Below are 55,899 nucleotides of genomic sequence, written 5' to 3'. Positions count from 1 at the left end.
GGGCGGCAGCGACAGTCACTTATAAACAAGAGCGGTGGCGCGCGCCTCCGAGCGCCCGCAGGGCGCGAGGAGCGCCGCGCGAGGGAGTCGGGCGCTCCGAGGGCGACCGAAGGGAGCCCGAAGGACGCGCCCGACGAGGCTGGGGAGGCGTGAGGCTGCGGTTGCGGTGCGGTCGGGCGGGACTCAAAGGGGCAGCCGCGAGGGCGGCGTAGGCGTTCACGAGAGCAGAGCTCTCGTGAGCCAATCAGAACGCGAAGCGTTCTGATGACGACGCAAGGACCGCAGGAGCGAGCGAAGCGAGCGACGAGGAGCGTGGTTCGAGAGAGCTTCGCTCTCTCGTCATCCCGAAAATCTTCGATTTTCGGGCGACAGCGAGCGTACGCCGCCCTCGCGGCTGGGGCTTTGGAGGAGTTCGCCGTCGATCCGCAGTCAACCGTTTATAAACAATCAACAGCGACGTCAGTCGTTTGCTTATAAATAGACAATTAGACAGGGTCGCCGACACCCGACTCGCTCGTCGCTGTCGCTCCTCGCTCGTTGTTGCGACAGCGAAGCGCCAGGAGAGGGATTTGAACCTCAGTCGTTCCGCTCGCAATCGAGGTGCTCGCTTCGCTCGCACCTCGCACCGCTCGCTCCACTCCCTGGTTCAAATCCCTCCGTCAGGGTTTTCGACGAACGGCTCGCTCCGCTCGCCGTGTTGTTCGTCGAAAACGCCAGGAGAGGGATTTGAACCCCCGATCCCGGATGGGAACACGCTTTCCAGGCGTGCGCCTTACCACTCGGCCATCCTGGCTCACGCGGAGATAATCCGGTGCGACTGTTAAGTCCTTCTTTTCGCACGCACCCGGGCCTCGGCGAGGTACGTAATACCGGCCGACGCGGCCGCGACCGCGACCGCGACGAGCGCCAACCCCCCGAACCCGATCGGCAGCGATCCGGGCCCGAGGAGCCGGTACCCCTGCGCGAGGACAAGGAAGGCGAACCCGCCGACGATCCCCCACAGCGCCGCCGAGCGCACTCGGGCGCGCGGGGTCGCCGCCGCGCCGGGCGCGGGCACGGACCCGTCGGTCGCGGCGTCCGACTCGCTCCCCGGCTCGGAACCGCCCTCGCCGTCGGCCATCTACTCGACGACGGCGACCGCCTCGATCTCGACGCCGGCGCCCTTCGGGAGCGCGCCCGCCTCGACCGCGGAGCGGGCCGGCGGCGACTCGTCGAAGTAGCCGGCGTACGTCTCGTTCATCTCGTCGAAGTCGTCGATGTCGGCCATGAACACCGTCGTCTTGAGCACGTCCTCGGGACCGGCGCCCGCCTCCTCCAGCACCGCGAGGAGGTTGTCGAGCGCCTGCTCCGTCTGGACCGCGATCGGCGCGTCGTCGAGCAGGTCGCCCTCGGGCGTCAGCGGGATCTGCCCGGCCGTGAACACGAGGTCGCCGTCGGTCGCCGCCTGGCTGTACGCGCCCACCGCCGCCGGGGCGTCGTCCGTGTGAATCGTCTCCTTCATGCGGGTGCGACTTCGACCGGCGGCCTCAAGAGTACTCTGGAGCGGAGCCCGCCGATTCCGGCTGAACCGGACCGTCCGACCCGGCCGAGCGGCGTCGCCGCCCCGGGCGACCCGTCCCACCGTCAGACACAAAACGCTGGGATGGTAACAGTACGCATATGACGGGTGACCAGCTCCTCCCGCTCGCCGCGATATTCGTCGGCATCGCGGCGCTCAACCTCGCGGTGACCTGGCTGCTCGTCCGGCGGAGCCGCGACCCCGCGGAGCTGTTCGGCTCGGTCGCGACCGGGTCGTCTGACGCGGACGGCGACGGGGAGGGCGTCGGCCCGACGCTCGCGCTCGGCCGCGACCCGGACGCCGACCGGACGGGCGAGGAGGGCGACGGGGACGGTCCCCCGCCGCTCGACGCCGACGGGGAGACGGTCGTCTGCCGGCACTGCGGCGCCGAGAACCGCACCGGCTACCAGTACTGTCGGTGGTGCGTCCGGTCGGGGTTCGCGGGCGGGGACGCCGGGGCCACCGCGGAGGCCGCCATGACCGAGCGGTCGCTGTGAGCGGGTGACGGTCGCGATGCCCGCAGACAGAGGTGGTCAGGCCGCGTCGACCTGACACCCGGCCGCGTAGTCGATACCGTCGATGGCGTCGATACCGTCGTCGCCGCACACCGGACAGTCCGGGTCGCGCGCGTACGGCACGGTCTCGAACGAGAGGTCCATCGCGTCGTAAAACAGCATCCGCCCGACGAGCGGCTCGCCGACGCCGACGAGCAGTTTCACCGCTTCCGTCGCCTGGAGGCAGCCGACGGTCCCGGGCAGGACGCCGAGGACGCCGGTGCTGGCGCAGTCCGGCACCGTTCCGGGTTCCGGCGGCTCCGGGAACAGACAGCGGTAGCAGGGGCCGTCGGGCGAGAGCGTCGTCACCTGCCCCTCGAACTTGTAGATGGCGCCGTGCGAGACGGGAACGCCCTCGATCCGGGCGGCGTCGTTCACCACGTAGCGGGTGGCGAAGTTGTCCGAGCAGTCGACGATCACGTCGTAACCGGAGATCAGTTCCCGGGCGTTGCCCGCGTCGAGCCGGAGTTCGTGGCGCTCGACGTCGACGTCGGGATTGAGGTCGGCGACGAAGTCGGCCGCCGAGTCGACCTTCGTACGCCCCACGTCGTCGTCGCCGTGGATCACCTGTCGCTGGAGGTTCGACCGCTCGACGTCGTCGTCGTCGACGATGCCGATCGTTCCGACGCCCGCGGCCGCGAGGTACTGGATCGCGGGCGATCCGAGTCCGCCGGCGCCCACGACGAGGACGCGTCCGTCGAGCAGTCGCTTTTGCCCCTCCGGACCGACGTCGTCGAGGATGACGTGCCTGGAGTAGCGGTCGAGTTGGGTCGCGTCGAGCGAGAGGCTCATGTCAGCACCCTGTACGGGCGCGGATATAATCGTGTTCCCGATCGCCGGTCGGGACGCCGCGGCCGGCGCTTCCCGAGCCGCCGCCGCGCGGACCGCGTTCACTCCGTCGACGCCGCCACGGCGTCGGTCATCCAGCAGTCGTCCACGTCGCCGAGGGAGCTGTCCGTGTCCCCGCTCCCGCCGCCGACGCGGACGAGCCGGAACTCGTAGCGGCCGGTGACGCTGCCGTTCTCCCGGGTGACGACCTCGACAGAGGCGGCGCCGTCGGCGATCTCGGGAACCGAGTACTCGGCGGTGTCGTACGTGAGCATCGGCGCGTACAGCGGCGTCTCGAACAGCTCAACGTACTCTCCGGTGGAACCGACCAGATCCTTGTTCCGCGGCGACGCGAACGCCCGCAGGGTCCGGATACCGTCGTTCGTCGCGTTGTCGTTGTACCGGAGCGCGTTCATCTGGATCTGGACGACCTGAAGCGCGGACCGCTCGCAGGTGGGCGCGAGGGCGGTGTTCCGCTCGGCCTCACCGGTCGGGTCGCCGTCCGCGACCGAGACGGTGTTCGCGCCGTCGTCGTCGCCTCCGAGCGACCCCTCGCTCCCGTCGTCGCTTCCGTTTGCCGGCCCGGTCGCGCCCGACTCGGTCGGTCCGGGGTCGGTCGTTCCGTCGTCCCCGACGCCGGCGACACCACCGAGTCCGTCGATTCCGGCGGTTCCAGCGGCGAACCCGGCCCCGGCCGCCGCGACGAGGAGCGCGACGACGGCGACCGCCGCGAGGACGGTCCGGGGAGACCGCCGATCGCTCGGCGCGTCGGCGGTGACGGACTCGGTCGCCGCCGCCTCGCCGCTCGGATCGGACGCGGCGGCGTCGCTCGGTCGGTCGTGAGCCCGCGAATCGTCGGCCGATTCGGCGGCGGGCCGGTCGGTGGGTGAGGGAGCGGTATCGCCTCTAGTCGCGTCCGACGCGACGGCGTCCATCGCCGTTCCGTCGTCGGCCGCCGTTCCGTCGCCGTCGACATCGGTCTCACCGTCGCCTCCGTCGTCCACCGCGTCGGTGTCGGAAGCGGCCGCGCAGTCGTACGCTTCGGACCGGACCGAGACGCCGAGGAGTCGGTCGGCGAGCGCGTTCGCTTCCGCCGGCGGGACGGCGTAGAGGAGCCGTTCGCGGAGGTCCGCCGGCGTCACCAGGTCGGCGTCGAGTTCGGAACCGAGGTCGTCGAGCGAGTCGCTCGCGACGACGACCGCGTCGACGGCGTCGTCGGGGGCGGCGTGACCATCGGGGACGCCTCGGTCCGCGGCCGCGACGGCGAGCAGTTCGGTCCGGCGGTCCCCCTCCCACACCGCGATGCGCGGCGGGTCGACCTCCACCTCGTCGGCGGTCGCCGCGTACGCCTCGGCGACGAGCGTCGCGAAGGCGTCGCTGTCGAGCGACTCGAGTTCGGTCGCGAACGCGTCGAGGGGGATGGGGCTGCTCGCGGTCACTTGGCGATCGCCACGTACTATTGGTAGTATGTGACGCGGTCTCTTTGCTCTTGCGTCGAGGAGAGACGGAGCGGCCGCTCGCCGTGAGAGCGGACCGCGAGTAAAACGTCGGAGCGGTCGAGGGCGCTACTTGCCCTGCCGGTCGTTCGAGGTGACGCTCGGGCGCGTCTTCTCGGTGCCCTTGCCGCGCTTGCGCTGGCCGCGGCCCTTGATGCCGGCGGAGGTGAGCCCGCGGTACGCGCGGCCCTTGTGGTCGTCGGAGCAGATCCAGTTCAGGTCGTCGTCGTTCTCGATCGCGGGGTGGGCGGGGTCAACGAGGATAACCTCGTGCCACTTCTGGGAGCCGTCCTCACCGACCCAGTAGGAGTTGAGCACGCGGAGGTTGCGGTACTTCCGCGAGGCGCGCTCCTCGGCGATGCGCTGGATCGACTTGCGCCGCGAGACGCGGTTGACGCCCTGGCGTTTCGAGCGGCGGCCCGCCTTGAAGCGCTGCTTGCGCGAGCCGCCCTTCCGGACGCTCACGCGGGCGACGATGACGCCCTGTTTGGCCTTGTAGCCCAGTTCGCGGGCCTTGTCCAGCCGGGTGGGGCGCTCGATGCGCTCGATCGCGCCCTGATCGCGCCACTCCTGTTTGCGCTGCCACTGCAGCTCCGCCAGTTTCCCCTCCTTGGGGGACCGCCACGCCTCCTTGATGTGCGAGTAGAAGCTTCGTGCCATTGTGTGTCCGCGGACGGTTGCGATTCAGCCGCGAGGGGCCACATATCGTCTCGTCCCGGGGCGCGCGGCGGCCGATCCGACCGCGGTCCCGGCGGCGAGTGCCCGCTGTGTCCGCACCAGCGAGTTAGCGAGAATACCCGCGGTCCGCTCTTAACCGCTTCGCTCCGCGGGTCGCGTGCGGAGATGTGGCACGCGGAGAGCGGAGGCGGACGGACGGGCGGTCTCTTCCGGGGTCGCGCGGTCGGACGGGCCGTTCGCAAACGCGCGCTCGGCTTATGTTGCGGGGACCGCGACGGATCCGTGGGCGCGGACGGTCGCGACCGCCGGCGTTCCGGCCGAGCGCGCGTCCGCGTCGTGGCGTTCCGGTCGACCGCCGAGCCGTTCCCCCGGGGCGGTCGACCCCCGCGCCGAGCGGACAGAGGCACACGCCGCGGTCGCCGACCGCGCCGCGGCCCGCACGCTCTGAGACCGCCCCGCGTCGATCGATTAAAGTTCACTTGTATCGATGAACTGCTAGTGGTACACATCGACGACGCGTCGGGACGCCGCGGGCTCGACGGAGGGGGTTCCGGATGGGCGACGTGAGGCTCGTCGTCGTCGCCGGAACGACCGAGACGGCCGCGATCGACGGGATCAGCGCCGCGGGCGCCGACCCGGAGCTGCGCGTCCACACGCCGAGCGCCGACCTCGAAATCGTCGAGGCGGGGCGCCCCGCGCCGGACTCCCCCGTGCCGGTGAGCCCGAACGGCTGTCCGACGCCCGCGGTCGTCACCCGCGCGGTCCGCGAACTGCTCGGCCCCGAGTCGCTCCCCGTCGAGTTCCTCGACGCCGGACTCGGAGCGCCCACCGCGGCGACGGTCCGGGACGTCGGCGCCGCACCGGGCGGCGACGTCCGCGACCCGGAACCGGTTCCGGAGGCGGCGACCGTCTTCGAGCGCGCCCGGGCGTCGGCCCCCGAACTCGCCGGGGCGGGCGAGGGCGACGACGGATCGGCCGCCGAACTGCTCGTCGCGGAGACGATCCCCGGCGGGACGACGACCGCGCTCGGCGCGCTGACCGCGCTCGGCGAGCGCGCCGCGGTCTCCTCGTCGCTGCCGGCGAACCCGATCGAGCGCAAGCGGCGCGTCGTCGCCGAGGGGCTGGACGCGAGCGGCCTCGACCCGGGCGACGCGGCCGGCGAGCCGATCGAGGCGGTCCGGCTGGCCGGGGACCCGGTCCTCGCCGCGGTCGCCGGCCTGATCGTCGGCTGCGCGGACGCCGGGATCGACGTCACCCTCGCGGGCGGCACGCAGCTCGCGGCCGCGGCGGCGCTCGCCCGACACGCCGGCGTCGACCGCCCGCTCCCGCTGGCGACCACGTCGCTGGTCGCCGACGACCCGACCGCCGACCTGCCCGCGCTCGCCGCCGACCTCGACCTGACGCTCGCGGCGGCCGACCCGGGGTTCGCCGAGGGCGACCACCCCGCGATGGCGGCGTACGCCCGCGGCGAGGCGAAGGAGGGCGTCGGCATGGGCGGGGCGCTCGCGCTCGCGGAGCGCGCCGGCGTCGCCGACGCCGCCGTCCGCGACCGGATCGCCGCCGTGACCGACCGACTGCTCGCGGAGCGCGCGCCGGGCGACGGGAGCGGCGACGCGGAACCCCGCGGTTCGGCCCCGTCGAACGGGGGCGGTCCGCGGTGAGGGGACTCGTCCTCGCCGGCACGGCCTCCGGCGTCGGCAAGACCGTGGCGACGCTCGCGGCGCTGCGCGCGTTCGAGGCGGCGGGGCGGACCGGCCAACCGGCGAAGGCGGGCCCGGACTTCATCGACCCGAGTCACCACGCTCGGGTCGCGGATCGACCGTCGCGGACGCTCGACCCGTGGCTTCAGGGTGAGGGCGGGCTCCGGCGGAACTACGCCCGCGGCGACGGCGACGTCTGCGTCGTCGAGGGGATGATGGGGCTGTACGACGGCAGCGCCGCCAGCACGGCCGGCGTCGCCGCCGCGCTCGACCTGCCCGTCGTCCTCGTCGTCGACGCGAGCGCCGGGATGGAGAGCGTCGCGGCGACCGCGCTGGGGTTCGCGGCGTACGCCGACCGCACGCCGCACGAGGTCGACGTGGCCGGGGTGATCGCCCAGCGCGCGCACGGCGGCCGCCACGCCGACGGGATCCGCGAGGCGCTCCCCGACGAGCTCGCCTACTGCGGCCGGGTCCCGCCCCGCGAGGACCTGGAGATCCCCGACCGGCATCTCGGACTCCGGATGGGCGAGGAGACGCCGCTCGACGAGGCGGCGCTCGACGCCGCCGCCGAGACGCTCCGGACGGACCGGCTGCTCGACATGGCTCGGGAGCCGACGCCGCCGACGGACGACCCGGCCGCCGGGAAGACCGGCGAGGGCGACGGCTCCGGTGCCGGCGACGAACCTCCGCGGATCGCGGTCGCGGACGACGCCGCGTTCCGGTTCGTCTACCCGGCGACCCGCGAGCGGCTCGCCGAGCGCGCGACCGTCGTCCCGTTCGCGCCCGCGGCCGGCGACGACCTCCCGCCCTGCGACGGCGTCTACCTCCCCGGCGGCTACCCGGAGCTCCACGCCGCGGCGCTCGCCGAGGGGCCCGCGCTCGGGTCGATCGCGGACGCCGCGGCCGAGGGCACCCCCGTCCTCGGCGAGTGCGGCGGGCTGATGGCGCTCGCCGAGACGCTGACGACGGTCGACGGCGAGACGCACGAGATGGCGGGCGTCCTCCCCGCGAGCGTCGAGCGGCGCGAACGATATCAGGCGCTCGACCACGTCGAACTGCGGGCGCGGCGGGACGCGCTCACGGCGAGCGCCGGGGAGCGGCTCCGCGGTCACGAGTTCCACTACTCCGCGGCCGACGTCGCCCCCGACGCCCGGTTCGCGTTCGACGTGGAGCGCGGGACCGGGATCGACGGCGATCGCGAGGGACTCGTCGAGCACCGCACCCTCGGCACGTACTGTCACCTCCACGCCGCGAGCGGGGCGTTCGACGCGTTCCTCGACGAGGTGAAAGGGTGACGGGGGCCGGCTTCCTCCCGGCCCCGGCCGTCACGCTCCTCGCCCCGCTTCTCCTCGCGGTCGCGCTGGACCTCGCGTTCGCGGAGCCGCCACGGCGGATCCACCCGGTCGCGCTGTTCGGGCGCGTCGTCGCGCCGTTCGACCGGGAGTGGGCCCGTCCGGGGCTCGTCGGCGTCGCGGTCGCGGTCGCGCTCCCGCTCGCCGCGGCCGGGGTCTGCGGCGGGAGCGTCGCGCTCGCCGCCGAGTACGGGCCGCAGACCGGCGGCGTTCCGGTCCTCGCCGTCGCGGTCGCGGCCGCCGTCTGCTTCTCGGCCGCAAGCCTCCGGATGCTGTGCGACGTAACGGGCGAGGTCGTCGCGGAGAGCGAGGGGGACCCGGACGCGGCCCGCGAGTCCGTCCGGGCGCTCGTCGGGCGCGACCCCGCCGCCCTCTCGCCGGGCGACCTCCGGAGCGCCGCGGTCGAGAGCGCGGCCGAGAACCTCGCGGACGGGTTCGTCGCGCCGCTCGGCTGGTTCGTCGCCGGCGCGACCGGCGCCGTCGCGCTCGGGGCGGCCGGCGGCCTCCCGGCGACCGCGGCGGGCGCGCTGGCCGCGGGGGTCGCCGCCGCGGCGTGGGCGAAGGCCGTGAACACGCTCGACTCGATGCTGGGCTACCGGTCGAAGCCGGTCGGCCGGGCGAGCGCCCGCCTCGACGACGCCGCCATGTTCCTCCCGGCGCGGGCCGCGGCGTGCTGTCTCGCCGTCGCCGCCCGGTCGCCCGAGAGCCTGCGGCGCGCGCGGTCGCTGGCCCGCGAGCCCGCCTCCCCGAACTCGGGATGGCCGATGGCGACCGCCGCGGTCGCGGTCGGCGTCCGCTTGGAGAAGCCGGGCGCGTACGTCCTCGCCGGGGGGTCGGAGCCGCCGACGCCCGCTGCCGCCCGCGACGCCGTGCGGCTCGTCGGCGCCGCCGGCGGCGTCGCGGTCGCGGCCGCGACGGGGTGGCTCCTCGCGCTCACGGGGGTGGTCGCGTGGTCGTGAGCCGCGCGGTCGCGGCGCTTCGCGGGGCGCTCGGGTTCTGCTCGCGGGTCCCCGTCGGCGGCGGCGAGGGCGACTGGGAGGCGTTCCGCCGCGCGCCCGCGGCGATGCCGGCGGTCGCCTACGCGCTCGGCGGCCTGATCGCGCTCCCGGTCGTCGCGGCGGCGCTGGGACCGGTCCGGGTGCCCACCCCCACGTTCGCGGCGGCGTTCCCCGCGTGGATCTACCTCGTCACCGGGATCACGCACCTCGACGGCGTCGCGGACCTCGGGGACGCCGCGGTCGTCCACGGCGACGCCGACCGGCGACGCGAGGTCATGAAGGACTCCGCGCTCGGCGTCGGGGGGACGCTCGCGCTCGCGTTGACGGTCTTCGCCGTCGCGGCCGCGGGGACGGTGACCGTCGACCTCGCCCGCCTCTCGCTCGTCGACGCCGTCGCCCTCGTGGTCGCCGCCGAGGTGGGCGCGAAGGCCGCGACGGCGACGCTCGTCTGCGTCGGGGAGGCCCCCCACGAGGGGCTCGGATCCGCGCTGACCGGGGAGTCCGGCCCGCGCGCGCTCGGCGGCGTCGCGCTCGCGACGGCCCCCGCCGCGCTGTTCGGCGCGTCGGCCCTCCTCGCGGGCGGCGGCGCGTTCGGGACCGCCGTCTCCCCGGCCGCGACCCTCGCCGCCGCGCTCGCCGTCGCCGGGGTCGCGTACGCCTGGGCGAACGCGCGCCTCGGCGGGGTCAGCGGCGACGTCCTCGGCGCGACGAACGAGGTGGCCCGCGTCGTCGGGCTCCACGCGGGGGTGATCGCGTGGACGCTCTCGTGATGTGCGGCGGCCGGGGGACGCGACTCGGCGACGGCGAGAAGCCGCTCGCGGCGGTCGCCGGGCGGCCGATGGTCGACCGCGCGCTCGACGCCCTCGCCGCGAGCCGGGTCGAGACCGCGTACGCGGCCGTCTCGCCGCACACCCCGCGAACGCGAGAACGACTGGTCGAGCGCCAGAGCGGTGGCGGGACCGAGCCGGAACCGGAGCCGCCCGAACTCGCCGTCGTCGACACGCCGGGCGACGGGTACGTCGCGGACCTTCAAGCGGCGCTGGCCGAGGGACCGACGGCGCCGACGCTCGCCCTCGCGGTCGACCTCCCGCTGCTCGACGGGGCGACCGTCGACGCGGTCCTCGACGCCCACGCCGCGGCGGCCGCCGACGCGCTGTCGGTCCGCGTGCCCGCGGCGCGCAAGCGGGAGCTGGGCGCGAGCGCCGACGCCGCGACCCGGTACGAGGAAACGCCCGCCGATCGCGTCCCCGCCGGCGTCAACGTCGTCGGCGCGCTCGACGGCGCCGGCGACGAGGCCGCCCGGGTCACCCGCGACGCCCGCCTCGCCGTCAACGTCAACCGCCCGGGAGACCGCCGACTCGCCGAACGGATCCTCGCCGGCGACCCGGACGCGCCCGCGCTCCCGAGCGGCGGGGTCGGCTGGCTCGACGCGGGCGACGCGGGCGAGGGGTCGGCGGGAGGTGAGTCGCGATGAACCGCGAGCGCGCGGCGGCGCTCGGCCGCGAGCCGCACGGGAGCAGCGACGACCCCGACCTGCTGGACTTCAGCGCGAACGCGAACCCCGAGGTCCCCGAGGGGGTCGAGCGCGCGTACCGCGCGGCCTTCGAGGCGGCGCGGACGTATCCGCCGGAGCCGCCCGAGGCGTTCCGGCGGGCCGCGGCCGACTACGTCGACTGCGACCCGGAGCAGGTCGTGCCGACGCCGGGCGGGCTGGCGGCGATCCGGGCCGCGGTCGCGCTCGCGGTCGACGAGGGGGACACCGCGCTGCTCCCGGCGCCGAGTTTCGGGGAGTACGCCCGCGAGGTCCGGCTTCAAGGGGGCGAGCCGGCGTTCGTCGACGCCGAACGCGTCCTCGACGCCGACCCGAGCGGCCACGCGCTCGCGGTCGTCTGTACGCCGAACAACCCGACCGGAACCGCCTACGACCGCGACGCGCTCCTCGCGTTCGCGGAACGCTGTCGCGCGGCCGGGGCCGTCCTCCTCGTCGACGAGGCGTTCCTCGGGTTCACCGAGCGCGCGTCGCTCGCGGGGAGCGACGGCGTCGTCGTCGCGCGGGCGCTCACCAAGCTGTTCGGCCTCCCCGGGATCCGGACCGGCTTCGCTGTCGCGACGGGCGACCTCGGCGCGGCGCTACGGGGCGCCCGCCGGACGTGGAACCTGAGCGCCCCGGCGCTCGCGACCGGCGAGTTCTGCCTCCGACAGGACGAGTTCGTCCGCGAGACCCGCGAGCGCGTGCGGCGGGAGCGCGAGCGGCTGCGCGACGCCCTCGCCGAGCGGTACGACGTGGCCCCCTCCGAGGCGCCGTTCCTCCTCCTCGACGTCGGCGACCGCGACGTCGACCGCGTGATCGAGCGGGCCCGCGAGCGGGGCGTCGCCGTCCGCGACGCGCGGTCCTTCCGCGGCCTCGACGCGCACGTCCGGGTCGCGGTGCGCCGCCCGGCAGAGAACGACCGCCTCCTCGCGGCGCTCGGCGTCGGCGGTGACGGGGCCGGGGAGGGCGGGTCGGACGGTGACGGAGGGGTGGAGAGCGATGTTTGAGGCGACAGTTCGCGAGGGCGTCCTCCGGCTCCGGCGACCGGGGACGCGCTGGCTCTCGACGGGGTGGGACGGCGGGCGGTCGCGGGCGGCGGCCGCGTACAACGTGACCGTCCCGGCGGGGTTCGACCGGACGGACCTCGCGATCTACCGCGACGAGCGGCTGGCGCGAGCGGAGTTCGGAGCGAAAGAACGCACCGCCGCCGACCGCGACGCGCCGCCGACCCTGTTCACGGGCGTCTCGATGGACCACGCCCGGGGCGCGCGGCTCGGACCGGTCGTCGCGTACGCGACCGTCGGGCTCTCGAACCCCGCGATGCTGCCGACGGAACCGGCGGCCGCGGCCGAGTCCCGCGAGCCGACGGGCGACACCGAGACCCCGCCGGAACCCGGAACGGTCAACCTGATCCTCGGGACGACGCGGCGGCTGGCGCCCGGGGCCGCGGCGAACCTCGTCGCGGTCGCGGCCGAGGCGAAGGCGGCGACGCTGCTCGCGGCGGCCGGGGTCCCGGGAACGACGAGCGACGCGGTCGTCGTCGGCGACGACCCGACAGGCGAGCCCGCCGAGTTCTCGGGCAGCGCCACGGCGGTCGGCGGGGCGGCCCGCGCCTGCGTCCGGGACGCGGTCCGCGCGAGCCTGCGGTCGCGGTACCCGGACGGCGACGTGCCCGGGTCGGCGGCGGACGCCGAACACGGCGTCGTCACCGACGAGCGGGCGGAGGTTTTCGACCCATGACAACGACCCACGACGACACGGACGACACGGACGAGGCACCGAGCGACGACGACCGGGCGCCGACGGACGGCGACTCAGCCGCCCGAACCCCGGGCGGCGGCGCGGCGCCCGAGCCGCGGCCGATCGAGCCGGCGGCGCCCGAGGAGTTCGGGCTGGTCCAGGTCTGGTGGGGGGACGGCAAGGGGAAGACCACGGCGGCGATGGGGATGGGCTTCCGGGCCGCGGGCCACGGCTACCGCGTCCACATGCTCCAGTTCATGAAGGGCGGCGCGGACAGCGTCGAGGGCGTTCGCGGCGAGTACAACGCGATCGCGGCCGTGCCGGGGTTCTCCTACGAGAACGCCGGCCACTACGGCTGGCACGGCCTGCTCGACGGGTCGGCCGACGACGAACACGAGGCGAAGGCGACGGCCGCCTTCGAGCGCGCGGAGGCGCTCGTCGCGGGCGCGGCCGACGCGGACCTGACCGACCCGCTCCCGCTCGACGGCGAGCCCGAGGACGGCGTCCACATGCTGATCTTCGACGAGCTGCTGTACGCGGCCGACCGCGGGCTCGTCGACCCCGACGACGTGGTCCGTCTCGTCGAGTCGAAGCCGGACGACCTCGAACTCGTCCTCACCGGGAGCCACGCCGAACCGGAGTACCTCGACGGCGTCGCCGACCTGATCACGAACGTCCGCAAGGTCGCGCACCCGTTCGACGACGGGCAGCGCGCTCGGCGGGGCACGGAGTACTGAGGATGGAGGCCGGGTTCGCGTGAGCGACGCCGACGCGACGGCGGCCGACGGCGGCGCCGACGAGACCGAAGCGGCGGACCGCGACGCCGACACCGTCCTGATCGCGGGCACGGCGAGCCACGTCGGCAAGAGCACGCTGGCGGCCGGGCTCTGCCGACTGCTCGCGCGGCGGGGCGTCTCCGTCGCGCCGTACAAGGCCCAGAACATGAGCAACAACGCCCGGGTCGCGCTCGCGCCTGACGGCGAGTGGGGCGAGATCGGCGTCTCCCAGCGCGTCCAGGCGCGGGCGGCCGAGGTCCCGGCGACGACCGACATGAACCCCGTCCTGCTCAAGCCCCGCGGCGGCGGCGAGTGCCAAGTGATCGTCGACGGCGAGGCGGTCGCGAACGCCCCGGCGTCGGCGTACTACGACGAGCACTGGGACGACGCCCGCGCCGCCGCGGTCGCGGCCCACGAGCGCCTCGCGGCCGACCACGACGCCGTCGTCGCGGAGGGCGCGGGGAGCATCGCCGAGATCAACCTCCGCGACCGCGACCTCGCGAACGTCGAGTGCGCCCGGTTCGCGGACGCGGCGGTCCTGATCGCGGTCGACATCGAGCGCGGCGGCGCGTTCGCGAGCCTCTACGGGACCCTCGAACTGCTCCCCGACGACCTCCGCGAGCGCGTCCGCGGCGCCGTGATCACGAAGTTCCGGGGCGACCCGACCCTCCTCGAACCCGGCATCGAGGAGATCGAGGAGCGGACCGGTGTGCCGATCGTCGGCGTCGTCCCGCACGACGACCCGGGGCTCCCGGCGGAGGACAGCCTCTCGCTGCCGGAGGCGGCGACGGGAGACGGCGACCGGGGTGACGGAGGGACCGGCCGCGACGCCGGCGTCCTCGGCGCCGACGACGGCGTCTCCGAGGAGGCGGCCGTCCGGATCGGCGTTCCGCGGCTCCCGCGCATCTCCAACTTCACCGACCTGGAGCCGCTGGCGCGCGAGCCGGGGGTCCGCGTCGCCTACCTGCCGCTCGACGCCGCGCTCGACGGCGTCGACGCGGTCGTCCTCCCTGGCTCAAAGAACACCGTCGACGACCTGCTCGCGCTCCGCGAGGCGGGGTTCGACGCGGCGCTGCGCGCCTTCGACGGCCCGGTCGTCGGCGTCTGCGGCGGGTATCAGATCCTCGGCGAGCGGCTCGTCGACGCCGACGTCGAGGGCGTCGGCGACCGCGAGACGGTTCCGGGGGTCGGGCTCCTCCCGGTCGAGACCGAGTTCTCGGCTGAGAAGCGCGTCGAGCGCGTGACGTGCGCCGTCGACGGCGTCGGGCCGATCGCGGGCGCCGAGGGGCGCGCGACCGGCTACGAGATCCGCGCCGGACGGACGCGGCTCCTCGATGACGCCGCGAGCGGCGACTTAACGACAGAGCCCCTCGGCGCCGAGAGCGTCGCCACCGACCGCGTCCTCGGGACCTACCTCCACGGGCTCTTCGAGACGGCGGTCGTGCGCGACGCCTTCGTCGAGCGGGTCTTCGCGAGCGGGGGTCGGACGCGCCCGGATGGCGCGGCGACCGACCGGTCCCCGTACGAACGCGCGGCCGACCTCGTCGCGGACAACGTGGATCTGGCCGCCGCCGGGCTCGACGGCCTCCTCGGATCGACGGAGTGAGGCGAGAGGCGGATCCGGCGGCGGAAAGTATATTGTTCCAAGCACCCAATACTGTCGCATGAGCGACGCAGCCGACGCGGACGAACCGACGGGCGACGACGCGAGGACCGAGCGCGAACGCATCCGCGAACGGAAGCGGCGGGAGCTCGAAGCGCGTCTCGACGAGGGCGACACGCTCGACGGGGCCGCCGGAACCGACGCCGGCGACGACGGTGGGGCGGGGACTCCGAGCGAGCCGGTTCACGTGAACGGAACGGAGGATTTCCAGCGGACGGTCGACGACCACGACGTGGTCCTCGTGGACTGCTACGCCGACTGGTGCGGCCCGTGTCAGATGATGGAGCCGGCGATCGAGGCGCTCGCGGCCGAGACCGACGCGGCGGTCGCGAAGGTCGACGTCGACGCGAACCAGGCGGTCGCTCAGCAGCTCGGCGCGCGCAGCATCCCGACGCTCGTCCTGTACGCGGGCGGCGAGGCGGTCGACCGGTTCGTCGGCGCGCAGGACCGCGCGACGCTCGAATCCGCGATCGACGAGCACGCCGCCTGAGACGAGAGCGCCGTCAGTTCTCGGCCAGCGTCTCTTTGAGGAGCTTCCGCTGTGCCGTCGCGAGGTGTTCGGCGAACGTCGACGGGGAGATGTCGAGCGCGTCGGCGACCGCGCGCGCGTTGGCGTCGCGGGGGCGCTCGAAGTACCCCATCCGGTAGGCGGTCCGCAACACCTCGCGCTGGCGGTCGGTGAGCCGGCCGCGGTCGACGAGGGTCCGGTCCGACGCCCCGTCGTCGCGCGCCGTGCCCTCGACGAGGTAGCGGACTTCGACGCGCTCCGCGCTCCCGTCGAGCGCAGAGACGACGTCGCGCAGGCGTTCGAGTTCGGGGAGATGGAGCGTCAAGAGGAGGACGCCGTCCTCGGCGCGGGCGTCCGCGATGGGGCAGTCGAGCTCCTCGATAATCCGGCAGGCGCACCCCCCGTCGCGCGGGCGGTCGTACCGGTACACCCGCTCGTCGCCGAGGTCGACCACCGACTCGGGGTCCGGGATGCCCTCCGCGGTGTCGACCGCGTCCGGGTGGCGGACGCGGAACTCCTCGGTGTGCGTGTCGCCCGCGTGCGTCCAGTTGATGCCAGTAATCGGGCCGTCGTGGGCTGTCGACGCGTCGACGAGCGGGCAGTTCCCCGTCCCGTGGATCGCGATCCCCGCCCGGACGCCGTCGGGCGTCGCGGGGTCGCCGGGGGACTTCCCGTCGGTTCCCATCGAACGCCGGTTCGTGCGACGGACACAAAGGCCTGATCCCCAACGAGCGGGACGTTCGGCCCCCGAGAAGGCCCGCAGTACTGAGGGTCGGCCTGTATCGGGCAGCCGCACCGAGTCGGGGCCGTGAACCGAGCGATCCACGCCCTCGGAGCGTTCGCCCTGGCCGGTGCCGGGGCCGGAATGAGCGTCGCGGCGACGGCCGGCCTCGCGGTTGGAGTCCACGCCGGGCCGGACCCGCTGATCGGAGCGGTCGTCCTCGCCGTCGTCGCGGTGAGCCTCGGATACGTCGCCGCGAAGGAGACCCGAGACGCGCTGCGGACCGACGGCTTCCGCGTCACGCGGACCGACCTCGGCAACGCGGCCGCCGTGGCCGTTGCGGCGCCGGTCACGTACGCCCTCTCCGTGACGGTCGGCACCGGGCCGGTCGTGGCGTCCGCGCTCGTCGGGCTCTGCGCGCACCTCCTCTCCGAGACGTACGGCGCCCCCGCGTACTGCGGCTCGTTCGTCGGGATGGCGACTCCGGCGGCCGGCGCCGAGCTCGGGTCGGTGGCCGCCGCGGGCCTCGCGGCCGCCGTCGCGTTCGTGGCCGCCAAGCGCGCGTTCAACGGGTTCGGCGGCAAGCTCGGGACGACGGCGTTCGTCGGCTGCCTGTCGGTGGCGGCGTTCGGCGGGCTGGCACCCGGGACGGGGACGGTCCCGGCGCCGACGGCCGCTGCGGGACTCGTCGTCGCGGCGGCCCTCGCCGCCGTCGCCACGTTCCTCGTGAGCGTCCGGCTCGGCCACGGCCCGGTCGTCGCGAGCGCGGTCGTCGGGCTCGTCGCCGGCGTCGTCTGTCCGCCGCTGTTCGCCGCGGGCGAGGCGGTCGCGGCGGTCGCCTTCTGCGCGTCGTTCGCCGGGATGGCCACGCCGGAGCGGATCCCGGGCCCCGGGGCGATGCTGCTGGCCGGCGGCGTCGCCGGCGCCGTCTTCGTCGGTGCGACGCCGTACTTCGTCGGCTTCGGCGGGAAGCTCGGCACGATCGCGTTCACCGCCTGCCTCGTGACCGCCGGCGCCCTGTCGCTCGGCCGCCACGTGGCGCCGGTCGGCGGGGACGCCGTGACGGGGTGAGCCGCCGCGGTCGGCCGACCGCGTGATAAAAGGCCACGCTACGCCGGTGTGGTTCGGAGGGGCCTAGAGCTCCTACCCGAAGCCGATGACCGACCCGAGCGAGACGACCGAGCGGCGCTTCGAGTCGAACCCCACCGTCTGCCCGTTCTGCGGCGTCGGCTGCAGCGTCGAGTACGCCGGCCGCGGGAGCGCGACCGGCGTCGAGGGACCGGTGAACGAGCGGGGCGAGATATGCCCGAAGGGGGCGGCCGCGTTCGACGTGGTCGACAGCGACGACCGCCTGACGGAGCCGCTGGTGCGTCACGACGGGCGCTTCGTCACGGCGCCGTGGGAGGCGGCGCTCGACCGCGCGGTCGAGGGGATCGGCGAGGTGGTCGACGAGCACGGGCCGGACGCGGTCCAGTTCTTCGCCTCCTCGAACTGCACGAACGAGGAGAACTACGTCCTCCAGAAGCTCGCGCGGGTCCTCGGGACGAACAACGTGGACAACTGCGCGCGGCTCTGTCACGCCTCGACGGTCGCGGCGATGAGCGAGCGGCTCGGCGCGGGCGCGATGACGAACACCCTCGACGACCTGGGGGAGGCGGACTGTATCCTCGTCAACGGCGCCAACCCGGCCGAGCAACACCCCGTCGCGTTCCGGTCGTACATCCTCCCGGCGGTCCGCGACGGCGCGACGCTGGTCCACGTCGACCCGCGCGCGAACGACACGACCGAGGCGGCCGACGTCCACCTCCCGCTGCGGCCCGGCACGGACATCGAGTTGCTGAACGCGGTCGCCGCGACGCTCGTCGAGGAGGGCCTCGTCGACGAGGCGTTCCTCGACGAGCGCACGACCGGGTTCGACCGGCTGCGCGAACGCCTCGTCGACGTGGACGTCGCCGCGAACGCCGAGGCGGCCGGCGTCGAGCCCGAGGCGATCAGGGAGGCGGCGCGGGCGTACGGCGAGGCCGACCGCGCCGCGATCGTGACGGGGATGGGGACGAGCCAGCACCGCTGCGGCACCGACAACGTCCACGCCCTCCTCAACCTCGCGCTCCTGACCGGCAACGTCGGCCACCCCGGGACCGGCATGAACCCCCTGCGCGGCCAGAACAACGTCCAGGGCGCGAGCGACGTGGGCGGGCTCCCGAGCGTGCTCCCCGGCTACGAGCCCGTGACCGACCCGGACGCCCGGGAGCGCGTCGCCGCCGAGTGGGGCGTCGAGCCGCCGGCGGAGCCCGGACTCACCGAGGTCGAGGCGACCCACCGCTTCGGTGACGACGTGCGCGCGGCAGTCGTTTTCGGCGAGAACCCGGCGGTCACCGAGCCGAACGCGACCGCGGTCGCGTCGGCGTTCGACGACCTCGATTACTGCGTCGTGATCGACCTGTTCGAGACGCGGACGGCGGCGCACGCGGACGTGGTCCTCCCCGGGAGCGCGTGGGCCGAGAAGTCCGGCACGGTGACGAACACCGACCGGCGCGTGCTGCGGATGCGGCCGAACGCCGACCTGCCGGGGAACGCCCGCCGCGACTTCGATATCCTGACCGCCCTCGGCCGGCGGCTGACCGACCGCCCGGAGGCGTTCGACTACGACCGCCCCGAGGCTGCGTTCGAGGAGCTGACCCGCGTCGCGCCGATATACGAGGGGATGAGCTACGCGGGGATCGGTGACGGCTACCAGCGGTGGCCGTTCGACGCCGACGCGGGGCGCGGCACGGAGGTGTTACACGCGGAGACGTTCGCGACCGGCGAGCGCACCGCGCCCCTCGCGGTCGTCGACCCGGTCCCGCCCGCGGACGACCTCGACCCGGACGAGCTGGTCCTCACGACCGGCCGCGTGCTCCAGCACTTCAACAGCGGCGCGCTCAGCCGGCGCTCCGATCGGCTCGTGGCGATGCGCGGCGAGGACGCCCTCCAGGTCCACCCGAGCGACGCCGCGGAGCGCGGCATCGAGGACGGCGACCGCGTGACCGTCTCGAACGAGCGCGGGACCGTCGAGGTCGCGGCCGAGGTCACGCTGGCGGTCCGCGAGGGCGTGACATTCTGTACGTTCCACTACCCGGAGCCGCTCGCGAACGCGCTGACCGGCGACGCGCTCGACCCCGAGGCGAAGATCCCCGAGTTCAAGCACTCGGCCGTCGCGGTCGAGCCCGCCGCCGAGGCGGGCGAGGGAAGCGGGGCGACCGGGGACGACTAGGCGATCGCCGACGCCGCGTTCCCGATCGTCCGTCCCCGAGCCGCCCCGCTGATCCCCGGTATCGCCGGTGAGAAGCACGGGTCACCATTTATATAACCCAAGCAGAGAAGCTTCGGTATGGCTACATCCGGAGAGTACGGCCGGGACGACTTCGGCCGGGGCGGCCTGAACGAGGGGCTCGACGCGTCGGAACTTGTCGACGAGATCGGGCTCGACGCCGACGAGATCGCGTGGCGAAAAGAGTTCGTCGGCTTCGACGCGGAGGACGAGCGGCGCCTGAGCCGGTACGAGGACGCATTCGCGGAGAACGCCGACCAAGTAGCGGACGACTTCTACGAGAACCTCACCGGCCACCAGCAGACGGTCGACGTGATCGGTCGGTCCGAGAAGGGTATCGAACAGCTCAAGCGGACGCAGTCGGCGTACCTCGTGACGCTCGCCGGGGGCGAGTACGGCGAGGAGTACTTCGAGGACCGGGCGCGGATCGGGAAGATCCACGACGTGCTGGAGATGCCGATGAAACACTACCTCGGCCAGTACGGCGTGTACTACGACCTCATCCTGCCGATCGTCGGCGACCGCCTCGCGGACTCGCTCACCGACCGGCTGGCCCCCGACGCCGCCGGTGAGACGGTCGACGACGCGACCGCGGCGGCGGTCGAGGAGGAGGTCGACGACGCGATCGAGGACCTGCTCTCTATCCTCCGGATCGTTAACCTCGACATGCAGGTCGTCACGGACACGTACATCCACTCGTACAGCGAGAAACTCTCGGCGGCGATCGAGCAGAACGAGCGGCTGATGGCGGACGTGGAAGAGGAGGTCGAAGAGCCGATCGCCGACCTGCGCGAGTCGGCGAGCGACGTCGCCGACAGCGCCGCCGAGGTCGGCGACGCGGCCGAGGACCAGTCGCGGCGGGTCGCCGAGGTCTCCTCGGAGGTGGCGAACCTCTCGGCGACGGTCGAGGAGGTTGCGTCGACCGCCGACGAGGTCGAGCGGACCAGCGGTCGGGCGGAGACGCTCGCGGAGGACGGGGCAGACGCGGCCGACGACGCCGCGGCGGCCATGGACGACATCGGTGCCGCGGTCGACGAGGTGGCGGAGGACGTCGAGACGCTTCAAGACCGGGTCGAGGAGATTGACGAGTTCGTCGACGCGATCAACGGCATCGCCGACCAGACGAACCTCCTCGCGCTGAACGCCTCGATCGAGGCGGCGCGCGCTGGGGACGCCGGCGCCGGCTTCGGCGTCGTCGCGGACGAAATAAAGTCGCTGGCGGAGGAGTCACAGGGCCACGCGAGCGACATCGAAGCGATGGTCGAGGGCATCCGCACCGACACCAATGAGACCGTCGAGAGCCTCTCGGAGACGACTGTCCGGGTCGACGAGGGGAGCGAGCGCGTCGACGACGCGACCGAGAGCCTCACTGCCATCGCCGAGGCGGTGACGGAGACGGCGAACGGGATCGACGAGGTCTCGGACGTGACCGACGAGCAGGCCGCCGCGGCCGAAGAGATCGCCGCGACGGTCGACGGGGTGGTCGAGCAGTCGAACCGGATCAGCGAGCGAATGACAGGGTTGGCCGAAGAGAGCGAGCGGCAGTCGGCGGCGGTCGAGACCCTCGAGCGGGCCGTTCGCCGGTTGACCGCAGACGGCGGCGGGCCTTCCGCGGCGTCTCGCACGGACGGCGGGCGGTCGGTGCCGGCCGGGCTGCCGGAGGGGATGCCGCAGTTCGTGATCGACCGTCTCTCCGACGAGGAGTTGCGGGCGATCGCGGCCGGAGAGCTGGAGATGGATGACCTGCGGTAAGTCGACGGCGGCGTCCCGCCCCGCAGGCCGGGGTCAGGGGGAGAAGTAGGCGTCCGGCCCGCGGACGCTCCGAAGCTCGCGGACCCGCCGGGCGCCACACCGGCCGCAGGCGGCCGGCTCGTCGGTTTCGTCGGGCTGCGCGAACACCGTCTCGCAGGCGTCGCAGACGATGTAGCGGAGTGCGAGCGACGGAGTCTCGGCCATGGGGTCGGGTAGGTGGCCGACGCACTTGAACCGACACCCCCGGAGCGTCGCTGCCGCCTCGAGCCGGCCTCGTCGCCCAGGACGCTATTGCCCCGAGCCGGCATCGCCGGTCGACTCGATCCGCGCCTCATACTTCGCCAGCGCCTCGGCGAGCGCCTCGTCGGCGTCGACGTCGGCTGCCTCGGCGAGCGCGAGCAGCGCGAACAGCGCGTCCCCGATCTCGTCGGTCGCGATCGAGGCGGCGTTGGGGTTGCGTCCGTAGTCGGTCGAGGTTGTCACTTCCTTCGCGATCTCGCCGACCTCGCACTCTAAGTTGAGAGCGTGGTACGCGAGGTCGGTCTTCAGTCCGTACTCATCGATGAACGCGGCGACGCGGTCCTGATCGTCCATAGAAGTCGCCTCCGCGCGATCGGTCAAGAGTCCCCCGCTGTCCGGTCGCCTTCGGTCGTGGCGAGGACGGCCGGTCGCGCAACCCATAAGCCGCGAGCGGCCCCACAGATCGTATGAAAATCGCCATCTTGGGCGGCACCGGCGACATCGGCGAGGGACTCGCGCTGCGGCTGGCGGCGGACACGCCCCACCGGGTCGCGGTCGGGTCACGAGAGGCCGAGAAAGCCGAGACCAAGGCCGAAGAGTACACGACGGAGCTGGAGAGCCGCGGGCTCGACGCCGCGATTACCGGCGGCGAGAACGCCGCGGTCGCCGCCGACGCGCGGGTCGTCGTCCTCGCGGTCCCGCCGTACCACGTCGGCGACACCGTGGAGGCGGTGGCGGCGTCGCTGGACGACGGCGACGTACTGGTCTCGCCCGCCACGGGGATGAAACGCGACGAGGAGGGGTTCCACTATCACAAGCCCGGCGCGGGCTCGGTGACGAAGATCGTCGCGGACGCGGCGCCCGAGGGCGTCGCCGTCGTCGGCGCGTTCCACAACCTCGCGGCCGCGCGGCTCGCGAACCTCGACGCCGAGTTGGGCGTCGACACGCTCGTCATCGGTGACGACGAGGACGCGAAACGGACCGTCGCGGACGTCGCGGAGGGGATCGAGGGGCTGCGCGCCCTCGACGCCGGCGGGATCGCCAACGCGCCCGAGATCGAGGGGCTCACGCCGCTCCTCATCAACGTCGCCTCGAACAACGACGGCCTCCACGATCTGGGCGTGCGGTTCGAGTAGACGGTCGTTCTGAGCGGGAGTTGCTTATAAATGAACAGCCGGGCGTTCAGCGTGGCTTATAAACGGGACCGGGCGGCGGCGACGGTCGCCGCTCCGGTGATCGATCACTTATAAATAACTGAACCCAGATCGACATCTGACACCGCCAAATCCTCATCCGCTCGCTTATAAATAACTGATTGTAGCTCGACGGTGAACACCGCCAAAGCCCCAGTCGCGAGGACGCCGCACACTCGTTGCGCTCCTCGGTCGCTCACTGCGTTCGCTCCCTGCGGTGCTTACGTCGTCTGCGGCGTCCTCGCGACTGCCCCTTTGAGCCCCGCCCCGCACGGCACCGCCCCGCCCCTCACGCCTCCCCAGCCTCGTCGCTGGCGCCGTCGGCGCCAGCGACTCCCTCGCGCTTGCTGTCTCGCGGCCGCCGAGGGCGGCCGCTCGCAGGCACGCGCCGCCGCAGTAATAGGGATAAGTGGCGTCGTCGCCGTCGCCCGAATCCGGCGCTCGGCGGGCGTTCCGTTAGGCCTTTGCGCGCCGGGGCCCTCCGAACGGTAGATGGAGTACTTGCAGCGTCGGGTCGGGCTGGTCGAGGACCGGATCGAGTCGGTCATCGACGACGTCGAGCCCGACGAGCTGTCCGAGGAGGTCGGCCATGTCGTCCTCGCCGGCGGCAAGCGGGTCCGCCCCGCGGTGACCGTCCTCGCCTGCGAGGCGTTCGACGGCGACCCCGAGCAGGCGGTCGACTTCGCGGCCGGCATCGAGTTCGTCCACAACGCCTCGCTCGTGATCGACGACATCATCGACCGCTCCGAGGTCCGCCGGGGCACCGCCGCCGCGTGGGCGGAGTTCGGCTACGGCCCGGCGATCATCGCCAGCGACGGCCTGCTCGGCGAGGCGTTCGCGCTGTTCTCCGCCGACCCGCGCGCGATGCGCACCGTCGCCGAGGCGATGGTCGAACTCGGGGAGGGCGAGGCGACGGAGCTCGCGGCGCGTCCGAGCACCGAGGCGGAGTACATGGAGCTGGCGCGCCGGAAGACGGGCGCGCTGTTCCGCGCGGCCGCCGAGCTGGGCGCGGTCGCGGGCGGCGCCGACCCCCACGCGATCGACTCGTTCGGGGAGTACGCCGAGCGCGTCGGCGTCGCGTTCCAGATGCGCGACGACGTGTTGGACGCCACCGCCGACGCCGACGACCTCGGCAAGCCGACGGGACAGGACGCCGAGATGGACCGCCCGTCGGTGCTCCAGGTCACGTCACTGTCACCGGAGGAGATCGACGAGCGCGCCCGGGCGGAGTCCGAGCGGGCGCTGGCCGCGCTCGACGATGCGGACCCGCCGGAGACCGAGGCGATCGAGTACCTCCGCGACCTCGCGGAGTTCGTCGTCGTGCGCGAGCGGTAGGCGGAGAGCGGTAGGAGAGAGCAGTCCGCGCGGCCCGCCGTACGCGAACCTTAGAGCTCGTAGCCCGCCTTCTCCATGAGGTCCGCGAACACGTCCGTCCCCATCGCCTGCTCGTAGACGATGGCGGTGAGCATCCCGCCGGGGTAGATCCCGTCGTTCTGGACGTGATCGACCTTGTGACAGTGCATCGGGTAGATGCCGGGATCCGCGTTCGCCTCGAACTCGACGGTGTACCGCTCCGCGGGCGCGACGTTCACCACGTCCTCGGGGAGCTGTAACACCTCGGGGTACTCGGCGCCGTCCTTCTCGACCGTGCGGAACCGGTGGTTGTGCGTGTGCATCGGGTGGGCCATGAACCCCGCGTTGACCAGGTGGAGCCGCACCGTGTCCCCCCGGCTGACGACGATCGGCGAGCCGTGGTCCGGGTTGAACGTGTACGGCGCGACGCGACCGTTGATCGTGAACGCGTCCGGCCGCCGGTTCTGGACGTCGTAGGCGGCGTCCTCGCCGCCGTACGACCGGGAGAGCCGCGTGTCCCAGTCCTTCAGCGTCATGAACTGCTCGACGTCGGCCGCCTCGTACCCCTCGGGGTCGATACGGAGGATCCCGTACATCCCCATGTCCATGTGCATCGGGGTGTTGAAGTGGCAGTGGTAGAGGTGGGTGCCGGGCACGTCCGCGCCGATCTCGTAGGTGTGCGTCTCGCCGGGCATCACGGTGAGTCCCGTCGTCGACGGGACGCCGTCGTCCTTCCACGACTTCGAGACCCCGTGGAAGTGGAGCGTGTGGGGCATCTCCCCGTCGGTGTTGTCGAGCGTGATCGACAGGTCGTCACCCTCGGTCGCCCGGAGGACCGGCCCGGGCACGCTCGGCGTCCCGTCGTCGGCCTGGAACGCCCACGTCACCGGCATCTCGACCGGCCCGCCCAGCGAGCCGCCGGGGTGGGCCGCGTGGCGGGCGTGGACCGTGCGCAGCGTCACCTCACGGCCGCGCTCGTCGAGGTCGACGACCTCCGGCGAGCCCGTCTCGGGGAGCGCGGGCTCCTCGTCGTCGGTCTGCGTCGGTCCCGCACCGTCACCGGTCGCGGCGGTGGTGACCGTCTGGCTCATACAGCCCGCCAGCCCGGCGACGCCCGAGAGCCCAGCCGCCTGAAGGATCGTTCGCCGCGCGAAGCCGCCGTCGGAACCGGAGTCACTGTGCGTCATGTCTCAATCGAGGGGAAGCGGCGGCATAACCCGGTCGCGGCTTCTCGCCTCGGGGTACGACTGACGAACTTGTTCGGGGCGTAGCATATAAACGAATCGGCGGTCGCGAAGACGTTCGGTCGGCGACGGTCGCGGCCGGCGGCTCGGGGGGACCGCGGCGACGCCGGCGCTCAGTCGTCCGCCGGCTCGCCGGTGTCGGCCGCTCCCTCGGCCGCCTCGTTCTGGCCGATCGGATCGCTGTCCCAGTACGCGTGACCGTCGTCCGCGCGGAAGCAGGCGGCGGTCCGGCCGTCACCCACGTCGTATCCCGGCGGCGCCGACTCCCGGCAGGCCGCGCGCGCCTCCGGACAGCGCGTGTGGAACCGACAGCCCGCGGGCGGGTTCCGCGGCGAGGGCACGTCGCCGTGGAGCGTCTCGAACTCCTCGTCGCGGGCGTCCGTACTCGCCCGCGGGACGCTCGATAACAGCGCCCTCGTGTACGGGTGCGCGGGGTCGTCGAATATCTCCTCGACCGGGCCGATCTCGACAATCTCCCCTAAGTACATCACCGCGACGCGGTCGCAGACGTGGCGGACCACGCCGAGGTTGTGCGCGATGAAGAGGAACGTGAGCCCGAAGTCCTCTTGCAGGTCTTCGAGCAGGTTGAGGATCTGCGCCTGAACGCTCACGTCGAGCGCCGACACCGGCTCGTCGAGGACGACGAAGTCGGGGTCTAAGGCGAGCGCTCGGGCGATCCCGATCCGCTGGCGCTGGCCGCCGGAGAACTCGTGGGGGTACCGGTCGATCTGGTCGGCGGAGAGGCCGACGCGTTCGAGCAGGTCCCGCGCGGTCTCGCGGCGCTGGGCCTTGTCGGCGATGTCGTGAATTCGGAGCCCCTCCGTGACGATGTCTCCGGTGGTCATCCGCGGGTCGAGACTGGAGAACGGGTCCTGGAACACGATCTGCGCGCGCCGCCGGAACTCCGTCAGTTCCTGCGACCCCATCCCGCGAACGTCCGTACCGTCGAAGGCGATCTCGCCGGCGGTCGGCTCCCGGAGCCGCAACACCGTTTCGCCGGTCGTCGACTTCCCGCAGCCGGACTCGCCGACGAGCCCCAGCGTCTCGCCCTCGCGCACGTCGAAGGAGACGCCATCGACCGCCTTCACGCTCGCCGACTCCTCCCCGAGCAGGCGGTCGAGGAGCGACGGGTCGTCCGCGTAGTACTTCTTCAGTCCCTCGACGGAGAGCAGCGAGTCGCTCATTCGTCGTCACCTCCGTCGGTCGCGGCCGCGGCACCGTCGTCGGGACCGGCGGCGTCGCCGCCCCCGCCGAAGTAGTCGTCCCGGAGCGCGTCCGCCGGGTCGTACTCGCGGGCCGCGAGGACGCACTTGACGCCGTGGTCGGCCGCGGCGTCGACCGTCGCCTCGGCCGGCTTCTCGAGGCAGGCGTCCATCGCCTTCGGACACCGGTCCGCGAAGTAACACCGGTCGTCCATCTCGGCGTCGACCAGGCTCGGGACGTTGCCCGCGATCGGCTCGAGCCGCGCCCGCGGGTCGTCCACGTCGGGGATCGAACCGAGGAGCCCCCGCGTGTACGGGTGAACGGTCTCTTCGAACACCGAGTCGAGCGTGCCGCGCTCGACGACCTCGCCCGCGTACATCACGCAGACGCGGTCGCACATCTCCGCGATCACGCCGAGGTCGTGGGTGATGAGGACGACGCTCATCCCGCGCTCCGCCTGAATCTCTTTCAGCAGGTTCAGGATCTGCGCCTGGATCGTCACGTCGAGGGCGGTCGTCGGCTCGTCGGCGATCAGCACGTCCGGCTCGCCGGCGAGCGCCTGCGCGATCATCGCGCGCTGGAGCATCCCCCCGGAGAACTGGCCGGGGTACTCGTCGACGCGCTCCTCCGGGTCGGGGATCCCGACCTGCCCGAGCAGTTCGACCGCCCGGTCCATGCTCTCCTCGCTCGTGTAGTCGCGGCCGGGAACGAGCCCGTCGAGCAGGTACTTCCCGAGCCCGTACCCCTGGGTCCGCGAGCGCGTCGAACGGGGGTTCGCCCGCGCCCGGCGCTGGACCTCGACCGCCTCGGCGATCTGCTCGCCGACCGTGATCGAGGGGTTGAAGCTGCTCATCGGGTCCTGGAAGATGACGCTGAAGGAGGGGCCGCGAAGCGACCGCCGGACGTTCGCCGGCACGGTCCGGAGGTCGACGTGGTCGCCGTCGACCCGCACCGCCTCCGCGTCGCTGAACTCCTCCGCGAGGTCGCCGTCCCGGTACCACACCTCGCCGGCGGTGATCCGGCCGGGGCTCTCGACGAGGTCGACGAGCGACAGCGCGGTCACCGACTTGCCGGACCCCGACTCGCCGACCACGCCGAGGATCTCGTCTTCCCGGAGGTCGAACGACACCGACTCGACCGCGTTGATCTGTCCCTCCTCGGTGAAAAAGCGCGTCGAGAGGTCGCGGACCGACAGCACGTCGTCGGCACTAGGAACCCCGGTCGGAGTCGCCTCGCCGGGGGGAGCGGCGCCGAGGCCGTCGGCCGCGTCGCCGTCGGTCGCCGCGGAGGACTCGCTCCCGGCCGGATCGCCGCCCGGCCGCCCGGCGTCGCTCATGCGGCACCCCCTTCACCCTCGATGCCGGGGTCGAGCGCGTCGCGGAGCCAGTCGCCAAGCAGGTTGATCCCGATCACCGACAGCATGATCGCGAGCCCGGGGATCGAGGCGATCCACCACTGCCCGGAGGAGACGTAGTCGCGCCCCTGCGCGATGTCGAAGCCCCACGAGAGCGTCGTGCCGGAGAAGCCGAGGAACGACAGCGAGCTCTCCAGGAGGATGATCGCCGCCACCTGTACGGTCCCGAGGACGATGATCGGCGTGATCGCGTTCGGCAGGATGTGCCGGAGGATGATCGTGTTGTTGTCGGCGCCCAGCGCGCGCGACGCCTTCACGTACTCCTGCCCGCGCAGGGAGAGCGCCTCCCCGCGGGCGACCCGGGCGAACCACACCCAGTTGACGAGGCCGACGACGATCACCACCGTTATCGGCAACACGAAGGTCTCGGGCATCTCCGGCGCGAGCCCGGCGGCGACGAACGGGTCGGGGATATCCACCGCCGCGCGGCCCCACAGCCCGATCAGCGCGACCGCCAACACGAGCGAGGGGAACGCGAGGCTGACGTCGGCGATCCGCATCAGCACGTCGTCGACGCGGCCGCGGTGGTAGCCGGCGAGCAAGCCGACCGGAACGCCGATCGACGCCGCCAGCAGCGTGCCGAGCACGCCGACGACGAGCGACGTCCGAGCGCCGTACACCACCCGCGAGAACATGTCGCGGCCGAGCCCGTCGGTGCCGAACACGTGGTCGGGGTCGGCGGTGATCTCGACCTCCTCGGTGACGGTCCGGATCTCGCCGTCGACCATCTGCGAGGAGGTCCGCTCCTCCGTCTGCGAGAAGCCGATCGGCGGCAGCTCGCTCTGGTTGAGCTGTTGGTCGGTCGGGTTGTGGGGCGCGATGAACGGGGCGAACACGGCGGTCAGCACGATGACCACCACCAGCGCCAGCCCGAGCTTCGCGAGCCCGCTCCGTTTGAACTCCTTTTTGAGATTTCGAATGACACGTGACGAGACCATATTAGTCGGTGATTACCTCCGGGTCGAGATACGCGTACACCACGTCGACGAGGATGTTGACGAGGACGAAGCTCGTCCCGATAACGATGAGACTGCCCTGTAGCGTCGGCCAGTCCCGGGTGTTGATGCTGTCGATGACGAGCGTGCCGAGTCCGGGCCACGAGAACACCGCCTCCGTGATCACGGCGCCGCCGATCAGCGTCCCGAGCTGTAAGCCGAGAACGGTGATCACCGGGATCAGCGTGTTCCGGAGCGCGTGTTTGTACCGGATCAGCGTCCGGGGGAGTCCCTTTGCCCGCGCGGCCTGGACGTACCCCTTGCTCAGTTCGTCCAGCATCCCCGACCGCGTCAGTCTGGTGATGAGCGCCATGAAGTACGTGCCGAGGGCGATAGCGGGCAGCGTGATGTACGCGAGCCAGGCGAGAAGCGTCCCGACCACCGGCGCCGGACCGACGACCGACTGCGCGACGTCGACGACGGTGACGCCGCGACCGCTGGTGTTGAACACGTTGAACTGCACGGCGAACACCAGAATGAGCATGATCCCGAGCCAGAAGTTCGGGGTGGAGATGCCGCCGAGCGACAGCAGCGTCGCGCCGTAGTCGACCGGTTCGTTGCGGCGGGTCGCGCTGACCACGCCGAGCGGAATCGCGAGGACGATGGCGACGACGCTGGCGGCGACCGCCAGCTCGACCGTCGCGGGGAGGCGACCGAACACGAGCGTCGCGACATCCTGGCCGCGGATGTAGGAGAACCCCATGTCGCCGCGAAGGAGGTCGAAGACGTACTGGCCGTACTGGACGTACAGCGGCTGGTCGAGCCCCAGCTCGGCGGCGATCGCCTGTCGCGTCTCCTGCGAGGCGTCAAGCGGCGCGACCGCGTTTATCGGGCTGCCGGGCGTGACGAACCGGAGCGCGAACACGACGGTGACGACGCCCCAGACGACGCCGATCCCTTGGAGGCTTCTTTTGAGTGCGAATCTTCCGAATGACATTACTGAGGATGTAGAGCGGTGAGGGTGGGGATCGCGTTACTGTTGCGTGGCGGTGTCCGGGTCGATGAACTCGTCGGCCCGCGGCTCCCAAGAGATATCGCTGGAGACGCCGTAGACGCTGAACTGCTGGTGCATGAACACCCACGGCGCGAGGTCGTGGGCGAGCTGGTTCGCCTCCTGAAGGATGTCGACTCGCTCGTCGGAATCCCGGGTCGTCTCCGCCTCTTCAAGGAGCCCGTCGAGCTCGTCGTTTTTCAGGACCGTGAGCGCGCCCTCGGAGGAGAGCAACGGCGTCAGGGTCTGGCTGCCGTCGAACTCCGCGTTCCCCCACCCGAGAAGGGTGAAGTGCGGGCGGTCCTCGATGCTCGGCGCCGTGACGTCCTGGACGAGCGAGGAGAACTCGCGCTGCTGCAGCTCACAGGAGACGTTCGACAGCGAGTCGATCTGGTTGGCCGCCGCTTGCGCGATCTCGACGTCGCGGAGGTAGCGCCCGATCGGCGTCTGAAGCGTGATCTCCGCGCCGGCGTATCCCGACTCCTCGACGAGCCGCTCGGCCTCGGCGGGGTCGTACGGGTACGGCTCGATGTCGGGGTTGTAGCCGACGTGGCCCTCGAGAGTCGGCTGCGCGGTGAGGTTCCCGAAGCCGTTGAGCACGTTCTCGATGATGCTCCCGACGTCGACCGCGTGGTTCATCGCCTGCCGGAACTGCTGGCTGGAGAACGGCTCCACGTCGTAGCGCATCTGGAGGAAGATGATCCGCGCGCTCGCCACGGAGTTGATCGTCGCGACGTCGGAGCTGTTCACCCGAGAGACCTCGTTCGGCGGGACGTTCGTCACGATGTCGGTCTCCTCCGCGAGCAGCTGGTTGACCCGCGTGCTCGACTCGCTGGAGGCGCTCATGGAGAGCTCGTCGACCGCCGGCGCGCCGTCCCAGTAGTCCTCGTTCGGCCCGTAGCGGACCACGTTACCCGACTGGTACTCGGTGAGACGGAACGGCCCCGTTCCGTTGGCGTTCCGGTTGATGTAGTCGCTGCCGTGCTCCTCGACCCACGACTGCTGCATGACGTCGCCGTTCGTCGCGAACAGCTGGAACGCGATCGGATTGTACCCGTCGAAGGAGACCGTCACCTCCCCGTCGCCGGTCGTGACCTCCGAGACCGGGCCGAGGTCGTTCGTCTGCGGACTGACGATGCCGACGTCGTTGAAGACGATTCGACGGATGCTGAACCGGACGTCCTCCGCGGTCAGGTCGTCGCCGTTGTGGAACGTGACGCCGTCGCGCAGGGTGAACCGGACGCTGCCGTCGTCGGTGCGCTCCCACTCGTTGGCGAGGCCGGCGATGATGCCGCCCTCCTTGTCGCGGTCGAGCAGGCCCTCGTACATCTGCCCGGTGATGATCTCGGTGTTCGTCTCGGCGTGGTCCTGCGGGTCCAGCCCGGAGTCCATCTGGCCCATGGTGACGCCGAGTTCGAAGGTGTCGCCGCCGGAGCCGCCGTCCGACCCGCCGCCGTCGGAGTTGTTCCCGCCGCCCGTTCCGTCGCCGCCGCCCGACCCGCCGCCGCCGTTGCCGGAACAGCCCGCGAGTCCGACCGCACCGGCCGTTCCGGCGTACTTGAGCACCGTCCGCCTGTCGACGTGATCATCGCTGTCAGTAGGCATAGGCGATCTCAAACGACAGAGCGTTATGAACCTACCGGCAGAGAGTGCCCCTACCGCGCCCGTCTGCTAGCGATCCGTTGACAGGAGCGAGTCGCGATCGGTGCGACGGCCAGCAGGGATCGGAGCGTGACGAGAACCGACGGGGACCGACCGGGACCGACGCATATGTACGGGTGCGGCCGGTAGCCGCGGATCGTGAACGGAACCGATCCCGGACCGCGATGGGGAGCCGTCGAGGACGACGCGGAGTCGACGGCGGCGGCGTACCGAGAGCGGGGCTGGACCGCGATCGCGGGGCATCCCGGCGACGTGAATCCCGTCGACGACGACGCCCGGATCGACGTGCTGTTGCCCGAGTCGGAGTTCGACGCGGCGCTGGACGCGGTCGGCGACGCCGCGATCGACGGCGTCGACGTGTACGCCGGCGCCGCGGACGGGGTCGCGTACCGGCTGGTGGTCGCCACCGACGAGGCGGCGGCGGTGGCCGTCTGCGTGCCGACGTACCTCGGAAGCGACGACCTGGCGTCGCTGCGCGCGGCCGCCGAGACGGCGGGAACGCTCACGGTTCGCCTGCGCCCCCTCGACGACCGCGACCGCGTCGAGATCGCGATCGACGAGCCGGCGGTGTTCTTCGACGCGCCCGAGGCGTGAGGCGGTGCGCGGACCGGGCGCCGGCCGTGACGGAGTCGCCCGGAGAGTCAGCCCTGTGAAAGGCCACGCTCGTGAGAGATCACGCTCATGAGAAATCACGCTCGTGAGAAACCACGCTCGTGGATATTCACGCCGCACGCGACTTCGACGTATTCATAGTTGTGCGATCGCGATCATCCGTATGAACCGCGCAGAGAAGGCGGCCCTCCAGCTACAGGCGGTCGCCGTGTTGCGGATGTTAAAAGAGACGCGAACGTACGAGGAGTTGTCCGACGTGACCGAACTGCCGGCGGGCGACCTGAACCGGTACGTGAACGGCCACGTGCTCCCCGGCACCGAGCGAGCGAGCGAGGTCGTCGAGTCGGTGGGGCGGGAGGCGCTCGCCGACGAACTGGTCGCGCGCGTCGAGTTCGACGACGAGGGGTACGTCGACAACTCCGAGGTCGTCTTCGACCAGTCGTTCCTCGACCTGGTGGCGCCCGTCGCGGCGGAGACGTTCGAGTTCGAGTCGCCGGACGTGGTGTTGACGGCCGCGACCGACGGGATCACGCTGGGAGCGGCGATGGCCTCCTTCTTCGACGCCCGCCTGGCGTACGCGAAGAAGTCGAAGGAGACCGCCGTCGAGGAGTTCATCGAGTCGCGCCAGCGGCTCGCCTCCGGCATCGAACTCACCTATTACCTCCCCGCGAGCGCGGTCGACGCCGGCGACACCGTCCTCGTCGTCGACGACCTGATCCGCTCGGGCGAGACCCAGGAGCTCCTCTTGGACATCGCGCTCCAGGGCGACGCCGACGTCACCGGCGTGTTCGCGCTCATCGCCGTCGGGGACGAGGGGATGGACCGCGCGCGAGCGATCACCGACGCCCCGGTCGGGGCGCTGACGACGTTCGAGTAGCCACGTTCGCGCATACTCTCCGCGAAAAAATCCTCTCAGGAGGTATTTCGATCCACGCATACGGATCGTGATCCGGCTCGTTCAGCAAGGCTTATCAGTCGATCCCGGGGAACACTCACCCGTTCAATGGGTCTTTCAGACAGGCTGGCCGCGCGGTTCGACGTGGAGTCGCACGGGTCGGACGTCCGCACCGAACTGGTCGCCGGGCTCACGACGTTCCTCGCGATGTCGTACATCATCGTCGTGAACCCCGCGATCCTCTCGGAGGCGATCCAGATAGAGGGGTACGGGCCGGGCGAGGTGTTCCAGATGATCGCCATCGCGACGATCCTCTCGGCGGCGATCGGGACGGCCGTGATGGCGCTGTACGCCAACCGCCCGTTCGGGCTCGCGCCCGGGCTCGGGCTCAACGCCTTCTTCGCGTACACGGTCGTGCTGGGGCTCGGCGTCCCGTGGCAGACGGCGCTGGCCGCGGTGTTCGTCGAGGGCGTCCTGTTCATGGTCCTGACCGCCGTCGGCGCGCGCGAGTACGTCATCCGGCTGTTCCCGGAGCCGGTGAAGCGCTCTGTCGGCGCCGGTATCGGCCTGTTCCTCCTCTTCATCGGCTTCCAGGAGCTCCAGATCGTCGTCCCCGACGACGCGACGCTCGTCACGCTGGGCGGGATCTTCGGGAACCCGTGGGCGATCCTCGGGGTGCTCGGGCTCGCCTTCACCTTCGGCCTCTGGGCGCGGGGGATCACGGGCTCGATCGTGCTCGGCATCCTGACGACCTCCCTCGTCGGCTGGGGGCTCACCTTCGCCGGCGTCTTCGACCGCGGCACGGTCACGGCGGCTCCGGGAGCCCTCCCGGCCCCTCAGTACGACATCACGCCGCTGGCGGGCGCGTTCGTCGACGGGCTCGGACAGATCGATCCGCTCACGTTCGTCCTGGTCGTGTTCACCTTCTTTTTCGTCGACTTCTTCGACACCGCCGGGACGCTCATCGGCGTCTCGCAGTTCGGTGACTTCCTCGACGACGACGGCGACCTCCCCGACATGGACAGGCCGCTGATGGCCGACGCGGTGGGGACGACCGCGGGCGCGGTCCTGGGTACCTCCACGGTGACGACGTATATCGAGTCGTCGACGGGCGTCGAGGAGGGCGGCCGGACCGGCCTCACGGCGCTGGTCGTCGCGCTCCTCTTCGTCGCGTCGCTCGTCCTGATCCCCGTCGTCGCCGCCATTCCGGCGTACGCCTCCTTCATCGCGCTGATCGTCGTCGGCGTGATGATGCTCCAGGGGCTCGTCGAGGTCGACTGGAGCGACCCGGCGTGGGCCGTCTCGGCCGGGCTCACCGTCACCGTGATGCCGTTCGCCTACTCCATCGCGGACGGGCTGGCGGCCGGGATCGTCGCCTACCCGCTGATCAAGCTCGCGATCGGCGAGGCCCGCGACGTCGACCCCGGGCAGTACGTCATCGCGGCGCTGCTCGCGGCCTACTACGTGCTCCAGACCCGCGGCGTCATCCTCTGAGGCCGACGTCGCGTTTCGGCCCGACCGAACCCTCTTGACGCGGCGGGTCGCATACCGACCGAGAGACGATGTCCGACGCGACAGACGCCGCCGCCGATTCCTCCGTGACCGTGGCCGACCGCGAGCGACACGCGCGGGACCCGGTTCGTCGGGTCGCGCTCGACTGCGTCGTCGCCGGAATCGAGGCGGCCCACCCGCAGAGGGTCGTCGCGGACGCGCTCGCGCTCGACGACGGCCGGCTGTCCGTCGCGAGCGTCGACGGCGCGACGACGACCCGGGACCTCGACGAATACGACCGCGTGCTGGTCGGCGGCGCGGGCAACGCGGCGGGCCACTTCGCGGCCGCGGTCGAGCGCCTGCTCGGCGACCGGATCGACGACGGCGCGGTCGTCACGGACGACCCGGTCGAGACCGAACGGATCGCAGTCCTGCCCGGCGACCACCCGACGCCGAGCGATCGGGGCGTCGAGAGCGCCCGGCGGGTCCGGGCGATCGCGGCCGACGCCGGCGAGGCCGACCTCGTGATCGGCCTGATCACCGGCGGCGGGAGCGCGCTGCTGGCCGCGCCCGCGACCGGGATCGGTCTCGACGACCTCCGCGCGACGACCGAGGCGCTGCTGGCGAGCGGCGCGACCATCTCGGAGATCAACGCGGTCCGGAAACACCTCTCGGCGGTGAAGGGCGGCGGCCTCGCCCGGGCGGCCGCGCCGGCCGACGCGCTCGGACTCGCGGTCAGCGACGTGACCGGCGACGACCCGGCCGTGATAGCGAGCGGTCCGCTCTCGCCCGATCCGACGACCTACGCGGACGCGCTGGCGGTCCTCGACCGGTACGGGATCGACGCGCCCGCGGCCGTGACCGACCGGCTCGAACGCGGCGCCGCGGGCGAACTCGCGGAGACCCCGGGACCGGGCGACCCCCCGTTCGACGGCGCCGGCGTCGACGTCCGAATCGTCGCGAGCGCGCGAACGGCCCTGAACGCGGCCCGCGAGGTCGCCGCGGAGCGTGGGTACGACCCGCTCGTACTCTCCTTGCGGGTGCGCGGCGAGGCGCGGGAGGCCGCGAAGACCCACGCGGCGGTCGCCGAGGAGTGTCGGGCGGCCGGCGAGCCGGTCGAACCGCCCGCGCTCGTCCTCTCGGCCGGCGAGGTGACGGTGACGCTCGGGGAGGAGCACGGCGAGGGAGGGCCGAATCAGGAGTTCGCGCTGTCGGCGGCGGTCGAACTCGACGCCGCGGGGCCGGACGGTGCGGGAGTCGCCGTCGCGAGCGTCGACACAGACGGGGTCGACGGCGCCACGGACGCCGCGGGCGCGCTGGTCGACGACCGGCTCGTGGACGGCGGTCGCGACGGGTCGCTGGACCCCGGATCGGCCGCGAGGGCGCTCGACGCGCACGACGCGTACCCGACGCTCGACGAGGCGGAGGCGCTGCTGCGGACCGGGCCGACCGGGACGAACGTCAACGACCTTCGCGCGGTCGCGATCGGGTCGGGCGAATCCCGTTCGGAAGGGACTAAGTGACGGCCGGCGAATTTTGCGACATGAAGACGCTGCTCCTCAACGCGGACGACGTCGACGAGAACGCCGAGATGGACCGCGTGATCGACGCGGTCCGCGGCGCGTTCACGGCCTACGAGCGCGGCGACGCGAAGATGCCGGCGAAGTCGTACGTCGACCTGCCCGAGTACAACGGCGACTTCCGGTCGATGCCCGCCTACCTCGACGTGCGCGAGGAGGACGTCGCGGAGGAGACGGCGAGCGGCGAGGGGTGGGACGCCGCCGGGATCAAGTGGGTGAACGTCCACACCGACAACCCCGCCGACCACGACCTCCCGACCGTGATGGGGACGATGATCTACTCGGACCCGGAGACGGCGTTCCCGCTGGCGATTCTCGACGGCACGACGCTGACGATGAAACGGACCGGCGCGGCCGCCGCGGTCGCGACCGACCACCTCGCGGTCCCGGACGCGACCTCGCTCGGGATCGTCGGCGCGGGCGTCCAGTCGTACACGCAGCTCGAGGCGATCGCCGCGGTGCGCGACATTGAGGAGGTCGTCGTGAGCGACCTCGACGAGGCGCGCGTCGCCGACTTCGTCGACGCCTTCGAGGACCGGTTCGACGTGCGCGCCGGCTCGGTTTCGGAGGCCGGCCACTGTGATATCCTCTCGACGGTGACGCCCGTCGAAACCCCGATCGTCGGCCGCGACGACGTGGGCGAGCACACCCACGTCAACGCGATGGGCGCGGACGCGGCCGGGAAACACGAGCTCGCGGACGACCTCCTCGTCGACGCCACCGTCGTCATCGACGACCACGAGCAGTGCACGCACTCCGGCGAGATCAACGTCCCCTACGCCGCCGGGACGCTCACCGACGACGACATCTACGGCGAGATCGGCGAGATCGTCGTCGGCCGTCGCGCGGGCCGCCCCGGCACGCCGGGGACGGCCGCGGACGCCGACGGCGTGCGCGGCGTCAGCGTCTTCGACTCGACCGGCCTCGCGATCCAGGACGTGGCGGCCGCGCGCGTCGTCTACGAGCGCGCCGACGAACTGGACAACGGCTACCCGTTCGACCTGCTCGGCCTCGACGGCTGACGGAAGCGGAGTTCGCTCGGCCGCGACGACCGCGCCCGACGCGCCGCTTTTCCCCCTCCGTCCCGTACCCGGCCCGTGAAACTCGTCAGCATCGCCGCCCTCGCGGAAAACCGGGTGATCGGGAGAGACGGCGAACTACCGTGGCCACACATCGAGGCGGACGTCAAGCAGTACCGCGAGCGCGTCGCCGGGTCGCCGGTGATCCTCGGTCGTCGCACCTTCGACTCGATGCGCGACGACCTCCCCGGGAGCCGCCAGATCGTCGTGAGCCGGAGCGTCGAGAGCGTCGGCGTCCCGACCGCGACGGTCGCGAACGGGGACGGGACCGCGATCGACCTGGCCGGTGAGGCCGCGAGCGAAACCGGCGTCGACACGGCGTACGTCCTCGGCGGCGGCGGGATATACGACCTCTTCCAACCGCACCTCGACGGGATGGTCCTCAGCCACGTCGACGGCGCCTACGAGGGCGACACGCGCTATCCCGAGTGGGACGAATCCGAGTGGGAAGTCGCGGCGGAGACCGCGTACGACCGGTTCACCCTGCGCGAGTGGGTCAGGCGCGGCAGGGCGAACTGAGGCTTCGGGTCCCGACCTTCCCGATACTGCCCTCGATATATACTCCTAATTACAAGTAAGAGAACATATCAATTCGGCATCAGTACCCAGGTTATGCGACCGTATTAAGTTGATCCTGTTCGTCACGTGTATCATTCAATGGTGCTGTGGTGGGTCGTCAGTCTGTTCGCCCTCTCGGGGGGCACCTGTTTCGCGGCCGCGTTCCGCGGGTCCCGCCTGCGGAACGGCGACGCCAGACGCGGGCTCCGTGCGCTCCTGATCCTCGTCGGCGTGTGGGCGTTCCTCCAGGGGGGCGTCCTGCTCGCCGCCGAGGAGCCGACCGCGGTCGCGCTCTACACCCTCGCGCTGACCGTCGGCTTCGCCACGCCGTTCGCCTGGTGCTACTTCGCGTCCGCGTACGCCGGCCGCGACTACCACCGCCGGACGCGGTATCGGCGGGCCGCCGTCGCGCTCTACGTCGCCGTGGTCGGACTGAAGCTCACGAACCCGGTCCACGGTCGGTACTTCGACGCGGCGCTCCGGACGGAGCCCGCCCGGCGGCTCGTCGTCGAGGAGGGGGCGCTGTACTGGGGATCGTTCGCGCTGGCGTACGCGCTGTCGGCCGGCGGCTTCTACCTGCTGTACCGGCTGTTCCGTCGGTCGGAAGGGTCCACGTGGACGCTGGCCGGGGTGTTCGCGGCGACCGGACTCGCCGTCGTGCCGAACGCGGTCGCGCGCGCGGCGCCGAGCGTCCTCCCGCAACTGAGCTACGAGCCGCTCGGCGTCGCCGTCTTCGCGGTCGGGAGCGTCTACCTGGTCGAGGACACGTTCCTCGCCGTCGAGGAGACGGCGACGCGCTCGTTCGTCGAGCGCACCGCCGGCGCCGTCCTGATCCTCGACACCGACGGGCGAGTCCGCGACCACAACGAGCGCGCGACCGAGCTGTTCCCGTCGCTCGCCGACGACGCGGACCGCATCGAGGAGCTCTCTCCGAGCATCGCTGACGAGTACCGCGACGAGCGGCCGACCCTCATCGACGTCAGCGACGCCGACGGCAGCGACCGGACCTACTGCGTCACGAGCGAACCGCTCGCGGTCGGCGGCGTGGAGTTCGGGTGGGCGCTGCTGGTCCAGGACGTGACCGCCATCGAGCGGCAGCGCGAGCAGCTCGATCGCCACGAGGAGCAGCTGGGAGACATGGCCGGCGCGATCGCTCACGAACTGCGGAACTCCGTGGCGGTCGCCGACGGCCATCTCGCGGAGGCGGCGGATCGGCTCGACGGCGGCGAGGAGGCGGCCGCGGCCGAGTCGGTCGCGGTGGCGCGCAGCCGAGTCGCTCGGATCGGCGGCGTCGTCGAGGATCTCCACACTCTCGTCCGGTACGCGCGCGACACCGACGAGCCGTCGTTCGTCGAGTTCGAGGCGGCCGTGACCGACGCGGCGACGGCGAGCGGCGCCGACGTCGACGTGGTGGTCGAGGGGGATGGGCAGATACTCGCGGCTCCGACCCGACTCAAGCAGCTGTTCAAGAACGCGTTCGAGTTCGCCGCGTTCAACGACGCGACCGCGGTGACCGTCTCGCTGACCGACGACGGGTTCGCGGTCGCGGACGACGGTCGGTTCACCGGGGACGACGGGGGATCGCTCCTCTTCGAGTACGAGAGCGCCGAGCCGAGCGCCGAGGCGGGCATGGCCCTGCCGAACGTCCGCGCGCTCGGTCGCGTGGAAGGATGGGCCCTCGAGCCCGACCTCGACTACGACGAGGGCGTCAGATACGTGCTGCGCGGCGCGACCGTCGAGCGGGACGCGTCGACGTGACGCGCCAACGAGCGAGCGGGGCCCCTCAGTTCCCGTCGACGCGCTCCGCGAAGCCGAACCGCGGCTTCACGTCGGTGACTTCGACCGTCAGCGTCTCACCGACGTCGCCGTCGACGAACAGGGTGTAGCCGTCGACGTAAGCGATGCCGTCGCCCTCGTCGCCCGACTCCTCGATCGTCACCTCCACCCGGTCGCCCTCGGCGACCGGCGCCTCGGTGTACCCCTTCGCGACGAGGTACACCTCCGAGGAGGCGTCCCGCGAGGCGGGCGGCGAGACGGTCCGAACGTACTGGAACGACGCCGCTACGTCGTCGCGGAAGGCGTCGAGGTCCTCCCCCTGGAACACCTTGACGACGAAGTCGCCGCCGGTCGCGAGCAGCTCGTCGGCGGCGTCGAGCGCCTGGCGCGCGAGGTGGACCGACCGGGCGTGGTCGAGGTTGTACTCCCCGGTCATGTTGGGCGCCATGTCGGAGAGGACCGCGTCCGCGCCGTCCTCACCGACCGCTTCCCGCAGGTAGTGGCGGGTGCGCTCCTCGGTCATGTCCCCGCGGATCGTCTCGACTTCGTGGTCGTCGAACTCGTCGATGCGCTGGAGGTCGACGCCGACGACGGTGCCGCCCTCGCCCACCTCCTCGGCGGCGACCTGGAGCCAGCCGCCGGGGGCGGCGCCGAGGTCGACCACGGTGTCGCCGGGGGCGAGGATGTCCGACTCCTCGTCGACCTGTTTCAGCTTGTAGGCGGACCGGGCGCGGTACCCCTGCTGTTTGGACCGGTTGTAGTAGTCGTCTTTGCCGCTCATGAGTCGATCACCGCGGCCGGGCACGGAACCGCCGAAATCGAGGGCGAAGTAGCGCTCATACCCGTAAGGACGGGGGCGACCCGGAAATGAACGTCGAATGCGGGCGCGGGCCGTCTCCGCGGTCGGGTTCGGCGGGAGGCCGGCGGCGGGCGGCTACTCGCGGTCGGGTCGCAGCCACCCCGCGACCCGTCCGACGCCGGACGCGACCGCGGCGAGGAGTCCCCGTCCGTCGCTCGGCTCCGACGCGGCGGCGTCCGTTTCGGACGAGCGGTCGGGCGCCCGTCGGGCCGCGACGATCGACTCGTAGTTGTCGATCACCTGCTGGCGCTGCCGCTCCTTCGACTCGACGACCCGTTCGAGCGCCTCGACCTCCGCTTCGAGCGCGGCCACCTCGTCCGTGAGCGCCCGGACCCGCTCGGCCGGCAGGTCGCGGTCGGGCGGCAGGTCGCGTTCGGCCGCAGACAGATCGCGTTCGGCCGCGGACAGATCGCGTTCGGCCGCGAGGGCGTCGTCGCGGACGCGTCGGTCGCCGGGACGGCCGCCGGCGTTCGAGCGGGCGCCCGCCGACGCGGTCGGTCGGAGCCGGGGACCGTCGATCGAGTCCACCGCTTCGACATCGATACTACCGGAGTCGAGGGAACCGGACGCTGAGGGCATCATCTGTGGGGATCATGTGTACACATACCACACTAAAAAAGGTCAGTCAGCCGCGAGTCGGACGCGCCGCTTGCGATCGGTTCACGCCGAGTCGCGGCCGCCCACCGACAGTTTCCCGTCGAGGCGATCAGGGCTTTGGTCCGCGGCGTCGCTCCCCGCTCCCGCCGGCCGGATCGTGAACCCGAGGCCCTCGTAGAACGCCCGCAGATCGGCGTCGAACCGAGCGGTGACGGCGTCGACCGCGGGATCCGACCGGGCGCGACCGACCGCGCCCGCGACGAGCGCGGAGCCGATCCCCCGACCGCGACGCGCCCGTCTGACCGCGACGGCGTCGACGTGAAGCCGGTCCGGGTCGGGACGCACGGCGACCAGCGCGCCGACGACCCCGCCGGTCCGCGTCGAGCGCGCCACGAGGGCGTCGCCGGCCGCGATCCGGTCGTCGACGGCGTCCGCGTCGGTCTCCAGCATCGCGGCGTCGAGAATTCGAAGCACGTCGAGGCGGTCGTCGGGGATCGCGGGCTCGACGGTCACGTCGTCGGGCGGGTCTGGCAGATCGTACTCTTCGGTCACGCGCCGCCGTCCGTCGCGTCGCCGTCCGTCGCGCCGCCCTTTATCAATCGGAGGACCCGGACCTCGTCGGCGTCGACGACGCGGTCGCCCGGGACCAGCGAGCCGTCGACCAGCGCCGACGCCTCCTGCGGGTGGTAGCCCGCCTCGCGGATCAGGTCGTCGTACGTCGCGTCGGCGGCGAGGCTGTACTCCTCCGTCCCCTCGCCGACGACCTCGACGGTCACGTCCATGGGCGCGGTAGCGGGCGGGCGGGCGTCAATCGCACGGTTCGAGCGGCTCCCCGACGGTCACTCCGCGGGAGGCTCCGCGCGGCCGTTCCACGTCCAGAGGAACCACGCGACCGCGGCGCCGATCGCGACCGTCACCAGCAGCCCGGGTCGAGGGACCGCGCCGATCCATGCGTCGACGACGAGCAGACCGGCCGCGGCCGCAGAGACGACGAGGACCGCCGCCGCGTCGCGGGCGAGTTCCGCCTCGCGATCGGGCGGGAGACCGCCGTCGTAGCCGGCTATCAGGCCGACCTTCCCGCGGGCGTGGATCGCCCACGCGAGCAGGAGGAGCAGGGCGACCACGTGGCCGATCACGACGGTATCGACGATGGCCATTGAGACGGGAACGCGTTCGCGGCGGCCGCGGCTCAGCCGTCCAACTGTTCGCGGAGCAGGCCGTTCACCTGTCCGGGGTCGGCGCTGCCGCCGGTCGCCTGCATCACCTGGCCGACGAGGAAGTTGATCGCGCCCTCGTCGCCGTCGCGGTAGTCGCTCACGGCGTCGGGGTTCTCGTCGATGGCGGCCTCGACGGCGGCCTCGACCTCGCCGCTCTCGGCTTTCCCCAGCCCCTCGCGCTCGATGACCGTCTCGGGGTCGTCGCCCTCGTCGAGCATCTCGCGGAGGACGACCTCCTCGGCGTTCTTCACCGTGAGCTCGTCGGCGGCGACCAGCTCGATCAGCCGCGTGAACTCGTCGAGCCGGCCCTCGACGTCGGTCACCTCCATCTCGCGGTAGTTGAGCTCGCCGAGCAGGTTGTCCGCGACCCACGTCGCGGCGAGGTCCGGGTCGAACTCGCCGGCCACGTCCTCGAAGAAGTCCGCGACCGCCTTCGTGGAGGTGAGCTTCGAGGCCGCCTCGCGGTCGAGCCCGTACTCCTCGCGGAAGCGCTCGCGGCGGGCGTCGGGGAGTTCCGGGATCGCGATCCGCTCCTTCCAGTCGGCCACCTCCAGCGCGGGGAGGTCGCCCTCGCGGAAGTAGCGGTAGTCCTTCTCGGCCTCCTTCGAGCGCATCCCGACGGTGACGCCGCGGTCCTCGTCCCAGTGGCGGGTCTCCTGTTCGATCTCGCGGCCGCGCCGGAGGACGTTCTCCTGGCGGGTGACCTCGTAGGCGAGCGCCTGCTCCGCGCCCTTGTGACTGGAGATGTTCTTCACCTCGGCGCGGTTGACCTCGTCGAGCGCCTCGGCGTCGATCGTCCCGTCGTCCGCGACGTGCTCGTCGGGGACGAGGGAGACGTTTGCGTCGACGCGCAGGCTCCCGTCGCGGCCGGGGTCGAACACCCCGAGGTACTCCAGCACCTCCTCCAGCTTCGCGAGGAACGCGCGCGTCTCGGCCGGCGAGCGGAAGTCCGGCTCCGTGACGATCTCCATGAGGGGGGTCCCCGCGCGGTTGTAGTTGACGAGGGTGTGGGTCGCGGACTCGATGGAGCCGCCGGCGTGCTGGAGGCTCCCGGGGTCCTCCTCGAGGTGCGCGCGGGTGATCCCGATCGTTCGGGGGTCGCCGTCGACGCGGACCTCCAGCTCGCCCGCCTGGCAGATCGGCGCGTCGTACTGGGTGAGCTGGAAGTTCTTCGGGAGGTCGGGGTAGTAGTAGTTCTTCCGGTGGAACGTGGTCGTCTCGGGGATGTCGGCGTCGATCGCCTTCCCGATCTTCACGGCGGCCTCGACGGCGCCCTCGTTGAGGACGGGGAGCGCGCCCGGCAGCCCGAGACAGGTCGGACAGGTGCGCGTGTTCGGCGCCTCGTCCTCGGCGGGCTCCGTCGAGCAGCCGCAGAAGATCTTCGTGTCGGTCTCGAGCTGGACGTGGACCTCCAGCCCGATCACGACCGTCCGGTCCGCCGTCGCGGCCTGCGTGCTCATTACCGGTCCGTTGTGAGCGGGCCGCCTAAATCGTGTCGGGACGACGGCCGCCGAGGCGGGCGCCCGGCGGGGCTCTCGATTTCGAGAGCCCGGAGGGAACGGTTATCAATGGGCCGTTCGTACCTCGCGAAATGAGTGAATCGATGATCTGTGGACGCGCCGAGCCGGACGGTGCGAAGGGCTCCCGCCGGGCGCCCGACCGAGCGCGCGAGACGAGCGGACCGGAACGGGCATGACCGCCCCGGACTACCCTCGTCGCGGACGACCGCCGCGGACCACCTCCGTCAGGGATGTCCGCTGAGTCGACGCTTCACGTCGGTGAGCCGGTCGAGGCGGCGTGGGGCGAACTCCCGGAGGAGACGCGCGTCCGCCGAGCGAGCGAGTTCGCGAGCGGTGCGGACAGCGGGCGGGAGGCGGCCGACGACCCGGACCGCGTGGTCGTCCGACTGCGCGTCGACCGGGAGCGCGACGACCCCGACGCGGCCGAGCCGAGCGGGGGCGGCGCCGCGGACGCCGACCTCGCGGCCGGGGGCGACGCGGTCGCGCTCGACCGCCTCGGGTCGGTCCGCGACCGCTACCCGGACGCGACCGTACTCGCGTACACGGTCCGCGACGACTCCGACGCCGCCATCGACGCGAGCCGGCTCGGCGTCGAGTACGTCTCCGGGCGGCGGCTCGCGGCCGACGGCGAGACGCTCGCGGACAGGCTCGCGGCGCGGGCGGCGGCCGACGGAACGGGAGCCGGCGAACGCGCCGCCGGCGCCGAGGCGGAGTCGGTCCTCGAACCGTTCATCCGGATCGTCTCGGACCGGGCGACCGACCTCGACGAGAAGCTCGATCAGCTCCTGGAGCTGGGTCGGGACCGGCTCGGACTCTCGGTCGGCTACTCCTCGCACGTCGACGGCGACCGGCTGGAGATCCGGCAGTACAGCGACGGGACGGGGACGCTGGACTCGTTCCTCGAGAGCGGTCCCGACGCGGACCGATCGGTCCCGCTCGAACTGACCTACTGTCAGCGGACGGTGCGGAGCGACGAGGTGGTCGCGTTCACGGACCCCGAGGCCGCGGGGCTGGGCGACGACCCGGCCTACGAGCGGTTCGGGTTCGGCAGCTACGTCGGCGGGCGCGTCGTCGTCGACGACGAGGTGTTCGGAAGCCTCTGTTTCCTCGACCCGGAGCGCCGCGACCGTCCGTTCGACGAGTCCGAGCGGCTGTTCGTGGAGCTGCTCGCCGACTGGCTGGGCCGCGGTATCGAGCGACGGATCGCCCGCGAGGAGCGCGAGGCGGCGATCGAGCGGTTCGAACGGACGCTCGAACGGATCGACGACGCGTTCTTCGCGCTCGACTCAGACTGGCGGTTCACCTACGTCAACGAGAAGGCGGGATTGCTGCTCGACCGCGAGCCGGACGAGCTGCTCGGCGCCGACATCTGGGAGGAGTTCCCGGCCGCGATCGGCGAGGAGTACGAGGAGAACTACCGTCGGGCGATGGAGACGCAGGAGCCGGTCTCGTTCGAGGACCGCTACGAGCCGCTCGACCTGTGGACCGAGGTGACCGCGTACCCCTCTCCGGACGGGCTCTCCGTGTTCTTCGCCGACGCCACGGAGCGGAAGCGCCGCGAGCGGATCCTCGAACGGCTCCTCGGCACCGTCGAGCGGATCCAGCGCGAGGACGACCGGGAGGCCGTCGCGGACCGGCTGATCGAGGCCGCCGACGAGGTCCTCGGCTACGAGATCAGCGGCGTCCGGCTGTACGACCCCGAGACGGAGCGGCTCCGGCTGGTCGCCACGAGCGACGGGCTCGGCGACCGGTTCGCGGACAGCCGCGGGCCGCGCCGCCCCGACGAGGGGCTCACTGGCGGGGTGTTCGAGGCGGGAGAACCGCGGGTGGAAGACGACCTCGCGGCGGTCGACGACGGGCGGTCGTACCACGGGATGCGCTCCGTCGCGGCGGTTCCGCTCGGCGACCACGGCGCGTTCATCGTCGGCGCCGTCGAGCCGAACGCCTTCGACGAGAGCGACGTCTCCGTCCTCGAACTGCTGGCGACGAACGCGGTCGCCGCGATGGACGCCGCCGACCGCCGTCGCCGGCTCCGCACCTACGAGGACGCGCTCAAGAACGTCGACGACATGGTGTGCGTGCTCGACGGCGAGGGGACCGTCACCTACGCCACCGCGCCGTTCGTCGCGTGGTTCGGCGCCGGCGGGCTCGACGAGGTCGTCGGAGAGCGACTCGCCGCGCTCGTCGACGACGCCGACGCGCCGCGGGTGGTCGACGCGGTCGCGGCGCTCACGGACGCGGCGACCGAGGGGAGCCAGGGGACGGAGCCGGCCCGGACGGTCGAACTGACCGCCGACCGCGACGGCGACCGCCGACCGCGACACGGCGAGTTGCGCCTGTCGCGGCTCTCCGACCACGGGACCGGCGTCGTCGGGTCGCTGTCGGACACGACCGACCTCCGCCGGACGCGGACCGAGCTGTCCGCCGAGCGCGACCGCTTCCGGCGGCTGTTCGACCGGATCCCGGACCCCGTGATGGAGGTCGTCTTAGCGGACGACGAGACGGTCATCGACGGAGTCAACCCCGCGTTCGAGTCGCAGTTCGGCGCGGACGAGGCGGCGCTCCGCGGTCGGACGATCGGGGCGCTGGACATCCACGACGACCGGCTGGGGAGCCGCGAGGAGCGCGGCGGTCCGGCGGCGGCGGACCTCGATTCGCTGGTCCGCGACCGCGGCTTCGCGACCGAGGAAGTCCGCCGACAGACCGTGGACGGGCCGCGGGAGTTCCTCTTCCGCGGGTTCAGCTACGAGACGGAGGGGACCCGCCGGGCGTTCGGCATCTACACCGACATCACCGACCGGAAGCGCCGCGAGCGGTACGTGCGGATCGTCAACCGGATCCTCAGGCACAACCTGCGCAACGAGCTGAACGTCGTGTTCGGCTTCGCCGGCGAGATCGCCGACCGGACCGACGACGAGCGGATCCGCGACTACGCCCGCCGGATCGAGGCCACCGGCAAGCGGCTGGCCGGAGTCGCCGACGGCGCCACCACGCTCCGCCGGGTCGTCGAGAAGGGGTACGTGACCGATCCCGAGCCGATCGACGTGGGCGCCGTCGTCGAGGAGGTCGCGGCCCGGCACGCGGCCGACAGTCCCGAGGCGCGGATCACCGCCGACGTGCCGGACGGCATCGCGGTGCGCGGCGACGACCGCCTCGCCGTCGCTGTCGACAGCCTCGTGGAGAACGCCGTCGAACACGGCGGCGACGCTCCGCGCGTCGCGGTGACCGCCGAGCGCGACCCGGACGCCGGGGTCGTGGCGGTGCGCGTCGCAGACGACGGCCCGGGGATCCCGACCGCGGTTCGGGAGGTGATCACCGGGGCCCGCGAGGTGACGCAGCTACAGCACAACACCGGCGTCGGGCTGTGGATCGCCGCCTGGGTCGTGGAGGCGTACGGCGGCGAGATACGGTTCGGCTCGGGGCTCGACGGCGAGGGGGCGACGGTGACCCTCGTCCTCCCGGCGGCGGAGCGAGGCGGATCGGGGCTCGCCGGCGGGGAAGAGCGGTAGCCGACCCGCGGCGTCCGCGCGTTCCGACCCGTTTATGGTCGCCGGCGGCCCGTTTCCCCGTATGACCGACGACGACCGACGACGCGAGCTGATCGCGGCGCTCACCGCGGCCGACGCCGTCCGGTTCGGCGAGTTCGAGCTGTCGCACGGCGGCACGAGCGACTACTACGTCGACAAATACCGCTTCGAGACCGACCCGGACGCCCTGACGCTCGTCGCCGAGGCGTTCACCGACCGGCTCGCGGACGCGGACGCGAAGCTGGCGGGCGTCGCCCTCGGAGCCGTCCCGCTGGTGGCCGTCACGGCCGCGGAGCTCGGCCGCCCGTACGTCATCGCGCGAAAGCAGGCGAAGGAGTACGGCACGGGCAACCGGATCGAGGGCCGACTCGACGACGGCGAGGAGGTCGTCGTGATCGAAGACATCGCGACGACGGGGCAGTCGGCGGTCGACGCGGTCGAGGCGCTGCGCGAGGCGGGCGCGACCGTCGACCGCGTGCTGGTCGTCGTCGACCGCGAGGAGGGCGCCGCGGAGCTGCTCGCCGAGCACGGCGTCGAGTTGGAGTCGCTGCTCACGGCGACCGAGCTGCTCGACGCGCGCGACGGGGAGTAGGGCGGACGAGCCCGGGAGCGCGGACCGGTTTCCCCGAGTTACGCCTCCGGCGCCTCGACCGTCGGCACCGCGATCCGGTCGAGCACGTCGTCGATCACGTCTCGCTCGTCGACGTCGTTGACGGCCGCGTCCGGGGTCAACACGAGCCGGTGGGCGAGCGTCGGCTCCGCGACGCGCTTCACGTCGTCGGGCGTGACGAACTGGCGGCCGGCGATGACCGCCGCCGCCCGCGCCGTCTCGAAGAGGCGCTGGGTGCCGCGGGGGGAGACGCCGGCCTCGACGCGGCGGTCCTCGCGCGTCGCCCGCGCGAGCGCCGCCGCGTAGCGTAACAGGTCGTCGTCGACCCGGACCGACTCGGGCACCTCCCGCAGCGCCGCCACGGCGTCGGGGTCGAGGACGCGGTCGACCGTCGGGGACTGCTCGACGCGTCCGGCGCGGCGGCGGAGCAGCTCCAACTCGCCGTCCTCGTCGGGGTAGCCGATGGAGGTCTTGATCGTGAACCGGTCGAGCTGGGCCTCCGGCAGCGGGAAGGCGCCCTCGCTCTCGACCGGGTTCTGCGTCGCGATGACGTAGAAGGGGCTCGGCAGATCGTGAGTCTCGCCGTCGACGGTCACCTGGCCCTCCTCCATCGCCTCCAGCAGGGCGGCCTGCGTCTTCGGCGGCGCGCGGTTGATCTCGTCGGCGAGGACGACGTTCGCGAAGATGGGGCCGGGGGAAAACGAGAAGGAGCCGTCGCGCTCGTCGAACACGTTGGTGCCCGTGACGTCGGCGGGCAGGAGGTCCGGCGTGAACTGGATCCGGGAGAACTCCAGTCCGAGCGCGGTCGCGAACGAGCGCGCCGAGAGCGTCTTGCCGGTGCCGGGCACGTCCTCCAAGAGGACGTGGCCGCGGGCGAGGATGCCGAGCGTGACGCGGTCGAGGAACTCGCGGTCGGCCACGACCGCGCCGCCGACCTCGTCGACGACGCGGGCGCAGGCGTCGGCCGCTTCGGGGACGTCCATACCGACCGCACGGGGGCCGGGCCGAAAAGCGTTGCCGGAAACCCGGGACCGCGAGGCGGGCGGCCGACGGATCCGGTCGCGTCGCGGACGCGATCGAAACGCATAACAGCGGAACCGGTCAACGTCGAAGCGAGCCGAGGTAGCCTAGCCTGGCCAAGGCGGTAGATTCGAAATCTACTGTCCATTCGGACACCGGAGTTCAAATCTCCGCCTCGGCGCTTCTCTCAGTCCCGTTCGGCGAGCGGCGGCGCGACCGCGTCCGTCCGATCGGCCCCTACGCGATCAGCGAGGCCGCGAGGAACATCCCCGACGCGGCCGCGGGCGGGATGGTGAGGTTGTCGTCGACGGCGACGCCGCGGACGAGCGGCGGGAGCCCGTCGGCGATCGCGGCGGGGACCGCGCCCGCCAAGGCGACGATCACGCCGGGGTCGGGACCGAACTCGGGGATCGCGTACGGGACCGCGATCCCGAAGCAGACGAACACCATCGCGGCCACCACCGAGAGCCGCTTCGGCTCCGTCGCCGCGTTCTCCCCGAGGCCGCCGCTTATCGGGTCGCCGACGGAGAGCATCCACATCGCGGGCACGGCGAACACCGGCGCGAAGACGAGCGCGGTGGCGGCCATCCCCACCTGATACAGCGCGTAGCCCGCGATCCCGTCGGCCTCGTACTCGCGGACGAGGGCGTCGTACAGCGGGTCGAGCGGACCGACCGACCCGGAGAGGCGCAGCGCCTCGAGGACGGCCGCGACCGCGACGCTGCCCACCAGCAGCCGTCCCGTCGTCTCCCAGGAGATCCACCCGAGCAGGTACGGGACCGGGTAGAGGGTGCCGCTCGCGTGGACCAGCCGCCGCTCGAACTCCACGCGCTCGCGCCACGCCGCGGCCGGGAGCGTCACGCCCTCAGTTCCCCGCGGTCTCGACGTCGGTGTCGACCGCGTCGTACCGGTCGGCGACGGACGCGAACGGCTCGCCCTCGCGCAGCGCGGTCAGCTCGTCGGCCAAGTCCGCGACCGGGATCCGGACCTGCGCCGCGGAGTCGCGCTCGCGAAGGGTGACCGTGTCGGGACCGTCGCCCTCGATGCCGTCGCGGTCGATCGTGACGCAGAACGGGGTGCCGACCTCGTCCTGCCGGCGGTATCGGCGGCCGATCGAGCCGGAGTCGTCGTACGCGACCGCGAGGCCCGCCGCGCGCAGGTCGGCCGCGACCTCGTCGGCGAGCGCGGTGAGGCGGTCGTCGTTCGTCACCAGCGGGAAGACGGCGGCGTCCTGCGGCGCGACCTCGGGCTCCAGGGAGAGGTAGGTGCGCGCCTCGCCGTCGACCTCGTCCTCGTTGTACGCGTGCGCCAGCAGCGTCTGGACGGTCCGGCCGACGCCGAAGGAGGGCTCGACGACGTGGGGCGTGATGTGCTCGCCGCTCTCGGTCACCTCCTCGACCGAGAAGTTCGCGACGTCGGCGTCGACCTCGCGGGTCGCCGCGTCGTCGCCCTCGCCCACCGTCACCGCGACCGTCTCGCCGTCGAAGGCGTCCGGGTCGCGCTCGGCGAGCGTCTCGAGCGCCTCCGCGACCGCGGCCGCGTCGCCGCCGAACTCGGGCCCGAGGACGGACATGTCGGGATCGACGGTCGCGCGCTCGACCGTCTTCGGCTCGTCGTAACGCTTGAACACGGTGAAGGAGTCGTCGCCGTGCTCGTCGTGCTTCGAGAGGTCGTAGTCGCCGCGGTACGCGAAGCCGGCGATCTCGATCCAGTCGCCGTCGACCTCGCTCTCCGCGTCCCAGCAGTCGGCCGCGTAGTGGGCGCGCTCGCCGGCGAGGTGCTGGCGGAACCGGAACCGGTCGAGGTCGACGCCGACGCGCTCGTACCACTCCTGGGCGACGCCGAGGTAGTAGCCGACCCACGGGGAGCCGATGACCCCCGACTCGACCGCCTCGCCGACCGTCGTCTCGAGGTAGTCGCCGTCGTCGGCCTCCTGCTCGGTCGCGGGGTACAGCCGGACCTCGACGTCGCGCACGCGGTCGAGGGGCGGCTCGTCCGCCTCGGGGTCGATGAACTGCTCCAGCTCGGCCTGCGTGAACTCGCGGAGGCGGAGCAGCCCGCCGCGCGGCGAGATCTCGTTGCGGTAGGCGGGGCCGATCTGGGTGATCCCGAACGGGAGGTTCCCGCGGGCGTACTCCTTCAGCCGCGGGAACTCGACGAAGATGCCCTGGGCGGTCTCCGGGCGGAGGTAGCCGGGCTGGGCGTCGCCGGGCCCGATGTCGGTCGCGAACATGAGGTTGAACGCCTCGACCGGCTCGCCGGCGAGCGGCGTGCCGCAGGCCGGGCAGGCGATCTCGTTGTCCGCGATCAGCTCCGCGACCTCCTCGCCGGGGAGCGCCTCGGCGTCCTCGACCTCGGTGGCGTCCTCGACGAGGTGGTCGGCGCGGTGGGACTCGCCGCACTCGGGGCACTCGACGAGCATGTCGTCGAACCCCTCCAAGTGACCGGAGGCCTCGAAGACGGGCTCGGGCATCACCGTCGGCGCCTCGATCTCGCGGTTCCCCTCGCGGATGGTGAACCGGTCGCGCCACGCGTCCTCGACGTTCCGCTTGAGGGCGGCGCCCTGGGGCCCGAACGTGTAGAAGCCGGCGGTGCCGCCGTACGCGCCGTTCGAGCCGAAGAAGAACCCGCGGCGCTTCGCGAGTTCGGCGAGCGCGTCCGCGGCCATCTACAGCCCCTCCAGCAGGTCCACGTCGCGGACGATCCCGTCGAGGTCCGTGCCCGACACGAGCGGGACCTGCTCGATGTCGTTGCTGATGAGCTCCTGGGCGACCTCCCGCGCCGTCCGCGTGGCGTTGACCGTGATCAGGTCTTCGGTCATGAAGTGACGGACCGCCTCCGCGGGGATCTCGACGTTCCGGGTCGGGAGGTAGCGCGCGCCGGTCGCCTTGATCCCCTCCCAGGACCACTCGGAGTCCTCCTCGGCGATCGAGTCGCCGGTGCTCGCCTCGCCCTCGACGACGCGGGCGACCGCGAGGATGTCGACCTCGGTGAGCATCCCCGCGACCGCGGCGTCGTCGTCGAGGACGACCGCGTACGGGACGCCGGAGAGCCCGATCTCGCGCTCGGCGACCGGCAGCGGCGTCGCGGTGTGGGTGGCGTTGACCGAGCGGGTCGCGAGCTCGCCCACCTCGGTCTCGCCGTCGACCTCGCCGCGGGCGATCGCCCGCACCACGTCGGTGACGGTGAGGATGCCGACGAGCTCGTCGCCGTCGACCACGGGGAGGCGCCGCGACCCCTCAGCGACCATCGTTCGGGCGGCGTCGACGATGTCGTCGTCGGCCCCGACGGTCGGCACCTCGCGCATCAGGAGCGCCAGCTGGTCCTCGTCCGGCTGGTCGATCAGGTCGTCGCGCGTGACGAGCCCCCGGTACACCTCGTCGCCGTCGACGTCCTTCACGACCGGCACCGACGAGAACCCGTGGTCCTGGATGTACTCCAACACGTCGTTCCGGCTCCCGGGGATCTCGACGACGACGAGCTCCGACCGGGGCGTCATGGCGTCTGCGACGTTCATGCCCGCCTTTCAGCGCGACACCTCTTGTATACTGCGAAGGTGTGCGGAGCCGAATCACCGAGGGGACGCGGGGACGTCGGTGTGCGGTTCGGGCCCCATGAGTCGATGAGAAACCCGACACGTTTCGCCGTATCGTCGGCCGATCGGCGGTTTTTCGACAGATACGTCGGCGGGCAGTCCCGGACATCTCCGATTCGACGGCCGATCTCGTCCGGGTTCGCAACTCTTATAAATACTGTGAACAATTCACAACCATGTCACGGAGTTCCACTCCTTGGGACGAGCCGGACCCCGACCGCCGCCGTACGGCGCTGCCGACGGAGCCGAGGCTCGACGCCGCCGCGCCGGACGTGATGGCGTCGATCGACTCCTCGTCGTCGCGACCGGAGTTCGTCATCGCGGACGTCTCGCGGGAGGACGCGTGGGTGTCGGTCGACGAGGCCGACGCGACCGTCCTCGAGGAGTGGTGTTGAGCGCGTAGCCGCCGCCCCGTTTTCCCTCGCCGTCGCCCCGTTTTCCCTCGCCGTCGCCCCGTTTTCCCTCGCCGTCGCCCCGTTTTCCCTCGCCGCCGCCCCGTTTTCCCTCGCCGCCGTCGCGTATGGCACCGGCGGCGGCGCCCCGATCACCGGAGTCCGCGAGACGCTTCCCAGCCGCGGATCAGCGAACCGACCGTCCGACAGGTCGGCGCCGGCACGCCGTGCCGGTCCGCCCGGTCGACGACCGCGCCGTAGACGGCGTCGACTTCGGTTCGTCGCCCGTTCTCGACGTCCTCGCGCATCGACGACCGGTTGGCGGCGGTGTCGCCGGCGACGCGCTCGACGGCCGTGACCGCCCGCTCGTCCGGGAGGTCGACCCCGACCGCCCGGGCGACGCGGGCCGTCTCGCGGGCGGCCTCGCGAGCGACCCCGCCGGCGGGCCCGTCGAGCGTCGGTCCGTTCTCGGTCCGCGCGAGCGCCGAGGGGCCGTTGATCCCGGCGTTGACCGCGAGCTTCTCGAAGCGTCGCACGGGCATGTCGTCGGCGACGGTCACCTCGACGCCGGCCGCCTCGAAGGCCGCTCCGACCCGCGCGGCGGCCGGGCTCGCGCCGCCGGAGAGCGCGCCGACCACCACCGCTCCGACGCCGGTGCAGGTGACGCGGCCCGGCTCGATGAACCGGGCGCCGTAGCTCGCGGTGCCGGCGAGGACCGTCGCGTCGAGCGCGGCGACCAGCCGCTCCTCGGTGAGCCCGTTCTGGAGCGAGCAGACCGCCTCGTACTCGCCGGTCGCGAGCGCGCGGGCCGCCGCGTCGGTGTCGTACGCCTTGGTCGTGACTAATGCGAGGTCGGCGGCGCGGTGCCGCCCGTCGGTGAGCGCTCGGGGCGTGACGCGGGCGTCGACCTCGCCGTCGATCCGGAGCCCGTCCTCCCGAATCCGCCGCATGTGCGGGTCGCGCCCGACGAGCGTCACGTCGTGTTCGCGCGCCAGCAGCCCGCCCACGAGGCTCCCGAGCGCGCCCGCGCCGTAGACGAGCACCTTCATGCGAGGACGGACGAGCGCCGACTGAAAAGGGATAACGGTGGGGTAACCCGCCGCCTCGGGGCCGCCGACTCCGACCAGACTCAACCCTTCAGTCCGCTCCCGGTCAGCGGCACCACCACGTCCTCGTCGGGACCGATCTCGCCGCGCCCACGGAGCGTCCGCAGCGCCGCGGGCGCGACCGCGCAGGTCGGTTCTGTGTAGAAGCCGGCGGCGTGGAGCCGGTCGAGTTCGCGCGTCGCGGCCGCCTCGGTGACGGCGAGCGCGTCGCCGCCGGTCGCGTCGACCGCCGCGCGGATCTCGCGGTCGCGGACCGGCTCCGCGATCTGGATCCCGTCCGCCGCGTCGTTGACCGCGTCGTCCGGATCGGCGGCGTCGGGGCCGTGAAGCGCGCGGACGATCGGCGCGACCCCGGCCGCCTGCGCGCCGTAGAGCCGGGGAACCGCGTCGATCCAGCCGGCGCGTTCGAGCCGGCGGAACCCGCGGTAGGCGCCGAGGAACAGCGTGCCGTGGCCGAGCGGCGTCACGACCGCGTCGGGGGCGTCCCAGCCGCGCTGGGACGCGATCTCGTACGCGACCGTGGCGGTGCCCTCGAGGAACGCCGGGTTCCAGGCGTGGCTGGCGTACCAGGCGGGGTCGTCGCCCGCGGGGTCGTCCGCGTCCTCACCCACGGCGTCGTCCGCGTCACCGAGCGCCGCCACGCACGCGTCCGTCACGTCTCCCCGGCTCCCCTCGATCCGGACCGGGTCGGCGCCGGCGCGTCGGATCGCCCGGAGCTTCGATTCCTTCGCGTCGGCCGGGACGTAGATCTCGGCGTCGATGCCGGCGCGGGCGGCGTAGGTCGCGACCGCGGCGCCCGCGTTGCCCGAGGAGTCCTCGACGACGCGCTCGACGCCCAGCTCGCGGGCCCGGGTCAGCGTCGTCGTCGCCCCGCGGTCCTTGAACGAGCCGGTCGGGAACACGTACTCCAGCTTGAACGACGCGTTCCACGGAGGGAATTCGGCGTCTCCGGCGGCCCCGTCCTCGCTCCGGTCGGCGTCGACGAGCGGCGTCATCCCCTCGCCGAGCGTCACCCGATCGACGGGGTCGTCCCCGACGGCGAGCAGGTCGTCGAACGCCCAGAGCCCGTCGCGCGCGTCGAACGACTCGGGGTCGGGCGCCTCGCCCGCGGGCGTCGGCGGGCCGGCGAACTCGAGGGGCGAACCGCACCGACAGCGCCAGCGGTCGCGGTACGTCTCGCCGCACTCGGGGCAACGGAGCCGGTCGGGTTCGGACGCCCTCGACGACGGAGTTTCGGAGTCGCGGGCGTCGGTAGGGGACCCCATCAGTATCGGTCGACGTTGGTTCCGATCGAGCAGACGTACTCGCCCGCGGCCACCTGTGGGAGCCGACGGGTCCGCCAGAAGATGCCGTCGGTGTCGGCGGTCACGCGGCCCTCTAAGGCGCCGAAGGTGTCCGTCACCTCGAAGAGGACGTCGCCTTCGGAGACGCGCTCGCCGAGCTCGCGCTCGAAGCGGACCAACCCCCCGGCGGGCGAGCCGTACTGGTCGAAGCCGCGGGCGCGCGTCTGGGATTCGAGAGAGGCGTCGCCGTCGAGGAACCCGTAGTGGCGGAGGACGTTGAACACGCCCTCGACGCCGTACCGGATCGACTCCTCGTCCCAGCCCACGCAGCCGCCGAGTTCTGGGTCGACCGTGGGGATACCGTGTTCCGGGCCGGCCCGTGCGAGCTGGCCGTCCGGGCCCTTGATGTCGAGCACGTGCCCGCAGCCGAACGCCTTCGCGAGCTCTAAGCAGTCGCCGTGGAGCCGGTGGCGGACGCCGCAACGCACGCGGGTCTCGTTTATCATCCGGCTCGTCGACCCCTGGTGGAGGTCAAGGATGTAGTCGGCGCGCGTGGCGGCCTGGAACGTCTCGTGGGCGATCCGTTCGCTGGTCGTCCCGTCGGCGTCGCCCGGGTAACCGCGGTTCATCTTCCGATCGTCGACCGGGTTCCGGTGTTCGGCGGCCTGGAACGCGAAGTGGTTCACGATGCCGACGACGAGGACGGAGCCCGACACCTCGGC

53 protein-coding genes and 2 tRNA genes (1 of these 55 only partly in view) are annotated in these 55,899 nt (G+C 72.4%); 27 read left to right on the top strand and 28 right to left on the bottom strand.

Features of this window, described 5'->3' with window-relative positions:
- Nucleotides 1-711: 711 nt before the first annotated feature.
- The 3 genes from EXE42_RS09010 to EXE42_RS09000 form a co-directional block, all read right to left on the bottom strand.
- Nucleotides 712-793 (bottom strand) — tRNA-Ser (locus tag EXE42_RS09010).
- 27 nt (nt 794-820) lie between these two features.
- Nucleotides 821-1,120 carry a hypothetical protein gene (locus EXE42_RS09005; protein ID WP_092920867.1) on the bottom strand — a complete coding sequence of 100 codons (300 nt, stop codon included), beginning with the start codon at nt 1,118-1,120 and terminating at the stop codon, nt 821-823.
- Nucleotides 1,121-1,501, bottom strand: coding sequence for a Rid family detoxifying hydrolase (locus EXE42_RS09000; RefSeq protein WP_092920866.1), 381 nt, complete (start codon nt 1,499-1,501; stop codon nt 1,121-1,123).
- A 158-nt stretch (nt 1,502-1,659) separates the two neighbouring features.
- On the opposite strand from EXE42_RS09000, the gene EXE42_RS08995 reads away from it, so the two are divergent.
- Entirely contained in the window at nt 1,660-2,055 is a 396-nt protein-coding gene (locus EXE42_RS08995; protein WP_092920865.1) for a zinc ribbon domain-containing protein, read from the top strand.
- Nucleotides 2,056-2,091: 36 nt separating this feature from the next.
- Here the strand turns inward: EXE42_RS08995 and EXE42_RS08990 are convergent, their stop codons facing one another.
- The 3 genes from EXE42_RS08990 to EXE42_RS08980 form a co-directional block, all read right to left on the bottom strand.
- Nucleotides 2,092-2,904: a molybdopterin-synthase adenylyltransferase MoeB gene (locus tag EXE42_RS08990; protein WP_092920864.1), complete on the bottom strand. Its 813-nt coding sequence runs from the start codon at nt 2,902-2,904 to the stop codon at nt 2,092-2,094.
- Nucleotides 2,905-3,002: 98 nt separating this feature from the next.
- Nucleotides 3,003-4,379 (bottom strand): hypothetical protein, encoded by a 1,377-nt coding sequence (locus EXE42_RS08985; protein ID WP_137694835.1) that lies wholly within the window; start codon nt 4,377-4,379, stop codon nt 3,003-3,005.
- Nucleotides 4,380-4,505: 126 nt separating this feature from the next.
- A complete protein-coding gene (locus EXE42_RS08980) occupies nt 4,506-5,096 on the bottom strand; it encodes a 50S ribosomal protein L15e (protein WP_137694834.1) in 591 nt (196 codons plus the stop codon).
- A 572-nt stretch (nt 5,097-5,668) separates the two neighbouring features.
- On the opposite strand from EXE42_RS08980, the gene EXE42_RS08975 reads away from it, so the two are divergent.
- From EXE42_RS08975 to trxA, 10 genes are read left to right on the top strand one after another with little or no spacing between them, the layout of a single operon-like run.
- Nucleotides 5,669-6,775, top strand: coding sequence for a nicotinate-nucleotide--dimethylbenzimidazole phosphoribosyltransferase (locus EXE42_RS08975; protein ID WP_137706365.1), 1,107 nt, complete (start codon nt 5,669-5,671; stop codon nt 6,773-6,775).
- On the top strand, nt 6,772-8,109 hold the full coding sequence (locus EXE42_RS08970; protein WP_137706364.1) for a cobyrinic acid a,c-diamide synthase: 1,338 nt from the start codon (nt 6,772-6,774) through the stop codon (nt 8,107-8,109). Before EXE42_RS08975 ends, EXE42_RS08970 begins: the two co-directional genes overlap by 4 nt.
- Nucleotides 8,106-9,125 (top strand): CobD/CbiB family cobalamin biosynthesis protein, encoded by a 1,020-nt coding sequence (locus EXE42_RS08965; RefSeq protein ID WP_137706363.1) that lies wholly within the window; start codon nt 8,106-8,108, stop codon nt 9,123-9,125. Before EXE42_RS08970 ends, EXE42_RS08965 begins: the two co-directional genes overlap by 4 nt.
- Nucleotides 9,122-9,934 carry an adenosylcobinamide-GDP ribazoletransferase gene (locus EXE42_RS08960; RefSeq protein WP_092921340.1) on the top strand — a complete coding sequence of 271 codons (813 nt, stop codon included), beginning with the start codon at nt 9,122-9,124 and terminating at the stop codon, nt 9,932-9,934. Before EXE42_RS08965 ends, EXE42_RS08960 begins: the two co-directional genes overlap by 4 nt.
- Nucleotides 9,934-10,638: an NTP transferase domain-containing protein gene (locus EXE42_RS08955; protein WP_137706371.1), complete on the top strand. Its 705-nt coding sequence runs from the start codon at nt 9,934-9,936 to the stop codon at nt 10,636-10,638. Before EXE42_RS08960 ends, EXE42_RS08955 begins: the two co-directional genes overlap by 1 nt.
- A complete protein-coding gene (locus tag EXE42_RS08950) occupies nt 10,635-11,702 on the top strand; it encodes an aminotransferase class I/II-fold pyridoxal phosphate-dependent enzyme (protein WP_137706362.1) in 1,068 nt (355 codons plus the stop codon). Before EXE42_RS08955 ends, EXE42_RS08950 begins: the two co-directional genes overlap by 4 nt.
- Nucleotides 11,695-12,435 carry an adenosylcobinamide amidohydrolase gene (locus tag EXE42_RS08945; protein ID WP_137706361.1) on the top strand — a complete coding sequence of 247 codons (741 nt, stop codon included), beginning with the start codon at nt 11,695-11,697 and terminating at the stop codon, nt 12,433-12,435. Before EXE42_RS08950 ends, EXE42_RS08945 begins: the two co-directional genes overlap by 8 nt.
- Nucleotides 12,432-13,172: a cob(I)yrinic acid a,c-diamide adenosyltransferase gene (locus EXE42_RS08940; RefSeq protein ID WP_092920847.1), complete on the top strand. Its 741-nt coding sequence runs from the start codon at nt 12,432-12,434 to the stop codon at nt 13,170-13,172. Before EXE42_RS08945 ends, EXE42_RS08940 begins: the two co-directional genes overlap by 4 nt.
- A 19-nt stretch (nt 13,173-13,191) precedes the next feature.
- Entirely contained in the window at nt 13,192-14,817 is a 1,626-nt protein-coding gene (locus EXE42_RS08935; RefSeq protein WP_137706360.1) for a cobyric acid synthase, read from the top strand.
- Between the two features lie 58 nt (nt 14,818-14,875).
- Nucleotides 14,876-15,364, top strand: coding sequence for a thioredoxin (gene trxA, locus EXE42_RS08930; RefSeq protein WP_137706359.1), 489 nt, complete (start codon nt 14,876-14,878; stop codon nt 15,362-15,364).
- A 13-nt stretch (nt 15,365-15,377) separates the two neighbouring features.
- Here the strand turns inward: trxA and EXE42_RS08925 are convergent, their stop codons facing one another.
- Complete coding sequence (locus tag EXE42_RS08925) at nt 15,378-16,067, bottom strand: helix-turn-helix domain-containing protein (RefSeq protein ID WP_137706358.1); 690 nt, start codon at nt 16,065-16,067, stop codon at nt 15,378-15,380.
- 123 nt (nt 16,068-16,190) lie between these two features.
- Between EXE42_RS08925 and EXE42_RS08920 the strand changes: the two genes are divergently transcribed.
- From EXE42_RS08920 to EXE42_RS08910, 3 genes are all read left to right on the top strand, one after another.
- Nucleotides 16,191-17,174, top strand: coding sequence for a hypothetical protein (locus tag EXE42_RS08920; RefSeq protein ID WP_394347998.1), 984 nt, complete (start codon nt 16,191-16,193; stop codon nt 17,172-17,174).
- A gap of 85 nt (nt 17,175-17,259) precedes the next feature.
- Complete coding sequence (fdhF, locus tag EXE42_RS08915; RefSeq protein WP_137706357.1) at nt 17,260-19,356, top strand: formate dehydrogenase subunit alpha; 2,097 nt, start codon at nt 17,260-17,262, stop codon at nt 19,354-19,356.
- A gap of 117 nt (nt 19,357-19,473) precedes the next feature.
- Complete coding sequence (locus EXE42_RS08910; RefSeq protein ID WP_241988360.1) at nt 19,474-21,165, top strand: globin-coupled sensor protein; 1,692 nt, start codon at nt 19,474-19,476, stop codon at nt 21,163-21,165.
- A gap of 33 nt (nt 21,166-21,198) precedes the next feature.
- Here the strand turns inward: EXE42_RS08910 and EXE42_RS19305 are convergent, their stop codons facing one another.
- Both EXE42_RS19305 and EXE42_RS08905 read right to left on the bottom strand, forming a co-directional pair.
- On the bottom strand, nt 21,199-21,369 hold the full coding sequence (locus tag EXE42_RS19305) for a hypothetical protein (protein ID WP_167603349.1): 171 nt from the start codon (nt 21,367-21,369) through the stop codon (nt 21,199-21,201).
- Nucleotides 21,370-21,453: 84 nt separating this feature from the next.
- On the bottom strand, nt 21,454-21,759 hold the full coding sequence (locus EXE42_RS08905) for a MazG nucleotide pyrophosphohydrolase domain-containing protein (RefSeq protein ID WP_137706356.1): 306 nt from the start codon (nt 21,757-21,759) through the stop codon (nt 21,454-21,456).
- Between the two features lie 113 nt (nt 21,760-21,872).
- On the opposite strand from EXE42_RS08905, the gene npdG reads away from it, so the two are divergent.
- Entirely contained in the window at nt 21,873-22,541 is a 669-nt protein-coding gene (npdG, locus tag EXE42_RS08900; protein ID WP_137706355.1) for an NADPH-dependent F420 reductase, read from the top strand.
- A gap of 549 nt (nt 22,542-23,090) precedes the next feature.
- Nucleotides 23,091-23,933 (top strand): polyprenyl synthetase family protein, encoded by an 843-nt coding sequence (locus EXE42_RS08895; RefSeq protein WP_092920840.1) that lies wholly within the window; start codon nt 23,091-23,093, stop codon nt 23,931-23,933.
- Nucleotides 23,934-23,983: 50 nt separating this feature from the next.
- On the opposite strand, the gene EXE42_RS08890 is transcribed toward EXE42_RS08895, so the two are convergent.
- From EXE42_RS08890 to EXE42_RS08865, 6 genes are all read right to left on the bottom strand, one after another.
- Nucleotides 23,984-25,138, bottom strand: coding sequence for a multicopper oxidase domain-containing protein (locus tag EXE42_RS08890; protein ID WP_137706354.1), 1,155 nt, complete (start codon nt 25,136-25,138; stop codon nt 23,984-23,986).
- 170 nt (nt 25,139-25,308) lie between these two features.
- Nucleotides 25,309-26,379, bottom strand: a complete 1,071-nt coding sequence (locus EXE42_RS08885) for an ABC transporter ATP-binding protein (RefSeq protein ID WP_137706353.1) — start codon at nt 26,377-26,379, stop codon at nt 25,309-25,311.
- Nucleotides 26,376-27,734, bottom strand: coding sequence for an ABC transporter ATP-binding protein (locus EXE42_RS08880; RefSeq protein ID WP_241988359.1), 1,359 nt, complete (start codon nt 27,732-27,734; stop codon nt 26,376-26,378). Before EXE42_RS08880 ends, EXE42_RS08885 begins: the two co-directional genes overlap by 4 nt.
- On the bottom strand, nt 27,731-28,750 hold the full coding sequence (locus tag EXE42_RS08875; RefSeq protein WP_092920837.1) for an ABC transporter permease: 1,020 nt from the start codon (nt 28,748-28,750) through the stop codon (nt 27,731-27,733). Before EXE42_RS08875 ends, EXE42_RS08880 begins: the two co-directional genes overlap by 4 nt.
- 1 nt (nt 28,751) lies before the next feature.
- The gene (locus EXE42_RS08870) at nt 28,752-29,744 is read right to left on the bottom strand and encodes an ABC transporter permease (protein ID WP_137706352.1); all 993 of its coding nucleotides are present in this window, start codon (nt 29,742-29,744) and stop codon (nt 28,752-28,754) included.
- Between the two features lie 36 nt (nt 29,745-29,780).
- On the bottom strand, nt 29,781-31,403 hold the full coding sequence (locus tag EXE42_RS08865; RefSeq protein WP_092920835.1) for an ABC transporter substrate-binding protein: 1,623 nt from the start codon (nt 31,401-31,403) through the stop codon (nt 29,781-29,783).
- Between the two features lie 195 nt (nt 31,404-31,598).
- Here EXE42_RS08865 and EXE42_RS08860 point away from each other — a divergent pair, with 195 nt between their 5' ends.
- From EXE42_RS08860 to EXE42_RS08830, 7 genes are all read left to right on the top strand, one after another.
- On the top strand, nt 31,599-32,054 hold the full coding sequence (locus EXE42_RS08860) for a hypothetical protein (protein ID WP_092920834.1): 456 nt from the start codon (nt 31,599-31,601) through the stop codon (nt 32,052-32,054).
- Between the two features lie 181 nt (nt 32,055-32,235).
- The gene (locus EXE42_RS08855; protein WP_137706351.1) at nt 32,236-32,949 is read left to right on the top strand and encodes a phosphoribosyltransferase family protein; all 714 of its coding nucleotides are present in this window, start codon (nt 32,236-32,238) and stop codon (nt 32,947-32,949) included.
- Nucleotides 32,950-33,075: 126 nt separating this feature from the next.
- The gene (locus EXE42_RS08850; protein ID WP_092920832.1) at nt 33,076-34,461 is read left to right on the top strand and encodes an NCS2 family permease; all 1,386 of its coding nucleotides are present in this window, start codon (nt 33,076-33,078) and stop codon (nt 34,459-34,461) included.
- A gap of 68 nt (nt 34,462-34,529) precedes the next feature.
- Nucleotides 34,530-35,981 carry a glycerate kinase gene (locus tag EXE42_RS08845; protein ID WP_137706350.1) on the top strand — a complete coding sequence of 484 codons (1,452 nt, stop codon included), beginning with the start codon at nt 34,530-34,532 and terminating at the stop codon, nt 35,979-35,981.
- Nucleotides 35,982-36,001: 20 nt separating this feature from the next.
- The gene (locus tag EXE42_RS08840) at nt 36,002-37,060 is read left to right on the top strand and encodes an ornithine cyclodeaminase family protein (protein ID WP_092920830.1); all 1,059 of its coding nucleotides are present in this window, start codon (nt 36,002-36,004) and stop codon (nt 37,058-37,060) included.
- 75 nt (nt 37,061-37,135) lie between these two features.
- A complete protein-coding gene (locus EXE42_RS08835) occupies nt 37,136-37,636 on the top strand; it encodes a dihydrofolate reductase (protein ID WP_092920829.1) in 501 nt (166 codons plus the stop codon).
- Between the two features lie 138 nt (nt 37,637-37,774).
- Nucleotides 37,775-39,433 carry a histidine kinase N-terminal 7TM domain-containing protein gene (locus EXE42_RS08830; protein ID WP_137694195.1) on the top strand — a complete coding sequence of 553 codons (1,659 nt, stop codon included), beginning with the start codon at nt 37,775-37,777 and terminating at the stop codon, nt 39,431-39,433.
- Nucleotides 39,434-39,458: 25 nt separating this feature from the next.
- On the opposite strand, the gene EXE42_RS08825 is transcribed toward EXE42_RS08830, so the two are convergent.
- From EXE42_RS08825 to gatB, 6 genes are all read right to left on the bottom strand, one after another.
- Nucleotides 39,459-40,232, bottom strand: coding sequence for an RlmE family RNA methyltransferase (locus EXE42_RS08825; RefSeq protein WP_137706349.1), 774 nt, complete (start codon nt 40,230-40,232; stop codon nt 39,459-39,461).
- A 153-nt stretch (nt 40,233-40,385) separates the two neighbouring features.
- Complete coding sequence (locus EXE42_RS08820) at nt 40,386-40,892, bottom strand: hypothetical protein (protein WP_137694194.1); 507 nt, start codon at nt 40,890-40,892, stop codon at nt 40,386-40,388.
- Between the two features lie 78 nt (nt 40,893-40,970).
- The gene (locus tag EXE42_RS08815) at nt 40,971-41,459 is read right to left on the bottom strand and encodes a GNAT family N-acetyltransferase (RefSeq protein ID WP_137694193.1); all 489 of its coding nucleotides are present in this window, start codon (nt 41,457-41,459) and stop codon (nt 40,971-40,973) included.
- Nucleotides 41,456-41,689 (bottom strand): ubiquitin-like small modifier protein 2, encoded by a 234-nt coding sequence (locus tag EXE42_RS08810; RefSeq protein ID WP_137706348.1) that lies wholly within the window; start codon nt 41,687-41,689, stop codon nt 41,456-41,458. The genes EXE42_RS08815 and EXE42_RS08810 overlap by 4 nt, the downstream gene beginning before the upstream one ends.
- A gap of 57 nt (nt 41,690-41,746) precedes the next feature.
- Entirely contained in the window at nt 41,747-42,064 is a 318-nt protein-coding gene (locus tag EXE42_RS08805) for a hypothetical protein (RefSeq protein WP_137706347.1), read from the bottom strand.
- A 32-nt stretch (nt 42,065-42,096) separates the two neighbouring features.
- Entirely contained in the window at nt 42,097-43,584 is a 1,488-nt protein-coding gene (gene gatB / locus EXE42_RS08800) for an Asp-tRNA(Asn)/Glu-tRNA(Gln) amidotransferase subunit GatB (RefSeq protein WP_092920822.1), read from the bottom strand.
- Nucleotides 43,585-43,874: 290 nt separating this feature from the next.
- On the opposite strand from gatB, the gene EXE42_RS08795 reads away from it, so the two are divergent.
- On the top strand, nt 43,875-47,153 hold the full coding sequence (locus tag EXE42_RS08795) for a PAS domain-containing protein (protein WP_137706346.1): 3,279 nt from the start codon (nt 43,875-43,877) through the stop codon (nt 47,151-47,153).
- 61 nt (nt 47,154-47,214) lie between these two features.
- Complete coding sequence (gene pyrE, locus EXE42_RS08790) at nt 47,215-47,763, top strand: orotate phosphoribosyltransferase (protein ID WP_092920820.1); 549 nt, start codon at nt 47,215-47,217, stop codon at nt 47,761-47,763.
- 38 nt (nt 47,764-47,801) lie between these two features.
- Here the strand turns inward: pyrE and EXE42_RS08785 are convergent, their stop codons facing one another.
- Nucleotides 47,802-48,764 (bottom strand): MoxR family ATPase, encoded by a 963-nt coding sequence (locus tag EXE42_RS08785; protein WP_092920819.1) that lies wholly within the window; start codon nt 48,762-48,764, stop codon nt 47,802-47,804.
- Between the two features lie 133 nt (nt 48,765-48,897).
- On the opposite strand from EXE42_RS08785, the gene EXE42_RS08780 reads away from it, so the two are divergent.
- Nucleotides 48,898-48,982, top strand: a tRNA-Ser gene (locus EXE42_RS08780).
- A 56-nt stretch (nt 48,983-49,038) separates the two neighbouring features.
- Here EXE42_RS08780 and EXE42_RS08775 read toward each other — a convergent pair.
- Genes EXE42_RS08775 through EXE42_RS08765 form a run of 3 tightly spaced genes read right to left on the bottom strand, consistent with a single transcriptional unit; the run spans nt 49,039 to nt 52,318 of the window.
- Entirely contained in the window at nt 49,039-49,662 is a 624-nt protein-coding gene (locus EXE42_RS08775) for a dolichol kinase (RefSeq protein ID WP_092920818.1), read from the bottom strand.
- Between the two features lie 4 nt (nt 49,663-49,666).
- Entirely contained in the window at nt 49,667-51,469 is a 1,803-nt protein-coding gene (gene glyS / locus EXE42_RS08770) for a glycine--tRNA ligase (protein ID WP_137694188.1), read from the bottom strand.
- Nucleotides 51,470-52,318, bottom strand: a complete 849-nt coding sequence (locus tag EXE42_RS08765) for a CBS domain-containing protein (protein ID WP_092920816.1) — start codon at nt 52,316-52,318, stop codon at nt 51,470-51,472.
- Nucleotides 52,319-52,572: 254 nt separating this feature from the next.
- On the opposite strand from EXE42_RS08765, the gene EXE42_RS08760 reads away from it, so the two are divergent.
- Entirely contained in the window at nt 52,573-52,791 is a 219-nt protein-coding gene (locus tag EXE42_RS08760) for a hypothetical protein (protein ID WP_092920815.1), read from the top strand.
- Nucleotides 52,792-52,940: 149 nt separating this feature from the next.
- On the opposite strand, the gene EXE42_RS08755 is transcribed toward EXE42_RS08760, so the two are convergent.
- From EXE42_RS08755 to EXE42_RS08745, 3 genes are all read right to left on the bottom strand, one after another.
- On the bottom strand, nt 52,941-53,837 hold the full coding sequence (locus tag EXE42_RS08755) for a ketopantoate reductase family protein (RefSeq protein ID WP_137706345.1): 897 nt from the start codon (nt 53,835-53,837) through the stop codon (nt 52,941-52,943).
- 80 nt (nt 53,838-53,917) lie between these two features.
- The gene (locus EXE42_RS08750; protein WP_137706344.1) at nt 53,918-55,159 is read right to left on the bottom strand and encodes a threonine synthase; all 1,242 of its coding nucleotides are present in this window, start codon (nt 55,157-55,159) and stop codon (nt 53,918-53,920) included.
- Nucleotides 55,159-55,899 carry the 3' portion of a succinylglutamate desuccinylase/aspartoacylase family protein gene (locus tag EXE42_RS08745; protein ID WP_137706343.1) on the bottom strand. The gene runs 216 nt beyond the window's last position, so the window shows 741 of its 957 coding nt (coding positions 217-957); its start codon lies beyond the right edge, outside the window; the stop codon is at nt 55,159-55,161. The genes EXE42_RS08750 and EXE42_RS08745 overlap by 1 nt, the downstream gene beginning before the upstream one ends.

Origin of the sequence: Halorubrum sp. SP3, assembly GCF_005435195.1 — an archaeon.
In the GTDB taxonomy this organism is placed as follows: Archaea; Halobacteriota; Halobacteria; order Halobacteriales; family Haloferacaceae; genus Halorubrum; species Halorubrum sodomense.
Note: the sequence above shows the minus strand (reverse complement) of the source record. Positions and strands in the feature narration are given on the sequence as shown.

Coding starts and splice junctions, on each gene's coding strand:
- EXE42_RS19305 (WP_167603349.1), bottom strand. CDS start 21,369: ATGGCCGAGACTCCGTCGCTCGCACTCCGCTACATCGTCTGCGACGCC.
- trxA (WP_137706359.1), top strand. CDS start 14,876: ATGAGCGACGCAGCCGACGCGGACGAACCGACGGGCGACGACGCGAGG.
- EXE42_RS08855 (WP_137706351.1), top strand. CDS start 32,236: ATGAACCGCGCAGAGAAGGCGGCCCTCCAGCTACAGGCGGTCGCCGTG.
- EXE42_RS09005 (WP_092920867.1), bottom strand. CDS start 1,120: ATGGCCGACGGCGAGGGCGGTTCCGAGCCGGGGAGCGAGTCGGACGCC.
- EXE42_RS08890 (WP_137706354.1), bottom strand. CDS start 25,138: ATGACGCACAGTGACTCCGGTTCCGACGGCGGCTTCGCGCGGCGAACG.
- pyrE (WP_092920820.1), top strand. CDS start 47,215: ATGACCGACGACGACCGACGACGCGAGCTGATCGCGGCGCTCACCGCG.
- EXE42_RS08795 (WP_137706346.1), top strand. CDS start 43,875: ATGTCCGCTGAGTCGACGCTTCACGTCGGTGAGCCGGTCGAGGCGGCG.
- fdhF (WP_137706357.1), top strand. CDS start 17,260: ATGACCGACCCGAGCGAGACGACCGAGCGGCGCTTCGAGTCGAACCCC.
- EXE42_RS08805 (WP_137706347.1), bottom strand. CDS start 42,064: ATGGCCATCGTCGATACCGTCGTGATCGGCCACGTGGTCGCCCTGCTC.
- EXE42_RS08830 (WP_137694195.1), top strand. CDS start 37,775: ATGGTGCTGTGGTGGGTCGTCAGTCTGTTCGCCCTCTCGGGGGGCACC.
- EXE42_RS08975 (WP_137706365.1), top strand. CDS start 5,669: ATGGGCGACGTGAGGCTCGTCGTCGTCGCCGGAACGACCGAGACGGCC.
- EXE42_RS08825 (WP_137706349.1), bottom strand. CDS start 40,232: ATGAGCGGCAAAGACGACTACTACAACCGGTCCAAACAGCAGGGGTAC.
- EXE42_RS08845 (WP_137706350.1), top strand. CDS start 34,530: ATGTCCGACGCGACAGACGCCGCCGCCGATTCCTCCGTGACCGTGGCC.
- EXE42_RS08905 (WP_137706356.1), bottom strand. CDS start 21,759: ATGGACGATCAGGACCGCGTCGCCGCGTTCATCGATGAGTACGGACTG.
- EXE42_RS08850 (WP_092920832.1), top strand. CDS start 33,076: ATGGGTCTTTCAGACAGGCTGGCCGCGCGGTTCGACGTGGAGTCGCAC.
- gatB (WP_092920822.1), bottom strand. CDS start 43,584: ATGAGCACGCAGGCCGCGACGGCGGACCGGACGGTCGTGATCGGGCTG.
- EXE42_RS08820 (WP_137694194.1), bottom strand. CDS start 40,892: ATGATGCCCTCAGCGTCCGGTTCCCTCGACTCCGGTAGTATCGATGTC.
- EXE42_RS08870 (WP_137706352.1), bottom strand. CDS start 29,744: ATGTCATTCGGAAGATTCGCACTCAAAAGAAGCCTCCAAGGGATCGGC.
- EXE42_RS08910 (WP_241988360.1), top strand. CDS start 19,474: ATGGCTACATCCGGAGAGTACGGCCGGGACGACTTCGGCCGGGGCGGC.
- EXE42_RS08755 (WP_137706345.1), bottom strand. CDS start 53,837: ATGAAGGTGCTCGTCTACGGCGCGGGCGCGCTCGGGAGCCTCGTGGGC.
- EXE42_RS09000 (WP_092920866.1), bottom strand. CDS start 1,501: ATGAAGGAGACGATTCACACGGACGACGCCCCGGCGGCGGTGGGCGCG.
- EXE42_RS08880 (WP_241988359.1), bottom strand. CDS start 27,734: ATGAGCGACGCCGGGCGGCCGGGCGGCGATCCGGCCGGGAGCGAGTCC.
- EXE42_RS08950 (WP_137706362.1), top strand. CDS start 10,635: ATGAACCGCGAGCGCGCGGCGGCGCTCGGCCGCGAGCCGCACGGGAGC.
- EXE42_RS08980 (WP_137694834.1), bottom strand. CDS start 5,096: ATGGCACGAAGCTTCTACTCGCACATCAAGGAGGCGTGGCGGTCCCCC.
- EXE42_RS08955 (WP_137706371.1), top strand. CDS start 9,934: ATGTGCGGCGGCCGGGGGACGCGACTCGGCGACGGCGAGAAGCCGCTC.
- glyS (WP_137694188.1), bottom strand. CDS start 51,469: ATGGCCGCGGACGCGCTCGCCGAACTCGCGAAGCGCCGCGGGTTCTTC.
- EXE42_RS08945 (WP_137706361.1), top strand. CDS start 11,695: ATGTTTGAGGCGACAGTTCGCGAGGGCGTCCTCCGGCTCCGGCGACCG.
- EXE42_RS08925 (WP_137706358.1), bottom strand. CDS start 16,067: ATGGGAACCGACGGGAAGTCCCCCGGCGACCCCGCGACGCCCGACGGC.
- EXE42_RS08895 (WP_092920840.1), top strand. CDS start 23,091: ATGGAGTACTTGCAGCGTCGGGTCGGGCTGGTCGAGGACCGGATCGAG.
- EXE42_RS08810 (WP_137706348.1), bottom strand. CDS start 41,689: ATGGACGTGACCGTCGAGGTCGTCGGCGAGGGGACGGAGGAGTACAGC.
- EXE42_RS08885 (WP_137706353.1), bottom strand. CDS start 26,379: ATGAGCGACTCGCTGCTCTCCGTCGAGGGACTGAAGAAGTACTACGCG.
- EXE42_RS08940 (WP_092920847.1), top strand. CDS start 12,432: ATGACAACGACCCACGACGACACGGACGACACGGACGAGGCACCGAGC.
- EXE42_RS08785 (WP_092920819.1), bottom strand. CDS start 48,764: ATGGACGTCCCCGAAGCGGCCGACGCCTGCGCCCGCGTCGTCGACGAG.
- npdG (WP_137706355.1), top strand. CDS start 21,873: ATGAAAATCGCCATCTTGGGCGGCACCGGCGACATCGGCGAGGGACTC.
- EXE42_RS08760 (WP_092920815.1), top strand. CDS start 52,573: ATGTCACGGAGTTCCACTCCTTGGGACGAGCCGGACCCCGACCGCCGC.
- EXE42_RS08875 (WP_092920837.1), bottom strand. CDS start 28,750: ATGGTCTCGTCACGTGTCATTCGAAATCTCAAAAAGGAGTTCAAACGG.
- EXE42_RS08750 (WP_137706344.1), bottom strand. CDS start 55,159: ATGGGGTCCCCTACCGACGCCCGCGACTCCGAAACTCCGTCGTCGAGG.
- EXE42_RS08840 (WP_092920830.1), top strand. CDS start 36,002: ATGAAGACGCTGCTCCTCAACGCGGACGACGTCGACGAGAACGCCGAG.
- EXE42_RS08995 (WP_092920865.1), top strand. CDS start 1,660: ATGACGGGTGACCAGCTCCTCCCGCTCGCCGCGATATTCGTCGGCATC.
- EXE42_RS08990 (WP_092920864.1), bottom strand. CDS start 2,904: ATGAGCCTCTCGCTCGACGCGACCCAACTCGACCGCTACTCCAGGCAC.
- EXE42_RS08765 (WP_092920816.1), bottom strand. CDS start 52,318: ATGAACGTCGCAGACGCCATGACGCCCCGGTCGGAGCTCGTCGTCGTC.
- EXE42_RS08865 (WP_092920835.1), bottom strand. CDS start 31,403: ATGCCTACTGACAGCGATGATCACGTCGACAGGCGGACGGTGCTCAAG.